Origin of the sequence: Janthinobacterium tructae, from assembly GCF_006517255.1 — a bacterium.
Classification (GTDB): Bacteria; Pseudomonadota; Gammaproteobacteria; order Burkholderiales; family Burkholderiaceae_D; genus Janthinobacterium; species Janthinobacterium tructae.
Window position 1 is genome coordinate 5,887,704 of the sequence record NZ_CP041185.1, and the last position, 55,621, is coordinate 5,943,324.

Annotated in this window: 59 protein-coding genes and 1 tRNA gene (2 of these 60 only partly in view); 18 read left to right on the plus strand and 42 right to left on the minus strand. The window is 60.0% G+C overall.

Features of this window, described 5'->3' with window-relative positions; all coding sequences use genetic code 11:
* From FJQ89_RS25965 to FJQ89_RS25985, 5 genes are all read left to right on the plus strand, one after another.
* A protein-coding gene (locus FJQ89_RS25965) for a DNA polymerase III subunit gamma/tau (RefSeq protein ID WP_141172264.1) crosses the window boundary here: on the plus strand, window positions 1–1,407 show its 3' portion. 924 nt of this gene lie to the left of the window's left edge; only the last 1,407 of its 2,331 coding nucleotides appear in the window; its start codon lies beyond the left edge, outside the window; the stop codon is at window positions 1,405–1,407.
* Between the two features lie 40 nt (window positions 1,408–1,447).
* Window positions 1,448–1,774: a YbaB/EbfC family nucleoid-associated protein gene (locus FJQ89_RS25970; protein ID WP_096234483.1), complete on the plus strand. Its 327-nt coding sequence runs from the start codon at window positions 1,448–1,450 to the stop codon at window positions 1,772–1,774.
* A 47-nt stretch (window positions 1,775–1,821) separates the two neighbouring features.
* Window positions 1,822–2,412: a recombination mediator RecR gene (gene recR, locus FJQ89_RS25975; protein ID WP_071078710.1), complete on the plus strand. Its 591-nt coding sequence runs from the start codon at window positions 1,822–1,824 to the stop codon at window positions 2,410–2,412.
* 3 nt (window positions 2,413–2,415) lie between these two features.
* Window positions 2,416–3,633: a CaiB/BaiF CoA transferase family protein gene (locus FJQ89_RS25980; RefSeq protein ID WP_141172265.1), complete on the plus strand. Its 1,218-nt coding sequence runs from the start codon at window positions 2,416–2,418 to the stop codon at window positions 3,631–3,633.
* A 180-nt stretch (window positions 3,634–3,813) separates the two neighbouring features.
* Window positions 3,814–4,947: an esterase-like activity of phytase family protein gene (locus FJQ89_RS25985; protein ID WP_141172266.1), complete on the plus strand. Its 1,134-nt coding sequence runs from the start codon at window positions 3,814–3,816 to the stop codon at window positions 4,945–4,947.
* On the opposite strand, the gene FJQ89_RS25990 is transcribed toward FJQ89_RS25985, so the two are convergent.
* The 4 genes from FJQ89_RS25990 to FJQ89_RS26005 form a co-directional block, all read right to left on the minus strand.
* The gene (locus FJQ89_RS25990) at window positions 4,916–7,075 is read right to left on the minus strand and encodes a putative bifunctional diguanylate cyclase/phosphodiesterase (protein WP_141172267.1); all 2,160 of its coding nucleotides are present in this window, start codon (window positions 7,073–7,075) and stop codon (window positions 4,916–4,918) included. The genes FJQ89_RS25985 and FJQ89_RS25990 overlap by 32 nt on opposite strands.
* 1 nt (window position 7,076) lies before the next feature.
* Window positions 7,077–9,956: a hybrid sensor histidine kinase/response regulator gene (locus tag FJQ89_RS25995; RefSeq protein ID WP_141172268.1), complete on the minus strand. Its 2,880-nt coding sequence runs from the start codon at window positions 9,954–9,956 to the stop codon at window positions 7,077–7,079.
* 192 nt (window positions 9,957–10,148) lie between these two features.
* On the minus strand, window positions 10,149–10,349 hold the full coding sequence (locus FJQ89_RS26000) for a YbdD/YjiX family protein (protein WP_010396213.1): 201 nt from the start codon (window positions 10,347–10,349) through the stop codon (window positions 10,149–10,151).
* On the minus strand, window positions 10,349–12,409 hold the full coding sequence (locus FJQ89_RS26005; protein WP_141172269.1) for a carbon starvation CstA family protein: 2,061 nt from the start codon (window positions 12,407–12,409) through the stop codon (window positions 10,349–10,351). The genes FJQ89_RS26000 and FJQ89_RS26005 overlap by 1 nt, the downstream gene beginning before the upstream one ends.
* Window positions 12,410–12,654: 245 nt before the next feature.
* Here FJQ89_RS26005 and FJQ89_RS26010 point away from each other — a divergent pair, with 245 nt between their 5' ends.
* From FJQ89_RS26010 to FJQ89_RS26030, 5 genes are all read left to right on the plus strand, one after another.
* Window positions 12,655–14,025 carry a cache domain-containing protein gene (locus tag FJQ89_RS26010; RefSeq protein ID WP_096234489.1) on the plus strand — a complete coding sequence of 457 codons (1,371 nt, stop codon included), beginning with the start codon at window positions 12,655–12,657 and terminating at the stop codon, window positions 14,023–14,025.
* Window positions 14,026–14,042: 17 nt separating this feature from the next.
* The gene (locus FJQ89_RS26015) at window positions 14,043–14,672 is read left to right on the plus strand and encodes a response regulator transcription factor (protein ID WP_141172270.1); all 630 of its coding nucleotides are present in this window, start codon (window positions 14,043–14,045) and stop codon (window positions 14,670–14,672) included.
* Between the two features lie 267 nt (window positions 14,673–14,939).
* Entirely contained in the window at window positions 14,940–16,064 is a 1,125-nt protein-coding gene (locus tag FJQ89_RS26020; protein ID WP_341474473.1) for an EAL and HDOD domain-containing protein, read from the plus strand.
* A gap of 1 nt (window position 16,065) precedes the next feature.
* Window positions 16,066–18,111, plus strand: coding sequence for a putative bifunctional diguanylate cyclase/phosphodiesterase (locus FJQ89_RS26025; protein ID WP_141172272.1), 2,046 nt, complete (start codon window positions 16,066–16,068; stop codon window positions 18,109–18,111).
* 118 nt (window positions 18,112–18,229) lie between these two features.
* A tRNA-Ser gene (locus tag FJQ89_RS26030) sits at window positions 18,230–18,319 on the plus strand.
* Between the two features lie 129 nt (window positions 18,320–18,448).
* Here FJQ89_RS26030 and FJQ89_RS26035 read toward each other — a convergent pair.
* The 12 genes from FJQ89_RS26035 to FJQ89_RS26090 all read right to left on the minus strand — a co-directional run bounded on the left by FJQ89_RS26035 (window position 18,449) and on the right by FJQ89_RS26090 (window position 24,153).
* Complete coding sequence (locus FJQ89_RS26035; RefSeq protein WP_141172273.1) at window positions 18,449–19,507, minus strand: tyrosine-type recombinase/integrase; 1,059 nt, start codon at window positions 19,505–19,507, stop codon at window positions 18,449–18,451.
* 13 nt (window positions 19,508–19,520) lie between these two features.
* On the minus strand, window positions 19,521–19,772 hold the full coding sequence (locus tag FJQ89_RS26040) for a DUF4224 domain-containing protein (protein WP_046682344.1): 252 nt from the start codon (window positions 19,770–19,772) through the stop codon (window positions 19,521–19,523).
* Window positions 19,765–19,962: a hypothetical protein gene (locus FJQ89_RS26045; RefSeq protein ID WP_141172274.1), complete on the minus strand. Its 198-nt coding sequence runs from the start codon at window positions 19,960–19,962 to the stop codon at window positions 19,765–19,767. The genes FJQ89_RS26040 and FJQ89_RS26045 overlap by 8 nt, the downstream gene beginning before the upstream one ends.
* Window positions 19,959–20,147, minus strand: a complete 189-nt coding sequence (locus FJQ89_RS26050) for a hypothetical protein (RefSeq protein WP_141172275.1) — start codon at window positions 20,145–20,147, stop codon at window positions 19,959–19,961. Before FJQ89_RS26050 ends, FJQ89_RS26045 begins: the two co-directional genes overlap by 4 nt.
* 50 nt (window positions 20,148–20,197) lie before the next feature.
* Entirely contained in the window at window positions 20,198–21,979 is a 1,782-nt protein-coding gene (locus FJQ89_RS26055; protein ID WP_141172276.1) for a replication endonuclease, read from the minus strand.
* Window positions 21,979–22,404, minus strand: coding sequence for a hypothetical protein (locus tag FJQ89_RS26060; RefSeq protein WP_141172277.1), 426 nt, complete (start codon window positions 22,402–22,404; stop codon window positions 21,979–21,981). The genes FJQ89_RS26055 and FJQ89_RS26060 overlap by 1 nt, the downstream gene beginning before the upstream one ends.
* On the minus strand, window positions 22,404–22,622 hold the full coding sequence (locus FJQ89_RS26065) for a hypothetical protein (protein WP_141172278.1): 219 nt from the start codon (window positions 22,620–22,622) through the stop codon (window positions 22,404–22,406). The genes FJQ89_RS26060 and FJQ89_RS26065 overlap by 1 nt, the downstream gene beginning before the upstream one ends.
* Window positions 22,623–22,723: 101 nt before the next feature.
* Window positions 22,724–23,128, minus strand: coding sequence for a hypothetical protein (locus FJQ89_RS26070; RefSeq protein WP_141172279.1), 405 nt, complete (start codon window positions 23,126–23,128; stop codon window positions 22,724–22,726).
* A gap of 121 nt (window positions 23,129–23,249) precedes the next feature.
* Complete coding sequence (locus FJQ89_RS26075; protein WP_071079002.1) at window positions 23,250–23,513, minus strand: Ogr/Delta-like zinc finger protein; 264 nt, start codon at window positions 23,511–23,513, stop codon at window positions 23,250–23,252.
* Complete coding sequence (locus FJQ89_RS26080; RefSeq protein ID WP_046682347.1) at window positions 23,510–23,698, minus strand: hypothetical protein; 189 nt, start codon at window positions 23,696–23,698, stop codon at window positions 23,510–23,512. Before FJQ89_RS26080 ends, FJQ89_RS26075 begins: the two co-directional genes overlap by 4 nt.
* A gap of 37 nt (window positions 23,699–23,735) precedes the next feature.
* Window positions 23,736–23,939: a hypothetical protein gene (locus tag FJQ89_RS26085; protein ID WP_035820909.1), complete on the minus strand. Its 204-nt coding sequence runs from the start codon at window positions 23,937–23,939 to the stop codon at window positions 23,736–23,738.
* 10 nt (window positions 23,940–23,949) lie between these two features.
* Window positions 23,950–24,153, minus strand: coding sequence for a ribbon-helix-helix protein, CopG family (locus FJQ89_RS26090; protein ID WP_092612261.1), 204 nt, complete (start codon window positions 24,151–24,153; stop codon window positions 23,950–23,952).
* Between the two features lie 80 nt (window positions 24,154–24,233).
* On the opposite strand from FJQ89_RS26090, the gene FJQ89_RS26095 reads away from it, so the two are divergent.
* The 3 genes from FJQ89_RS26095 to FJQ89_RS26105 all read left to right on the plus strand — a co-directional run bounded on the left by FJQ89_RS26095 (window position 24,234) and on the right by FJQ89_RS26105 (window position 27,516).
* On the plus strand, window positions 24,234–24,677 hold the full coding sequence (locus tag FJQ89_RS26095; RefSeq protein WP_141172280.1) for a helix-turn-helix domain-containing protein: 444 nt from the start codon (window positions 24,234–24,236) through the stop codon (window positions 24,675–24,677).
* Window positions 24,678–24,831: 154 nt separating this feature from the next.
* On the plus strand, window positions 24,832–25,698 hold the full coding sequence (locus FJQ89_RS26100) for a hypothetical protein (protein ID WP_141172281.1): 867 nt from the start codon (window positions 24,832–24,834) through the stop codon (window positions 25,696–25,698).
* Between the two features lie 165 nt (window positions 25,699–25,863).
* On the plus strand, window positions 25,864–27,516 hold the full coding sequence (locus FJQ89_RS26105) for a P-loop ATPase, Sll1717 family (protein ID WP_141172282.1): 1,653 nt from the start codon (window positions 25,864–25,866) through the stop codon (window positions 27,514–27,516).
* Between the two features lie 120 nt (window positions 27,517–27,636).
* Here the strand turns inward: FJQ89_RS26105 and FJQ89_RS26110 are convergent, their stop codons facing one another.
* From FJQ89_RS26110 to FJQ89_RS26230, 25 genes are all read right to left on the minus strand, one after another.
* Window positions 27,637–28,869, minus strand: coding sequence for a phage late control D family protein (locus FJQ89_RS26110; protein WP_141172283.1), 1,233 nt, complete (start codon window positions 28,867–28,869; stop codon window positions 27,637–27,639).
* Window positions 28,866–29,474, minus strand: coding sequence for a phage tail protein (locus FJQ89_RS26115; RefSeq protein ID WP_141172284.1), 609 nt, complete (start codon window positions 29,472–29,474; stop codon window positions 28,866–28,868). The genes FJQ89_RS26110 and FJQ89_RS26115 overlap by 4 nt, the downstream gene beginning before the upstream one ends.
* Window positions 29,475–29,489: 15 nt before the next feature.
* Complete coding sequence (locus tag FJQ89_RS26120; protein ID WP_423245174.1) at window positions 29,490–32,360, minus strand: phage tail tape measure protein; 2,871 nt, start codon at window positions 32,358–32,360, stop codon at window positions 29,490–29,492.
* The gene (locus FJQ89_RS26125; RefSeq protein ID WP_141172286.1) at window positions 32,361–32,474 is read right to left on the minus strand and encodes a GpE family phage tail protein; all 114 of its coding nucleotides are present in this window, start codon (window positions 32,472–32,474) and stop codon (window positions 32,361–32,363) included. It lies immediately after the preceding gene.
* Window positions 32,475–32,482: 8 nt separating this feature from the next.
* Window positions 32,483–32,791, minus strand: a complete 309-nt coding sequence (locus FJQ89_RS26130) for a phage tail assembly protein (protein WP_058050288.1) — start codon at window positions 32,789–32,791, stop codon at window positions 32,483–32,485.
* 39 nt (window positions 32,792–32,830) lie between these two features.
* Entirely contained in the window at window positions 32,831–33,340 is a 510-nt protein-coding gene (locus FJQ89_RS26135) for a phage major tail tube protein (protein ID WP_046682355.1), read from the minus strand.
* A gap of 67 nt (window positions 33,341–33,407) precedes the next feature.
* The gene (locus tag FJQ89_RS26140; RefSeq protein WP_141172287.1) at window positions 33,408–34,583 is read right to left on the minus strand and encodes a phage tail sheath protein; all 1,176 of its coding nucleotides are present in this window, start codon (window positions 34,581–34,583) and stop codon (window positions 33,408–33,410) included.
* A 36-nt stretch (window positions 34,584–34,619) separates the two neighbouring features.
* Window positions 34,620–35,150: a hypothetical protein gene (locus FJQ89_RS26145; protein ID WP_141172288.1), complete on the minus strand. Its 531-nt coding sequence runs from the start codon at window positions 35,148–35,150 to the stop codon at window positions 34,620–34,622.
* Entirely contained in the window at window positions 35,150–36,817 is a 1,668-nt protein-coding gene (locus FJQ89_RS26150; RefSeq protein WP_141172289.1) for a phage tail protein, read from the minus strand. Before FJQ89_RS26150 ends, FJQ89_RS26145 begins: the two co-directional genes overlap by 1 nt.
* Window positions 36,814–37,434, minus strand: coding sequence for a phage tail protein I (locus tag FJQ89_RS26155; protein ID WP_205704536.1), 621 nt, complete (start codon window positions 37,432–37,434; stop codon window positions 36,814–36,816). The genes FJQ89_RS26150 and FJQ89_RS26155 overlap by 4 nt, the downstream gene beginning before the upstream one ends.
* Window positions 37,427–38,338, minus strand: coding sequence for a baseplate assembly protein (locus FJQ89_RS26160; protein WP_141172290.1), 912 nt, complete (start codon window positions 38,336–38,338; stop codon window positions 37,427–37,429). Before FJQ89_RS26160 ends, FJQ89_RS26155 begins: the two co-directional genes overlap by 8 nt.
* Window positions 38,335–38,679 (minus strand): GPW/gp25 family protein, encoded by a 345-nt coding sequence (locus FJQ89_RS26165; RefSeq protein WP_141172291.1) that lies wholly within the window; start codon window positions 38,677–38,679, stop codon window positions 38,335–38,337. The genes FJQ89_RS26160 and FJQ89_RS26165 overlap by 4 nt, the downstream gene beginning before the upstream one ends.
* Window positions 38,676–39,275 carry a phage baseplate assembly protein V gene (locus FJQ89_RS26170; protein ID WP_243136274.1) on the minus strand — a complete coding sequence of 200 codons (600 nt, stop codon included), beginning with the start codon at window positions 39,273–39,275 and terminating at the stop codon, window positions 38,676–38,678. Before FJQ89_RS26170 ends, FJQ89_RS26165 begins: the two co-directional genes overlap by 4 nt.
* Before the next feature lie 139 nt (window positions 39,276–39,414).
* Window positions 39,415–39,909 carry a hypothetical protein gene (locus tag FJQ89_RS26175; RefSeq protein ID WP_141172292.1) on the minus strand — a complete coding sequence of 165 codons (495 nt, stop codon included), beginning with the start codon at window positions 39,907–39,909 and terminating at the stop codon, window positions 39,415–39,417.
* Complete coding sequence (locus tag FJQ89_RS26180) at window positions 39,896–43,978, minus strand: RHS repeat-associated core domain-containing protein (RefSeq protein WP_141172293.1); 4,083 nt, start codon at window positions 43,976–43,978, stop codon at window positions 39,896–39,898. The genes FJQ89_RS26175 and FJQ89_RS26180 overlap by 14 nt, the downstream gene beginning before the upstream one ends.
* A 135-nt stretch (window positions 43,979–44,113) precedes the next feature.
* A complete protein-coding gene (locus tag FJQ89_RS26185; RefSeq protein WP_141172294.1) occupies window positions 44,114–44,581 on the minus strand; it encodes a phage virion morphogenesis protein in 468 nt (155 codons plus the stop codon).
* Entirely contained in the window at window positions 44,578–45,066 is a 489-nt protein-coding gene (locus tag FJQ89_RS26190) for a phage tail protein (protein WP_141172295.1), read from the minus strand. Before FJQ89_RS26190 ends, FJQ89_RS26185 begins: the two co-directional genes overlap by 4 nt.
* Window positions 45,050–45,562, minus strand: coding sequence for a lysis system i-spanin subunit Rz (locus FJQ89_RS26195; RefSeq protein WP_141172296.1), 513 nt, complete (start codon window positions 45,560–45,562; stop codon window positions 45,050–45,052). The genes FJQ89_RS26190 and FJQ89_RS26195 overlap by 17 nt, the downstream gene beginning before the upstream one ends.
* Window positions 45,559–46,119: a glycoside hydrolase family 108 protein gene (locus FJQ89_RS26200; RefSeq protein ID WP_141172297.1), complete on the minus strand. Its 561-nt coding sequence runs from the start codon at window positions 46,117–46,119 to the stop codon at window positions 45,559–45,561. The genes FJQ89_RS26195 and FJQ89_RS26200 overlap by 4 nt, the downstream gene beginning before the upstream one ends.
* Window positions 46,119–46,490 (minus strand): hypothetical protein, encoded by a 372-nt coding sequence (locus FJQ89_RS26205; protein ID WP_035820867.1) that lies wholly within the window; start codon window positions 46,488–46,490, stop codon window positions 46,119–46,121. Before FJQ89_RS26205 ends, FJQ89_RS26200 begins: the two co-directional genes overlap by 1 nt.
* A gap of 64 nt (window positions 46,491–46,554) precedes the next feature.
* Window positions 46,555–46,764: a tail protein X gene (locus FJQ89_RS26210; RefSeq protein ID WP_141172298.1), complete on the minus strand. Its 210-nt coding sequence runs from the start codon at window positions 46,762–46,764 to the stop codon at window positions 46,555–46,557.
* On the minus strand, window positions 46,764–47,267 hold the full coding sequence (locus tag FJQ89_RS26215; protein ID WP_141172299.1) for a head completion/stabilization protein: 504 nt from the start codon (window positions 47,265–47,267) through the stop codon (window positions 46,764–46,766). Before FJQ89_RS26215 ends, FJQ89_RS26210 begins: the two co-directional genes overlap by 1 nt.
* A 106-nt stretch (window positions 47,268–47,373) precedes the next feature.
* Window positions 47,374–48,090 carry a phage terminase small subunit gene (gpM, locus tag FJQ89_RS26220; RefSeq protein WP_141172300.1) on the minus strand — a complete coding sequence of 239 codons (717 nt, stop codon included), beginning with the start codon at window positions 48,088–48,090 and terminating at the stop codon, window positions 47,374–47,376.
* Complete coding sequence (locus FJQ89_RS26225) at window positions 48,090–49,109, minus strand: phage major capsid protein, P2 family (RefSeq protein ID WP_141172301.1); 1,020 nt, start codon at window positions 49,107–49,109, stop codon at window positions 48,090–48,092. The genes gpM and FJQ89_RS26225 overlap by 1 nt, the downstream gene beginning before the upstream one ends.
* Before the next feature lie 49 nt (window positions 49,110–49,158).
* On the minus strand, window positions 49,159–49,962 hold the full coding sequence (locus tag FJQ89_RS26230; protein WP_141172302.1) for a GPO family capsid scaffolding protein: 804 nt from the start codon (window positions 49,960–49,962) through the stop codon (window positions 49,159–49,161).
* Between the two features lie 136 nt (window positions 49,963–50,098).
* Here FJQ89_RS26230 and FJQ89_RS26235 point away from each other — a divergent pair, with 136 nt between their 5' ends.
* The 5 genes from FJQ89_RS26235 (at window position 50,099) to FJQ89_RS26255 (ending at window position 54,786) form a co-directional block, all read left to right on the plus strand.
* Window positions 50,099–51,898, plus strand: a complete 1,800-nt coding sequence (locus FJQ89_RS26235) for a terminase ATPase subunit family protein (protein ID WP_141172303.1) — start codon at window positions 50,099–50,101, stop codon at window positions 51,896–51,898.
* The gene (locus tag FJQ89_RS26240) at window positions 51,895–52,959 is read left to right on the plus strand and encodes a phage portal protein (RefSeq protein ID WP_243136278.1); all 1,065 of its coding nucleotides are present in this window, start codon (window positions 51,895–51,897) and stop codon (window positions 52,957–52,959) included. The genes FJQ89_RS26235 and FJQ89_RS26240 overlap by 4 nt, the downstream gene beginning before the upstream one ends.
* Window positions 52,956–53,171, plus strand: a complete 216-nt coding sequence (locus tag FJQ89_RS26245) for a hypothetical protein (protein WP_070346144.1) — start codon at window positions 52,956–52,958, stop codon at window positions 53,169–53,171. Before FJQ89_RS26240 ends, FJQ89_RS26245 begins: the two co-directional genes overlap by 4 nt.
* A 431-nt stretch (window positions 53,172–53,602) precedes the next feature.
* Window positions 53,603–54,355: a hypothetical protein gene (locus FJQ89_RS26250; RefSeq protein ID WP_141172305.1), complete on the plus strand. Its 753-nt coding sequence runs from the start codon at window positions 53,603–53,605 to the stop codon at window positions 54,353–54,355.
* The gene (locus FJQ89_RS26255; RefSeq protein ID WP_141172306.1) at window positions 54,352–54,786 is read left to right on the plus strand and encodes a hypothetical protein; all 435 of its coding nucleotides are present in this window, start codon (window positions 54,352–54,354) and stop codon (window positions 54,784–54,786) included. The genes FJQ89_RS26250 and FJQ89_RS26255 overlap by 4 nt, the downstream gene beginning before the upstream one ends.
* 364 nt (window positions 54,787–55,150) lie before the next feature.
* Here FJQ89_RS26255 and FJQ89_RS26260 read toward each other — a convergent pair whose 3' ends face one another.
* On the minus strand, window positions 55,151–55,621 hold the 3' portion of the coding sequence (locus FJQ89_RS26260) for an alpha/beta fold hydrolase (RefSeq protein WP_141172307.1). It continues 324 nt past the right edge of the window; only the last 471 of its 795 coding nucleotides appear in the window; its start codon lies off the right edge, out of view — the gene reads right to left on this strand; its stop codon occupies window positions 55,151–55,153.

The following is a 55,621-nucleotide window of genomic DNA, read 5'->3' on the forward strand; positions in this document are numbered from 1 at the left end:
CAGGATTTGCCGGAATACGCGGATATCGTGCGCCTATCTGCCGCGTTTGACGCGGAAGAAGTGCAGCTGTTTTACCAGATCGCCGTGCATGGCCGCAATGAACTGGGCCTGGCGCCCGACGAGTACGCGGGCTTTACCATGACCTTGCTGCGCATGCTGGCCTTTCGGCCTGGCATAGGCGGCGCCGATGGCGTGCCGGCGGCGGCACCAGCCGCTGCAACGGGCAACCGTCCCGCTGCTGTCGCCGCCGCGCGCGCCGCCGCTGGCGCGTCCGCACCGGCCTCCCGCGCCGCCACCAACAGCGTGGCCAGCCATGCAACCGTGACCCCGCCCGCCGTCGTGGCCGCCGCTGCCGCCAGCATGGCGCGCGGCGAAGCGCCGCCGCCACGCGCATCTGCCCCGGCGCCGGCACCAGTAGCAGCCCCTGCGCCGCCGGCTGCTGGTCCGGCTGCGGCTGCCCCGGCAGCCTCGGGCGCGCCGATCAGTTCCGCCCGCGCCGCCATCAATGCGGCGCTGGAAGCGGCCCGCGCCGCCTCGAAAGGCCGTCCGGGCAGCGCGCCATCGTCGCCGACATCGGCACCCAAGCCAGCTGCCTCCGCACCGGCTCCAGCCGCTGCCGTCGCCGCGCCGGCTCCGGTTGCACCGGTCCAGGCTGCACCGCCACCGCCCGCCGCCGCGAAAGCGCCAGCGCCGTGGGACGATGCGCCGCCCGTGGCCGTGCTGGAAGCACCCGCACCCGCTCCCGCACCCGCATCCGCACCCGCACCCGCACCCGCACCCGTACAGCCGGCACGCCAGGCAGCGCCACAGCAGGCGCCCGCCGACGACGACTTGCCGCCGTGGGTCACCGAATTTTCCGACGACAGCGCGTCCGCCGCCGTGTCGGCGCCCGCCGCGCAAAGTTCCGAGCAGCCTGCCGTCGTCATGCCGCAGCGTGCCGCCAAGCAAGCCGCGCCCAGCGGGCCGTATGTGATCACGCCCGTGCCGGGACTGGACTGGGACGGCAACTGGCCGGCCGTCGCCGCCGTACTGCCCCTGCGCGGCGTGGCGCAGCAGCTGGCCGTGCAGGCCGAGCTGATCGAATGCCTGCACGATGGCCACAGCACCACGTTCCGCCTGCGCGTACCGATCGATACGTGGCGCAGCCCGGCCAACGTGGAAAAACTGGCGGCCGCGCTGACCGAGCGCTTCGGCCGCAAGGTCGCGGTCGACACGGAACTGGGCGCCGTCTGGTACACGGCCAGCGCGGAAGCGCAGGCGCACCGCGAGGCGTGCCAGCTGCAAGCGGAAGCGACCATCGCCAGCGACCCCTTCGTGCTCGACATGAAGCGTGCATTCGACGCTTTTGTTGTGCCGGGCACGATTACCCCTGCACCGGCCGGCTCTGCCGCGCCGACCCTGCATTGATGATTAACACACTCACAAACTGAATTAACGGAGCATTCTCATGATGAAAAATCAACTGGCTGGCCTGATGAAGCAGGCGCAAACAATGCAAGACAACATGAAAAAGGCCCAGGAACAACTGGCGCTGGTGGAAGTGGAAGGCCAGTCCGGCGCCGGCCTGGTGAAAATCGTCATGACGTGCAAGAACGACGTCAAGCGCGTCTCCATCGACCCGTCGCTGCTGGCCGACGACAAGGACATGCTGGAAGACCTGGTGGCTGCCGCCTTCAACGACGCCGTGCGCAAGGCGGAAGCGACGTCCGCGGAAAAAATGGCAGGCTTGACCGGCGGCATGAACTTGCCAGCCGGCTTCAAAATGCCATTCTGATGCAATCCCGCATGCGCTCGATCTGTGGCACGGGGCAGGGTTGATCCATGTCCAAGTCGCTTGAATTTTTGACCGAGGCGCTGCGGCGCCTGCCCGGCGTCGGCCCCAAGTCGGCGCAGCGGATGGCATTTCATTTGTTGCAGCACGATAGGGAAGGCGCGGCCATGCTGTCGCGCGCCCTGTTCCAGGCCGTCGATGCCGTGCATCACTGCGGCCTGTGCAATACCTTTACCGAACACGAAGTGTGCGAGACCTGTCTCGACGAAGAGCGCGACAAGCGCCTGCTGTGCGTGGTGGAAACGCCCGCCGACCAGCTGATGATCGAGCAGACGCTCACCTACAAGGGCCTGTATTTCGTGCTCATGGGGCGGCTCTCTCCGCTCGACGGCATCGGCCCGAAAGATATCCACCTCGAAAAATTACTCGGCCGCGCCAACGATGGCGTGGTCGGTGAAGTGGTACTGGCCACCAATTTCACGAATGAAGGCGAAGCGACGGCCCATTACATCAGCGAAATGCTGAAGGCGCGGGGCTTGCGCGTGAGCCGTTTGGCCCGCGGCGTACCCGTGGGTGGCGAACTGGAATACGTCGACGCGGGCACGATTGCCCGCGCGATGCTCGACCGCAGGGCAACCTAAATCATGCAAGAGAAAACGTCGGCTGGTCCTTTGGCGGGTATTAAAGTGCTGGAACTGGGCACCCTGATCGCGGGGCCGTTCTGCGCCCGCATGCTGGCCGAATTCGGCGCCGACGTGATCAAGATCGAGTCGCCCGATGGTGGCGACCCCATCCGTACCTGGCGCGTGCTGAAAGATGGCACCTCGCTGTGGTGGTCGGTGCAGGCGCGCAACAAGAAAAGTCTGACCCTGAACCTGAAGTCGCCCGAGGGCCGCGCCATCGCGCGCCAGCTGGCCCTGGAAGCGGACATCATCATCGAGAATTACCGCCCCGGCGTGCTGGAAAAGTGGGATCTGGGCTACGAACAGCTGAAAAAGGAAAAGCCGTCCCTGATCATGGTGCGCCTGTCCGGCTTTGGCCAGACGGGGCCGATGAAGGATTTGCCCGGCTTTGGCGCGATCGGAGAATCGATGGGCGGCCTGCGCTATGTGTCCGGCTTTGCCGACCGTCCGCCCGTGCGCGTGGGCGTGTCGATTGGCGACTCGGTGGCGGCCCTGCATGGCGTGATCGGCGCCATGATGGCCTTGCGCCACCGCGACGTGACCGGTGGGGTGGCTTCCGGGGAAGGGCAGATGGTCGACGTGGCCTTGTATGAATCCGTGTTCAACCTGATGGAGTCCCTGGTGCCTGAATACGATCAGGCGGGCGTGGTGCGCGAGCGCACGGGCGGCTCCCTGCCCGGTATCGTGCCCTCGAATACCTACACCACGGGTGATGGCGAAAACATCGTGATTGCCGGCAATGGCGACGCCATCTTCAAGCGGCTGATGCTGGCCATGGGCCGCATCGACATGGCGGGCGACCCGCAGCTGGCGCGCAACGATGGCAGGGTGGCGCGCACGCAGGAAATCGACGACGCCATCGGCGCCTGGTGCGCCACGCACACGATAGACAGCGCGCTGGCCGTGCTGAAGGCGGCCGATGTGCCGTCTGGCAAAATTTACTCCGTGCGCGATATGCTGAGCGACCCGCAATTTCTCGCCCGCGACATGTTCGAACAACACCATTTCGCCGACGGCACGCCCGTCAAATTGCCCGCCATCAGTCCGAAACTGTCCGCCACGCCGGGCAAGACGCAGTGGCTGGGGCCGACCCTGGGCCAGCACAACGATGAAGTGCTGGCGTCGCTCGGCTATGACGCGGCCGCCATCGCGCGGCTCAAGGCCGATGGGGTGGTGTAGGCAGGAGCAGATAGATGAATGTCGGGTAGGTCGGGTAGGTCGGATTAGCGGCGTAGCCGCGTAATCCGACAACCACCACGCCACGTTACCGACACCACCACCACCACCAGCCAAGCCAACAATGTTGTCGGCTTACGCGCTTCGCGCTAAGCCGACCTACGCAACTCACTGATACCTGTCATGCATCGAATTTTCCGTACAGCGCTTGTCCTGGCATCCAGCACTATCTTCCTCTCCGCCTGTGCCAGCTTCCCGCACGACGCGCCGATTGCCGGCCTGCGCCTGATCGGCGAGCAGCGTATCGCCTTGAAACAGGCGTTCGAAGGCACCACGGTGGGCGGCTTGTCCGGCATCGACTACGATGCCGCCAACAAGAGCTGGGTGATGGAAAGCGATGACCGCTCGGAAATCAATCCGGCCCGCTTCTACCGCGCCACGCTCAGCTACGACAGTCATGCATTTACGGGCGTGACATTAAACAGCGTGCATTTCTTCACGCAGCCCGACGGCAGCCGCTACCCGAACCTGGCACATGCCAAGCTCGATAGTGGCGAGCAGGTGCCCGACATCGAAACCATCCGCGTCGATCCGCAGGACGGCAGCCTGTGGTACGGCAGCGAAGGCAACCGCAAGGTGGGTTTGCACCCGTTCGTGCGCCACGCCGATAGCGGCGGCCACTACCTGGCCACTTTGCCCACGCCGGCCATGTTCAAGGTCTCGCAGGAAGAAATTGGCTCGCGCAACAACATGAGCTTCGAGGCACTGTCGTTTTCCTCGGATGGCAAGAGCCTGTGGCTGGGCATGGAAGCGGCGCTGTACCAGGATGGCCCGCTGGCCACGCCCGACAACGGCTCCGTGGTGCGCATCACGCGCCTGGACCGCGCCGGCACCGTGCTGGGCCAGTACGCGTATCCGATTGAAGCCGTGGCCTCGCGGCCCGCGCCGGGGCGCGAGGCGGACAATGGCGTGTCGGAAATCCTTGCCGTCAACGATCACCAGGTGCTGGTGGTGGAGCGGGCCGGCGTTGAGCACGCGGACGGCTTGTATTCGAACCATGTGCGCATCTACGCGATGGACACCGATGGCGCCAGCGACATCCAGGCCATGCCGGCGCTGGCGGGCGCGAAGTACGTGCCGGCGCGCAAGCGATTGCTGCTGGACCTGGAAAAGATCGGCCTGCCCAAGGTAGACAATATCGAAGGCATCAGCTGGGGCCCGCGCCTGGAAAACGGCCGCCGCAGCCTGGTGATGATTTCCGACGATAATTTCAACGCCCAGCAAGTCACGCAAATCCTTGCCTTCGAAGTGCTCTAGTTTCCAGGCTGGCCAGCTTGCCCGCCTGCATGGCCAGCATGGCCGTGATCGTGTCGTGCGGCGACGGGTGGCCCAGGAAATAGCCTTGCGCCATGTCGCAGCCGTATTCTTCCAGCATCAGCAACTGCTCGTCCGTCTCCACGCCCTCGGCCACCACCACCATTTTCAAGCCATGTGCCATGGCGATGATGGCACGCGTGATGGCCGCGTTTTCCGTATCCTGCGGCAAGCCGGCGATAAAGCTCTTGTCGATCTTCAAGGCCCGCACGTCGAAGCGCTTCAGATAATTCATTGAAGAATATCCTGTGCCGAAGTCGTCGATCGACAGGTACACGCCGATGCCGCGCAATTGTTCCAGCGTCACCATGGTGGCGCGCGCATCGTCCATCAGGGTGCCTTCCGTCAATTCCAGTTCCAGCAGGCGCGCATCGAGGCCCGTGTCGGCCAGTGCCGAGAGCACGATCTGCATCAGGTTTTCATCCTTGAATTGCTTGGCCGACAGGTTCACGGCCATGCGGATGGCGCGCCCGCTGTCGCTTTGCCAGGCCTTGGCCTGGTTGCACGCCGTGCGCAGCACCCATTCGCCGATGGGCACGATCAGCCCCGTCTCTTCGGCCAGCGGGATGAATTCCGTGGGCGAAATGATGCCCCGCTCGGGATGGCGCCAGCGCACCAGCGCTTCCACGCCGACGATCTGCGTGCTGGGCACGTCGATCTGCGGCTGGTACAGCAGGTACAGCTCGTTGTTCTGCAAGGCTTTGCGCAAGCCCACTTCCATCTTGACGTGGCTCATGATTTCCATCGTCAGCGATGAGCTGTACAGCTTGGCGTTGTTCTTGCCGCAGTTCTTCGCGTGGTACATGGCCGTGTCCGCATATTTCAATAGAGAATTGCAATCCTCGCCATCTTCCGGATACAGCGAAATGCCGATGCTGGCCGTGACGAAAATCTCGTGCCCCTCGATCATGAACGGGCGTCGCATGGCTTCCTTGACCCGGTGCGCCACGTTCAGCGCGTCTTCCACCCGCTCCAGGTCGGGTATCAAAATCGTGAATTCGTCGCCGCCCAGGCGCGCCAGGTTGCTGCCGCCGAAGCTGGCCTCAAACTCGTGTTCGGCGCGCAGTACCAGGTCGCTGGGGCGGATGGTTTCGCGCAGGCGCTCGGACACCACCTTGAGCAGATGGTCGCCCACGTCGTGGCCCAGGGTGTCGTTGATGCGCTTGAAGGCATCGAGGTCCATGAACAGCACGGCGAATTTCTTGTCGTGTTCTTTCGAGCGCAGCAGTTCGCGTTCCAGGGTTTCCAGGAAGGCTTGGCGGTTGGGGATGCCCGTCAGGCTGTCGCAATAGGCGAGGCGGCGGATCTGCTCTTCCGTGCGCTTGCGCTCGCTGATGTCGCGTACCAGGCCCAGCACCTCGTCGGACCCTGTCGCCACCAGGCGCGCCTCGAAATGGCGCGTGCTGTCTTCGTGCGTGAGCGTGTAGTCGACCGAGCCGATATGCTGCGTGGCCAGCACGGCGTGGGCCTGCTCCAGCAGGCGCGCGGCGATTTCGGGCGGCAGCACAGCGCCGATATGGCTGCCCACGCAGTCGCTGAGGGAAAAGCCGGCGCTGGCGTCGTGCCCCTGTTCATAGTCGAGATAAAAGCCTTCGCGATTCAGACGAAAGAAGGTGTCGGGGATGGCGGCCAGCACGGCACGGTTGTGCGCGTCGGCGATGCGCAGGCGGGCGATGGCGTCGCTGGCGCGCAGCACGTACAGCACGCGGTGGCCGAGGATGGGCCAGTTGATGGGCTTGGAAATGAAGTCGGTGGCGCCCACCTCGTAGGCGTGCGTGACCGCTTCCAGCTCGTCGCCGCCCGTGACCATGATGATGGGCACGGTGCCGCCCACTTCCTGGCGGCGGATTTCGCGGCACACGGCAAAGCCGTCCAGGGCCGGCATGTCGACGTCGAGCATGACCAGATCCGGCCCGCTGTGCTTGTAGCTGGCCAGCGCCTGCACGCCGTCTTCGGCCTCGATCACGTCCAGGCCTACCTGGGTGAGCATTTGCCGCATCAGCAAGCGCATCACGGGATCGTCGTCGGCGACCAGCACCAGGCCGCGTGGGGGAGGGAGGGGCGCTGTCATGTCAGTGTTCCTTCACGAGGATGGCGCTCAGCGATTCGCGTACGGCCAGGAAGGCTTGCTGCATCTGCTGCAGCAGGGGAGCCGCGCCCTCGGTACTGCCGGCGCGGCCCAGTTTTTCCATCTCCTTGCACAGCTGCGCCAGGCCATCGGCGCCCACGTTGGCGCTGCCCGACTTGAGGCTGTGCGCCACCTTGCGCAGCGCTTGCGCATCCGCGCCGGCAATCGCTGCGCGCATGGCGCTCAACTGGCGCGGCGTCTCGCTGGTAAAAGCCAGGATGACCCGTTCCAGCAGCGCATCGCCATCGGTGCGCGACAGGGCGCGGATGTTTTCCAGCGCCTGCCGGTTCACCGGCTGGCCCGCTGACGGGGCGGCCGATGGCGGCGTTACCTCGGGCGGCGGTTCGGGCGGCACTTCCACAGGCGCTGGCGGTGTTTGCGCCGGCGGCGCCACGCTGTGGTGCACGGTGGCCGCGCGCGGCAGGGCGATCCAGCGCGCAATCGTGTGGCCCAGGTCCTGCTGCGTAAAAGGTTTACTCAGGTAATCGTCCATGCCGGCCGCCAGGCACGCTTCGCGGTCACCCTGCAGCGCATTGGCCGTGATGGCGACGATGGGCAGCACGCGCGCGTGGCCGCACTGCTGTTCATGGCGGCGGATTTCCGCCGTGGCGGCAAAGCCGTCCATCACGGGCATCTGGCAATCCATCAATATCAGATCGAAATCCTCGGCCTGCGCCGCCTGCAAGGCTTCTTCGCCGTTGTGCGCGCACACCACGTCCAGGCCCAGGCTGTCGAGCATGGCCAGCGCCACTTCCACGTTGACTGGATTGTCCTCGGCCAGCAGCACGCGGCGGCGCTGGCGCCGGCCCACCTGACGCGCCGCGTGCGGCGGATGGATGCGCATGCCCTCGCTGGCGCGCGGCGGCGTGACGATGCAGTCGAACAGGTCGCATTCGCGGGCCGGCTTGATCAGCTGGAAGGCCACGCCCGCCTCGCGCCGCTGCACGGGATCGGCCGCCGCCTGTTCCGTGCTCAGCAGCAGTAATTTGAGGTCGGCCAGCAACGGGTCGCTCTTGATGGTGGCGGCCAGGGCCAGGCCGCTGGTGCGCGGCAATTCCATGTCGAGCAGGGCCACGGCATACGGCGTGCCTGCCTGTGCGGCCGCGCGCAGCTTGCCCAGGCAGTCGCTGGCCGTGCCGGCGCTGTCGCAGCCGATGTGCCAGCTGGCCAGCTGCCGCTCCAGCACGGCGCGCGTGGCGGGGGTGTGGTCGACGATCAAGGCGCGTAACCCTCGTGTGGTTTTCAGGTTGAAGGACGGGTCATCGTTGTCGACCCGCCGCTTATCGAAATTTACTTCGAACCAGAAGATCGATCCTTGCGTTAAAGCATTATCGACGCCGATAGTGCCGCCCATCAGCTCCACCAGCTGTTTCGAGATCGTCAAGCCCAGGCCCGTGCCGCCGTGCTTGCGCGTGGTCGAACCATCGGCCTGCGAGAACGATTCGAAGATGCGCGTCTGCGCCTCGCTCGACACGCCGATGCCCGTGTCGTGCACCTCGAAGCGCAAGCCCACGCTGGGCGCATCTTCGCTGCACACGGTCACTTTCACGGTGACCTTGCCCGTTTCCGTGAACTTGATGGCATTGCCCAGCAGATTGACGATGATCTGGCGCAAACGGTTCGGGTCGCCGCAGATGGCGATGGGAATGTCAAACGCGATATCGAATTCCAGGCTGATGTTTTTTGCTTGCGCCTGCGGCGCGAACACGTGTTCTATGTCGTCGAGCAATTCGCGGAAATTGAAGCGGATGTATTCCACGCTCAGCTTGCCCGCCTCGATCTTGGAAAAGTCGAGGATGTCGTTGATGATCACCAGCAAATTCTGCCCCGAGCGCTGCACCATGCTCGTGTAGTGGCGCTGCTGCGGGCTCAAAGGGCTGGCCAGCAGCAGTTCCGTCATGCCCAGCACGCCATTCATCGGTGTGCGGATTTCATGGCTCATGGTGGCGAGAAACGCGCTCTTCGCCTGGCTGGCCGCCTCGGCCGCATCCTTGGCCTTTTCCAGCTGCGCCGTGCGCACGCCCACCTGGCGCTCGAGCTGGTCGCGGTAATTGGCCAGGGTACTGTCGCGGCTGTCGATCTGCGCCAGCATGTCGTTGAAGCTGTCGATCAGCACGCCCAGCTCGTCGCTGCGCTGGTGCGCGATGCGGTGGCTGTAGGTCTGGCTGCTCGACACTTTTTGCGCTGTATCAATCAGCTTGGTGATCGGCTCGGCAATCACGCTCTTGAAGCGCCGCGCCAGGAACACGGCGATCAGGAAGGACAGCACGGTAGCGCCGCCGATGGCGCCCACGTGGCGGCCGATGTCGCGCCACATGTGGTTCAGGTCTGCCTCGATCAGCACGGCGCCAATGATCTGTTGCCCCTCGCCGGGCCGGTAGACGGGACGGTACAGGCGCATGGCGGGCGCCAGGGTCGTGCCCGCACCTTGCGTGACGGGCTGCACGGCCATGTCGGCCAGCAGGGCCGGGTCCATGTCTTCCGGCGCTGCCAGGCTGTCCGCATGCTGCGGCGCGCGGTACAGGGCGAACAGGCGCCCGCCCCGGTCGAACAGGGCCGCCTGGGCCACCTCGTCGCGCGCGGCCAGCGCGGCCAGCACCTGCTCCGCCTGCGGCTGTGCCGATTTGCCCACCAGCAAGGGCACCGCGCCGGCCGCACCGATCACGCCCGCCAGCGACAACAGTTGCTTGCCTTCATCGTTCTTGTGGTTGAGCACGGACGTCAGTGCAAACGCCACGAACACCAGCAGCAGCGCGCAGCCTGACGACAGTACCGAGATCATGGTCAGCTTCTGGCTGATGCTGGAGCGTTGGAAATTGAACATGGTGGCGGCGCTTCTCCTGGCTATCCCTTGACTGTTTTTTAATTCCTATTGGAAAAATATAGACGTGAAGACACACCCAGATATTGATGTGGGTCTAAGGGAGGAGAGGGGAGGGGAACTTATACGAGATGAAACAAATAGGGCGGTCCCGCAGAACCGCCCTCAAATTATTGCTGAGCAACAACACAGGACTTAACAACACCCTCCGCGTTTTCCTGCGCCGCCATAGCGCGCTTCCTGCCGTTCGCGGAAGAACTCTTCATACGTCATCATCGGCTCGCCGGGATGGGTCACTTCCCGGTGCGCCACATAGGTGTCGTACTCGGGCAAGCCGCACATGAGCCGCATGCTTTGCCCCAGATACCGTCCAGCCTTGATGATTTCATCGATCATCATTGCACCGTGGGCATGGCCTGGAACGGCGTTTCCTTGGTGCTCGGCTGGCTGTCGGCGCGCGCCTTCATGATGGTGCGGATACCGAAGAACAGCACGCTGATCACGACGATGACGAAGAAGGCGGCCAGGCCGGCGTCCAGGTAATCGTTGAAGATGATCTGCTGCATCTGTGCCACCGACTTGGCTGGCGCCAGCAAGGTGCCTTCATCGAGCGCCGCCGAGTATTTCTTCGCATGCGCCAGGAAACCGACGCGCGGATTGGCGTCGAAGATCTTTTGCCAGCCCGCCGTCAGGGTGCACAGCAGCAGCCAGATGGTCGGCGTGATGGTGACCCACGCATAGCGGCCTTTTTTCATCTTGAACAGCACGCAGGTGCCGAGGATCAGCGCGATGGCTGCCAGCATCTGGTTGGCGATGCCGAACAGCGGCCACAGGGTGTTGATGCCGCCCAATGGATCGACCACGCCCTGGTACAGGAAGTAGCCCCAGGCCGCCACGCACAGGCCCGTGGCCAGCAGGTTGGCGATGACGTTTTCCGTCTGTTTCAGCGCTGGCACGAAGCTGCCCAGCAAGTCTTGCAGCATGAAGCGGCCCGCACGCGTGCCCGCATCGACGGCCGTCAGGATGAACAGCGCCTCGAACAGGATAGCGAAGTGATACCAGAAGGCCATCATGGCCTTGCCGCCGATGGCGCCCGAGAGAATCTGCGCCATGCCGACCGCCAGGGTCGGTGCGCCGCCCGCGCGCGAGATGATGCTGTGCTCGCCAACATCCTTGGCCGTTTGCGTCAGCATTTCCGGCGTCACATAGAAGCCCCATTGCGAGATCGCCTGTGCGGCGGACTCGGCTGTCGTGCCGATCAGGGCGGCCGGGCTGTTCATGGCGAAATAGATGCCCGGCTCGATGGTCGAGGCGGCCACCAGGGCCATGATGGCAACAAACGATTCCATCAGCATGGCGCCATAGCCGATGAAGCGGGCGTGGCTTTCGTTTTCAATCATCTTCGGCGTGGTGCCCGAGGAAATCAGCGCGTGGAAGCCGGAGACGGCGCCGCAGGCAATCGTGATGAACAGGAAGGGAAACAGATTGCCCGACCAGACCGGGCCGGAGCCGTCGATGAACTTGGTCATGGCCGGCATTTTCAGGTAAGGCGCGACGACGATGATGCCGATGGCTAGGCCCAGGATGGTGCCGATTTTCAGGAAAGTCGACAGGTAGTCGCGCGGTGCCAGCAGCAGCCACACGGGCAGGACGGAAGCGATGAAGCCGTAGCCGATCAGCATCCACGTCAGTTCCGTGCCGGTAAACGTGAACATCGGGCCCAGTACGGCCGATTCCTGCACATACTGGCCGCCGATGATGGCCAGCATCAGCAGCACAAAACCGATGATGGAAATTTCGCCGATGCGGCCCACGCGGATGAAGCGCGAGTACACGCCCATGAACAGGGCGATGGGAATCGTCGCCATCACGGTGAAGCTGCCCCATGGCGAACCGGTCAGCGCCTTGACGACGATCAATGCCAGTACGGCCAGGATGATGACCATGATCATGAAGCAGCCGAGCAGGGCGATCATGCCGGGAATTTCGCCCAGTTCAGCCTTGATCAGGTCGCCCAAGGAGCGGCCGTCGCGGCGCATGGAAATGAACAGCACGATGAAATCCTGCACGGCGCCGGCAAACACGACGCCCGCCAAGATCCACAGCATGCCGGGCAAATAGCCCATCTGCGCGGCCAGCACGGGGCCGACCAGGGGGCCGGCGCCGGCAATCGCGGCGAAATGGTGGCCGAACAGCACATATTTGTTGGTCGGCACGTGGTCGAGGCCATCGTTGTGCTTGAAGGCCGGCGTCATGCGGCGTGCGTCCAGGCCCAGCACCTTGTCGGCGATGAACAGGCTGTAGAAACGGTAGGCGATCAGGTAGACGCAGACGGCGGCGATGACGATCCAGATTGCGCTGATCGGTTCGCCACGTTGCAGGGCGACGACGCCCAGGGATCCGGCGCCGGCAAGCGCAAGCGCTGCCCAGCCGAGCTGTTTGAAAATGCGGTTCATGCTTCCTCCAGAGATTGACGGGCGCTGTGCCGTGCGATGATGTGTGCTGCGGGTCCTGGTCGTCGCCAGTTTGATGTGACTTTTGGTGTATTTGCAGCTTATGGCAAGTATTCAGGAATCGTATAATTGCCGCAAGCGCACGACTACGCAGTAACGCTCAGTATTACTACGCAGACCGATTGCCGTGCCGCGACGTAAAATCACGCATTCCCACCAGCATCGACACCGCCGGAGCGCGCCAGGCCATGAAACTCAGACAGAAAGTCATCTTCCTGGCCATCACGCCGCTCATCCTTGCCCTGTGCGCCATCGCGTTTGCCGTGCGGCACCAGGCGATTACCCTGGCCGAGCAGCAGCGCGCCACCATCCAGCAAGCCTACCTGGCCAGCAAGGAAGCCGAACTCAAGCATTACGTGACCCTGGCCAGCCATTCCATCGCCTCGTTATATGGTTCGGGCCGCAAGGATGCCGCCACGCAAGAGGAAGCCAAGCGCATCCTGTCTGCCCTCAGCTATGGCGACGATGGCTACTTCTTCATCTATGATTTGCAGGGCAAGTCGCTGATGCATCCGCGCCAGCCCGAGCTGGTGGGGCAGAATCTGTGGGAGTTGCGCGACGCGGACGGCAACCTGACCATCCAGCGCCTGATGCAGCGCGCCAGGAGCGGCGGCGGCTTCGAGCGCTACAACTGGATCAAGCCCTCGAGCAACAAGTCGGCGCCCAAGCTCGGCTATGTGATCCTGATGCCGGAATGGGGCTGGATGATGGGTACCGGTATTTACATGGATGACGTGGACCAGGCGCTGGCCAAGGTCGACGCCCAGCAGTCGCGCAATATCCGCTCGACCATGGAGCTGATCGCCGCCATCGCCATCCTCGGTTCCCTGCTGGTGGCCGCCTGCGGCCTGGTGCTGAACCTGCGCGAATTGCGCGTGGCCGACGCCAAGCTGAAAGTACTGGCGCAGCGCGTGGTGGAATCGCAGGAAGAGGAGCGGGCGCGGCTGTCGCGCGACTTGCATGACGGCATCAGCCAGTGGCTGGTGTCGATCAAGCTGCAAATCGAGGCGGGCATCGCGCGCCTGGCCGGTAATGCCGAGCAGAAAGAAAAGGCGCCGGCCACGTTCGAGCGGGCCGCCGAGCAGCTGAACAAGGTGCTGGGCGAGGTGCGGCGCATTTCGCACAACCTGCGCCCGGCCATCCTCGACGACCTGGGCCTGGCCGCCGCGCTTGACCACCTGGTGCATGAATTTAACGACAGCAGCAGCGCGCAAGCCAGTTTCACGGCCAGCCCGGCGGCGGCGGGCGAGGGCTTGCCCGACATGGTCAATACCGTCTTGTTCCGCATCGCCCAGGAAGCGCTGACCAATTGCGAGCGCCATGCCCACGCCCGCGGCGTGGAAGTGAGTTTGCGCGAGGCGGGCAAGGCGGTGGAATTGCGCATCCAGGATAATGGCGGCGGCTTCGACTTCGACGGCATCGCCCTGCATCCGCAGCGCGGCATCGGCCTGCGCAACATGACGGAACGCATGGAAGCCATCGGCGGCAGCCTGCACATCACCTCGTCGCCGGCCGGCACCCTGGTGCTGGCGCGGCTCGCCCTTCCACCCACACACTGATTGACAGATACCGAGACATGACCAAGACGATCAACATCCTGCTGGTGGACGACCATCCCCTTGTGCGCGACGGCTTGCGCGCGCGCCTGGAGGCGGTGGCGCATTTCGACGTGGTCGCCGAGGCGGGCGGCGCCGACGAAGCCCTGGCCCAGGCGCGTGCGCACCAGGTGGACCTCGTGTTGATGGATATCAATATGCGCGGCATCAACGGCATCGAAGCGACGGCCCTGTTCAAGCAGGCGTTTCCGCAGATTGCGGTGCTGATCCTGTCCATGCACGACAAGCTTGAATATGTGTCGCAAGCCATCGCCGCCGGCGCGCGCGGCTATGTGCTCAAAGATGCTCCAGGGAAAGATATCGTCTTCGCCATCGAGACGGTGATGTCCGGCGGCATTTATTACAGCGCGGCCCTGGCGCGGCAGTTATCGCGCCCGCAAGTGCACGATTCCTTCCTCACCACGCGCGAGCAGCAAGTGCTGCAACACATCGCGGCGGGCCAGTCGAACAAGCAGATCGCCCGCGACCTGGACCTGAGCGTGCGCACGGTCGAGACGCACCGCCTGAACATCAAGCGCAAGCTGGGCATCGAAGGGCAGGCTGAATTGATCAAATATGCGGTCGAACATGCGCATGGCGGCGGCGCCTGAACGGCGCTGGCGTCACAGTGTTTTTTTTCAAACCCGCATGACAGGCGGGTCTCCCGGGGGGAGTGTTTTTTTTGAATATTTATTGCCAAAATTAAACTGTTTCACGGGTGAGATTCGGATAGAATGATTCTCGCTGTCGAAATGGCATCCCTGTCGGGCCAGGGTTGCCAATGCTGGTCAGTTTATTTACTATGGCGCCCTACCCACACTGAGATACCGATGTCAGCGTCTGAATCAAACCTGTTTCCGTTGGTGGGATTACAAGCAGTGGCCAATGCTCATAACGAGTGGGTCGCTGTCACCTTGCATGTACCGCAGGCCTCGACGGCGCCGCTGCTGGCGGCGCTGGCCGCTGCCGATGCGTATGCCTTCCTTGCGCCGCTCGACTGCATCATTCCCCTGGCCGACCCGCATGGCGTGGACGAGGCCGTGCTGGCGCAACTGGCGCCGCAACGCACCATTTTCCGTTTGCCGGCGCAGTTTGCCGGCGACAAGCAAATCCAGAAAAAATGCCAGCAATGGCGCGACGCCGGCTATCGCATCCTGCTCGATGGCGCCGATGCCGGTCCCGTGGTGGCGGCGCAGGTCGACGCGCGCGCGCTGAGTTTTGACGCGGCGGGCGCCCGCCCGGCCCTGCATCAACTGCTGCCCTTGCCGGGGCCGCACCTGGCCTACAACATCGGCGACGCGGGCCAGCTTGCCGCATTGCAAGAAATCGGCGTGAGCTGGTTTGCCGGCGACTACGCCTTGCGACATGCGCGCCAGCAAAGCGAGCCGGAAGACGCTACCTCGCGCCGGCGCTTGCTGGCGCTGCTGGGCCTGCTGGCCCGCGATGCCGACGCGCACGAGCTGGAAGTGCCGCTCAAACAGGATCCATCGCTCAGCTATCATCTGTTAAAACTGGTCAATTCGGCCGCCTTCGGTTTCACGGCGCCGATTACCAGCTTCAGCCAGGCCATCACCCTGCTGGGCCGGCGCCAGCTGCAGCGCTGGCTGCAACTGCTGCTGTATGCGCGGCAACAGGACGATGGCAAGATCCACGCGCTGCTGCCGCTGGCGGCCGTGCGCGCGGCGCAGATGGAAGCGCTGTGCCAGCTGCGCGGCGGCGACCGCGATGCGCAAGACCTGGCCTTCATGGCGGGCGTGTTTTCTCTGCTCGACGTCCTGCTGGGCATGCCGATGGAAGAGATCATCGCTACACTGAATCTGGCACCCGAAGTCAACGACGCCTTGCTGGAACGCAATGGCGAGCTGGGCACCTTGCTGGCGCTGGTCGAAAGCGCCACGCCGCTGCCAGAAGGCTTGCGCCGTGCCGGCATCGATGGAGAAACCTATTGGCGCAGCCTGCTACAGGCCTACCAATGGGCCATCCAGGTCAGCCGGAACCTCTAGCATGACATTGCTGCCGGTGTCGGATTACCTCGGTGACAGCGCCGCCCTGTGCGATGCCGTCGTGCGTTTGCGCGGTCCCGCGCTGGTGGCTGAGCTGGGCCGTATCGCCAGCGCCGTGATGGCCAGCCCGCATGGCCAGTTTCTGCCTGCGGGCAGCATGGACGCCGCTGCATCGTCCGCGATTTTTTCCAGCGACACGCCTGCCTTGCTGCAGGAAATCAGTTTTGACGGCCACTGCTTCGGCCACTACAGCGTGGCGGGGCGCAGCCTGTACAACGACGCCGACCGTCGCCACCTGGCCAGCCTGGCCTCGCTGACGGCCGGCGTGTTGCAGGTGCATTCGCTGGCGCAACGCTCGACCCATGCGTTTGCGCAAGTCGAAGCCTTGCTGGCGCAGCAGACGCAAATCCTCGACCAGTTGCACGAATCCGTGCTGACGATGGACTTGACGGGCTACATCACCAGCTGGAACAAGGGCGCCGAGCGCCTGTTCGGCTACACCTCGGTGGAAGCCGTGGGGCGCAACATCCTGTTCCTGTACGACGACGAAGATACGGGCTTCCACGACGCCTTCCTGGAGCAGGGAGGGCGCCTGATGGAGGTGCGCCGCCGAAAGAAGTCCGGCGAAATATTCTGGGCCAGCCTGTCCCTGTCGCCGCTGCAGGACATGGACGACAAACCCATCGGACTCATCGCTTACCTGACGGACATCACGGAACGCAAGCTGGCCGAAGAGCGATTGCACCACCTGGCCTACTACGACCCGCTGACCAGCCTGCCCAATCGCACCTTGCTGGCCAAGCTGGTAGACCAGGCCCTCTCCGTGGCGCAGCGCAGCAAGATGCTTGGCTGCGTGATGTTCATCGACCTGAACCGTTTCAAGCTGATCAACGACACCCTGGGCCGGCGCATCGGCGATGAACTGCTGCGTCAGGTCTCGCTGCGTTTCCGCAAGGTATTGCGAGACCAGGACCTGGTGGCGCGCCTGGGCGGCGACGAGTTCGCCGTGGGCCTGTTCGACATCGGCCAGCACTTCGAGGCCAGCTTGGTGGCGCAAAAGCTGCTCGCTTCCCTGGTGCAACCGTTCCTGATCGAAGGCCACGACTTGCGCGTGGGCGCCAGCATCGGCATCAGCGTGTACCCGCAAGACGGGCAGGACGCGGAAACCCTGCTGCGCCTGGCCGACATCGCCATGTACCGCGCCAAGCAGGACAGTGGCGGCGAAGCGGAAAGCGTGGCCTTCTACAGCCAGGACATGAACCTGGGCATGCAGGCGCGCATGCGCCTGGAAATAGGCTTGCGCCAGGCATTATCGGAACAGCAACTGCTGCTGCACTACCAGCCGAAATATGCGCTGGGCAGCGGCCGCATCATCGGCGCCGAAGCGCTGGTGCGCTGGCACCACCCGCAGCACGGCATGATCCCGCCCGCCGAGTTCATTCCCCTGGCCGAATCGACGGGCCTGGTGGTGCAAGTGGGCGAATGGGTGCTGGAAGCGGCCTGCGCCCAGGCGCAGGCGTGGAAACTGGCGGGCCTGCCGCCGATCCGCCTGGCCGTCAACGTCTCCGCGCGCGAATTCACCTCGGCCCTGCCCGCCAGGGTGGCGGCGACCCTGGCCCGCTACGGCCTGGAAGCTGCCTGGCTGGAACTGGAAATCACGGAAAGCACGCTGATGCACAACATCGAGCGCGTGATCGGCATCATGGACCGCATCACGGCGCTTGGCGTGGCCCTGTCACTGGACGACTTCGGCACCGGTTATTCAAGCTTGTCCTACCTCAAGCGTTTCCCCATCGACACGCTAAAAATCGACCGCTCGTTCACCACCGGCATCCCGACAGACGCCAGCGACTGCGCCATCGCCAGCACCATCATCAGCATCGCCCAGCAACTGCACCATAAAGTGATCGCGGAAGGCGTGGAAACGGCCGAGCAACTGGCGTTTTTGAAGAGCTCCGGCTGCGACGAAGTGCAGGGCTATCTGTTCTCGCGCCCGTTGCCAGCGCTGGAGTTCGAGAAGGCGCTGCGGGAAAACTGGGGGCTGTAAGGCTTCTGCTTTTGTGTCTGCGCAGGTATAGCCCCCGGCCCCGGCCGCTGGGAAAATAAGACCACGACAGTACTAGCCATTGGTAAGCCACTGAGCTTTATGTATAATGCTGCCATCAGGAAGCGTGGCCGAGTGGTTGAAGGCACTAGTCTTGAAAACTAGCGACGGGTTACACTGTTCGTGAGTTCGAATCTCACCGCTTCCGCCAGAAATATGAAAATAAGCCCTTGATTATCAAGGGCTTATTTTTTTTGTGCCGTCGCCTGAACAATCCCTGATGTAAAACTTCATTTTCAACTTAGCGCTAAGTTGCGGAAATGGTTTCCGCAACTCGCCGCTAGCGGGTAGGGCGGACAGCCTGGCCAATGCGCCGATAGACCTTTTCCGTGATGACTTTTTCACTATGCCCCAGCAGGGAGCTGGCGGCGCCCAGGTCGGCAATGTCGCTGGCGGAGCGCGCCCGGATATCGCGGAACTGGAAAGCCTTGATGCGGCTGGCCAGCTCCTCGTCGCCAGCCTTTAGCGCCAGTTCCGCCGCAGCTTTCCGGGCGCCATCGAAGCGCAGGCGCAAATGCCACTTCTTGACCTGGAAGCCGTTCGGCAGCGCGACAATGAAGGTGGTGCGCGGCCGGTGCGGGCGCGCGTGGATGCGCTCGATGACCTTCGCCAGTTCGGACTTGATGCCGTCGTGCTCGAGCACGATGCGCAGCAGCTTGTTGCTCTTGCCCTGGCGCACCTGCAACGCCCCATCCTTCAAATCGCCGTCGCGCATCTTGAGCACGTCCGCAGGCCGCTGGCCGGTCAGGTAGTTCAGGTCCATGGCGTCCTGCAGCTCTTCACAGCCTGCATTCCGCACTGCGTCCCACACGGCCTTGTCGGCATAAAAGTCGCGCGGCACCTCTTTGTTTTTGCGCACGCCCCGGCATGGGTTCTCGCGCTTCGTGTAGCCCCATTCCCTTGCCATATTGAACACATGCGACAGCAACGCGATTTCGCGGTTGGCGCGTACCTTGGCGCTGCGCGCGTCGCGGTAGCGAGCAATGTCCTGCGGCGTGATGGCGTCGATGGGCGCGCTGTCGAAGACCGGGCGAAGCTGGCTCAACGAGCTGGAGTTTTCGCGTTGCGTGCTTGGGGCCTTGCCGGGCAGGATGTCACGGACGTACTGCGCAAACACGTACTCCATGAGCGTGGCGTCGGTCGGGACTGGTTTGCACTCATATTCCGCCCACAGGCGCTTGGCCTCGACCAGATCCGTACCCAGTGGGTATTCCTTCCGATTCCCGGCGTCGTCCCGGCCATTGTAGTAATAGCCGGTCCACGTTTCGCCCGATTTCAGCTTGCGCACGCGCCGCAGCATGCGCGGTGGAAGTTTGTAGCCAGTGCTCTTAGGTCGCATTGTTCTCTTTCTATTAACGTACTTTGGACAGGTCCGGCGCCCAGGCCGGCGTGCTCACCAGGCTGGCGGGATTGATGCCGCTCAAGCGCAACCTGGCGTACAGGCGCCCGATGATGGGCGCGCCGGCGCGGTTCTTGATGAAGGTCCAGCCGTTTTGCTGCAGCCATTTGATCTGATCCACTTTCCGGCAGCAGCCTGAAATGGTTTCCAGCTCTTCAGCAGTCAGGGTTTCGGACTGGATCGAATTGTCAAAAAGGTTATTCATTGGATGCCGCTTTCGTTATGGCGGGGTTGCATGCCTTGCTTTTGCTCGTTGCCAAGGCGAACGCTTCGGCTTCGGTATATTGGGGAACTTCGGCGCCGATCTTGCGGAAGTCTCTTAGCCTGCAAAATTCGTTATAGTCGGCGTCCTCGAACAAGGCCGCCACGGCAGGCAATGTGCGTTCCGCTTTCATGCTGGGCACCCGACAGGCGCTGCTGCTTTCTTGATCGCCTCAATGGCGGCCAACGGCACGGCGCGGAACATGCCCGCCCACTGGTGGTCCAGCTCGACCCACGCATGCAGCTCGCCATTGCCCACGTCGCGGCGCAGGGCGTTAACGGTGCCGGCCTGGTAGCCTTCGTCGGTATCGAAGGTCACTCGGTCACCAATCGAGACCGGCCGAGAAAATTCAGGTGTTTGCATGGGTATCACTCCTTTTTATATTTGCGTTGCAGATGCGCCAAATGCGCGCTTGGCCCGCCTGGCTGCCGTTTTTTGTGGTGCAGATAGATGGCTTCGGTATCAATCCGGGCGCATGGCGCGCCCTCCCTATCAAAACTCCGCCCAACATAGAAGGACGGAGCAAAATTTTTATTTTTCCCGATCGGATTTTCGATCGGATTTTTCTTGGCCCATGCCGGGCGCGAACAGTTATTTACACCAGTCCGAGGAACGGCAAGGGCCACCCCGGCCCGGTCTATCGTCCAGCGGTAGCGGGTGGACTCATAGACCGCATGCGGCTGCGCCGCCAGATACACGCCTACCGGCCTGTGCGCCTCCACCTGCTCATAGCGCCCTTCGACGCCCTCTACCCGCTTGGCAATCTGTATCGCGGCCTGGCGGCCCACGGTAGGCCCGCCCATGGCCCGTATAAAGCGGGCGAAGTCGGCGCGCTGAGCGATGGCCGGATTGTCGGACTCCACTTTCTGCGCGGCCTGATAGGCTTCGCGGATAGGCTCAGGCGCATTGCGCACCGACTCCTCCGATAGGCGGCGGAATTCGCGCCACACGCCCACCGGCACGCCGCCGATCTGCTGGAACTGGCGAATGCCCCACACCTGCGACCAGTACGTGACGCGCTGGGAGGCGGTGAATTCCATATTGCCGAACATATCGGGCGCGATGACGTAGGTTCTGCCGTCCTCGAATACCTTGTGATCCCCCACCCCGGCGCCGTCGATGTTCTTGCTGACGTATTTGGCGATATAGCCCGCCGCCGTGCCTTTTCCGGCCTCGATCCTCACCAGCTTGACGCGGTTTTTTATGGCGCCCGGCTCGTCACGGTCTTCATGCATGGCGTAGGCGCTTATCACGCATTCCATCGCGGTCTGGTGCTCAGGCGCGACGAACAACAGCATGTGCCAGTGCGGGCATCCGTCCGTGTGCGGCTCAGCAATTCGGAAGCCGTATGGCCGGATACCGCGACGGTGCAGCGATGACCGGATACGCTTCCATACGTCCGCCAGATAGGCCTGCGCCGCGCGCGGCGTCGGGCTGCCGAATTCCGTGTACTTCGCGTTCGTGCCGCCCACCGAGTGGTATTTGCTGGGACAAGTGACCGTCCAGAACATGCCGACGTGGCGCATCTTGTCGGCCACTTCTTCGAAGCCGCGTATGCGCAGCATCAATTCGCCTCGGCGCAGGGTTTTATTGCCCATGCCCAGCGCGGCCAGTTCGGCCAGACTGTAGACGTCGCCGTGCTCGTTGATGGCCGTGACGGCTGCCAGTGCCTTCTGGTTTGCCTCGTTTTGCGCCGCTTGTGCCAGGCACGTTTCACGGCTGACATACGGATCAGCGCGCACGTAGGTCAGGCCCAGCTGGATCGACGTGTGCTCAAAGCGACGCATCAATTCCTTGCGCAGTGCGCGGCGCCACCATGCGTGATCTGCTGCGCGCGCGATGTAGCCGCCTATCGTCTTCTTATCGTCAGGCGGCAGCACGCCGCGCCTGGCGCATATCGCATCAATTGCCGCCTTGATGGCGTGCTCATCATGCAGGCGCGCGCAGACCTCGTAGCACTCGCGGGCGGCCTGCAAGGCGGCCACCGATATTGCACCTGGCCCAGTCATGGCGCCATTGCTGTCGGCCAGCGGCAGGCGCTGATCGTCGGCCAGCACGGCATCGACTACGCGCTGGCGCGGCACGTTCAAGCCGCCGAACATGCTCTGCACGGCGGCGGCCATGCGTGACGGTATGCCCATGGAAAGCATCAATGCACCTTCCCACTTGTCTCAGGCATGCGCCCGCCATTCATACATTTCTTGACCACACTGAGATTGCCTTGCAGCTTGTCCAGTTCGACCCAGATGCGGCCGCGCTCCAATGCATTGAATTTATTTAGGGCGTCGCGCGCACGCTCTTTTGGCATGCGCGCCGACATGACGGCTACCATGCGAGCAGCCAGCGGTACACGCGTCCAGTAGGCGGCGCGGATAGCCTCGACGTCTGCCGGTTTGGCGATCATCGCCAGCACTGCCGCAGAGCGTTCCATGCGCTGTTCGCGTGGTGTTGCATTGATCTGCGCGGACACAGCGTCCATTTCGGCCAGAAACGCCCTGGTTTCCAGCTCTTGCTTGGTTAGAGTAGGGCCGGCGACTGCTGCGACGGCTACCAATTCATTGGTTATGCTGCGCATCACCACCCCCTGATCCAGCCAAAGGCAGACATCAACACTGGCGCGAACATGACCAATCCGGTCAGCAGACCGCTGCAGAATGTTTTCAGATTCTCTTTCATTAACTTCCTCTTTTTGGGTTTGAACGAGTTCAACACACTCAAAACCTTGTCGCGCGCGGCCAGAATCTCGGCGGCAGGCTGGAAGGACAGGTGGTTGTCGATAAGGGACGCCGGCATGGTTCAGTCCTTGATGGCGCCGATGGCCCGCAAAACGTCAGGGGTAATGACGATCAGGAGCGACAGCAGCCAGATGCCGCAGGTTTTGGCCAGGCGCAGCATCAGCGTGCCCATTCCTTGGCGAAGTACTTGGCCCAGTAGGTCAGCGTGCGCAACGAGTTGTTGCTGGAGTAGACGACGCCTGCTTCGCTGGCGAACATGTAGCACAGCACAATGGGCAGCTCTCCGACCATGGCGCGCTGGTTGTCCGGCATGAAGAAGCCGCCAAGCTGCAGCGCATGCAGGTCGCTGATGATGAAGGTGATATTGGCCGCGCCGTAGGCGTGGTAGGTTTTGGCAACCTCGCGGATATAGGCGGACAGTTCCTTGACGCTGGTGCCAGCGTTGGCGTGCAGAAGGAAGCAGGTCGGCGCCACAGGCACGACGCATTTTTGTAGGGCCGGGCGGGCGGTATTCGGGGCCGGGGAGTTGTCGGCATGACTGGTGGCGTGCAGCGTGTTTTCCATCGGTTTTCCTTATTTCAGGTTGAACGAATCCCGCACGCTCAAAAAGGAGCGCTGCAGGACACAGCAAAAGAGGGGGAGTTACAGCGGCCGGGCTACGGCGGCGCGAGGATTGGGATAGTCATCAGCAGCCCGCAGTCAGGTCCAGGGCCAGCTGGCTGGTGGCCGCCGTGCGCGCATGCTGGGACATCGGGATGCGGATATCCGGCTTGGGCATGGCGGACAGCGAGAGGGTGCGCAGCACTTCCAGGCCCGCCACGAAGGAGTGCCCGCAGTCCGGGTTCTGGCACATATAGGTGATTTCCTTGAACATGGCGGACATCGTGCGGCTCTTGACGGCGCGGACGGTGTATTCGCAATGCGGGCAGGGCAGGCCGATGACTCTCATTTCAGCTTTCTTTCCACTTGGTACAGGGCGCGACCGCGACCCGTCATGTTTTTTGACTGTATGCGTAAGCGCGACTTGACGAGCCATTCAGCCGCCTGATCGATACTTGCCAGCCCCTGGCGTTGGCGCACGAGTTCCAGCACCGCGCGCTCTTCGTCATTGAGGTTAATTTGATGGTCTGGCATTTTCTGTAACTTTAGAGTTGCTCAAAAGTGACTCGGTTTAAACGCTACGACGCTGTACGCTGTCGATGGTGGCGTCATCCAAGGCGATCACGGCCAGGGCTTCACGCATCACGATCTGGCGAACCAGCACCGCAAGCTCTTCGCCCTGGTAATTGGCGATCGAGGAAACGAGCTGGTGCTCATAGTCGTCGAGGCGCAGCATGACGCGGTGGCTGCGGATACGTTTTGCATCGGGGTACATGACGTTGTCCTTAGTGGGTGGGTTTGGATGCGAGTTCGCGCTTGTAGTCGGCGAGGCCGCGCAGGATCAGGAGGCGCAAGAGCCATGCGCGTGACCGCTGTTGAGCTGCGGCGAGAGTTTCGATTTCCTTTACCTCGTCAGGGGCCAGACGAACGCCAAGCGGCTGGGAGGTGACGCCTTTGGTAATGCGTCCGACTTTTGACAAATTATTCATAATGTTATGATCTGTAATCGCTACGGAATGGCGTAAATATATCACTCATTTGAGTGATTTGGAAAGGTATTTGTACTCAAATGAAGTATTTTTTTGATCGTCTTAAGGAAGAACGGAAGCGCCTTGGCCTCAATCAGGACGAGTTCGCTGCTCTTGGTGGGGTAAAAAAAGGTGCCCAGTTCAACTATGAAAACGGCTCCCGTACGCCAGATTCTGACTATTTGGCGGCCGTTGCTGCGGCTGGAGTAGATGTGTTGTATTTGCTGACAGGAGAACATGCGCTGTCAGCGTTGCCTGCGGACGAGCATGAACTGTTGACTGGCTATCGAAGTATGGACGTTCGCGGGAAAGCAGGCGTACTTGGGATGATTAGCGGCATGAGCTCGCCAACGCCCCCGGCATCCCAAGCAGGGAATGCCCCACACGTCGAAACCCACGGCAAGATTGGACAAAATTTCGTGGGGAACATCATTGGGCCGCAGACTTTTAATGTGGCCGGCAGCGGACGAAAAAAGGAAAAATAGTGTGCAAATGATTTACCTTCTTATGCATATTATAATTGCTGCGTGTTTTGTCTGCATACTGCGCATACCGATTTGATGCCTGAAGGTGGCGTAACGTCAACGTCTGAGCAACTTCGGCTGGATTCTGTTAGCGATACAAAGAAAGGAACAATTGATGTTTAACTTTTTGGTGATTGCTTCAGACATTACTTCATCGCGTGGTATTGTCACATTGGGAAAAGACCGTGTTTTTGGATGTACCAACACTGATATAGAGATGAAGTATGCCCCTGAAGGCGTGCTTGATCAACCTGCCTTGATGTCATTGCCGTTGGTTATCACGAACGAGTCCAGTAGTGACCCGGCTTTTCGGGCTTTTGCTCGGGTTGGCGCGATCACCAAGATCAGGCGCGACGATTCGAATTACCACATCGAGTACCTACTCGATTCAAACATTCCCCCTATTGCCAATGATGTCCTTGAATCACTCGGCCCTCAGTTGAACTTCGTGCCTGCGGGAAGGCGATCCTGGGGAGATTTTCACACTAATCATTGGGCAGTCAAGGACGCCGATCTCTTTCGTGTTTTGTACACTGAAGGCTTGGGGCATCGGCAGCCAACAGTCTTTACCTTACCCCAAGAACCAGTCGATCCAAATTTGGTCTCGGTGATGATGCCATTCGATGGCGGGTTTAATGGAGTTTTTGCAGTGCTGCAAAGCGTAGTAAGTGCAGCCGGGATGCGATGCCTACGTGCCGACAATATATGGGAGCACCATGTGCTTATCCAAGATGTTGTGAAGCTTATCGCGAGTGCGAGAATTGTGATATGCGATCTGACCGGGAAGAACGCGAATGTCTTTTATGAAGCTGGGATCGCGCATGCGCTAGGTCAGGATGTGATCCTGATTGCGCAGCATGAGACCGACATTCCGTTCGATCTCCGCCACATCCGCTACGTTAAATACCTCAACAATGAAGAAGGTTTGAGGGTGTTGGCGGAAAGTGTAGGGAAACGGTTGCAAAGTCTGGTCAGCAAGTGAATAGGGCCCGTACGCAGAGACTTCAGCTTGGTATTTGCATAGCTGGGCCTGTGTCAGAATTGTAGACCTGGCTTTGGAGTGACGAACTTTCGATTGGGATTGGTTTTAAATTGGATAAATAAAATTTTCCGGTAATATTTTTTAAATTTGACAGAGGCAAAAAATATGGATTTTAATCATGGTGATCGGTCAGAGGTTTTGGACTGGGTGGCGATAAATTCTGATGTTGAAGAGCGAGATAATCTTTTAGCTTGGAAAATGAGTAATGCCAATCCTTCGCAAGCTAATATTAGCGAATGGCCTCTTCTTCCAAAAGTAATTTCCCGGCTCGAACCTCTCTGCCTAAGGAAAATGACCAGTTTTGGGGATATTGCTGCGGAAGACGACGCCGTTTTAAACTATTTCTTGAAAACACCCGCAGTTAAAGAAATTTTGGATGGCAAAGTATTACTGGTTTTAGGTCGCAAAGGGTCTGGTAAGACTGCTCTGGTACGGCACTTTACTGAAGGTCAAAGTGGATTAAATTCTCGCGGCTTAACTCTTGGTCAATACCCTTGGAAAGTTCACGAGCAAAGAGCTGATTCTTCTGTAAATGAAGTAGACGCATATGTGGAGTCTTGGCGTTATCTTATTGCGACTCAAATAGCTGCGTTATTGTTGGCGCAGCCAAATATTGACCTGGAGACCGAGGAGGCAAAGTCTATTGCTGAGTTTTTTACTGTAAATTATGGCGGATTGTCGCCGGAACTCGGTGATATTCTTCGGCCCGGGAAATTAATGCTATCTAAAGCTTCATTCGAGCCTCAAGTTATGGGAAGTAAACTAGGGAGCGTTACCCTAGAGCGTACGAATGGAGATGCGGGGCGTGAATTGAAAGCTCTGACTGATGCGCTTTTATCTGCAGTGGAATCACTAGGTGCGCAAGTAGGTGTTGAAAAAATATATCTACATTTTGATGAGCTAGATCGTGGTTTAGTTGTACTTGATGATGCTCGGAAAAACTTGTTGATAGGGTTGATTGTCGCTGCGCGTGAAGTGTCTCGTACAACGGCTCTTAATTTCGTGAAGTGTGTGCCAATTGTTTATTTGCGTACAGATCTTTGGGAAGGTCTGAACTTTTCTGATAAAAATAAAATTTCGCAAGGGAAAACCCTTAACCTTGAGTGGGATTCGAGTTCTCTTTCCGACCTAATTAACGAACGTATTAAGGCGATCATCGGAAGTAGTTCTAATTGGGATACTATTTCTTCGCCAAGCCTAATGCGTGGATCACAGAAGAAATGGGCGCATATTCTTGCGCGTACATTTCTGCGCCCAAGAGATGTTATTAGCTTTCTTAATATAGCCCTAAAATTGGCAGTAAAACGCGATCTCGATAAGGATGTACCGCTAATTTTGGAGAATCGGGATATTGTTGGTGCTCGTGAAAAATATTCTTCCTACCTAAAGCAAGAATTGAAGGATGAAATTATTCCTCATTGGCAATATTGGGAGGATGCATTGAAAGCTTTTTCTGAGCTTGCCACGCAAACATTCAAGATCGATCAGTTCAGAGTGGAGTATGAAAAGAGAAAGTCCACGGGGAATTTGTTAAGTCCAGACGAGGCTATCTCTAAGTTGTATGAATTTTCTGTTGTGGGGTACGAAAGGCGCAGCGGTTATGGTGGCTCATCTTGGGTTTTTCAATATACTACCCCAGAAGCAGGGTGGGACAATGCTGCCACAAATTTGAAAGTACATGTGGGACTTAAGGAAGTAGCAAAGCTGCGAGAAGAAAGGACACCCGGTGCGAATTTGGAAGGAGGGGCCGAAAATTAACAGCGGTGCGGATCTTTTATTACATAAAGGATGGATCGCTTCGTGACAGAAAAGGTGTAAGGCACGGATATTTATAGTTTTTCGTACTGCCTCATTGCATGCTTATGCTTACGAAGGCTTCTAATGTTCTTCGCCGTTCTCTTTGATTATGTCGCGCACTTCTTCGATATGTTTCCAAGCATGCAGCGCCGCTCGCTTCGCGGCCTGCTTGCTCTTGTAAAGATGCTCCAGCGTCTTGAGCGTGCCTATAGCACCAGCCTGCTCCTGCCCCGCCTTTTTCTTCTTCGCCGCCACGTCCTTCCACTTGGCCACCACGCCCGTGACGCCTTCGTCCGGGTCTTTCTCTTCCTCGCGTTCGGCCTCCACCGCTTCCGTTTTCGTCTCAAATTCCACACGCGTGGTAAAGCCGTTGCCGCCCAGGCTGTGCGTGACCTTGACTGATAGCCATTCGGTGGCGTCGATCTCGGGCTTGAAGCCCTTCACCGTCACGGGCGATTGCGGGAACACGGCCGGGTTGCCCAGGGCCAGGCTCATTTCAAAGGTGGCCAGGCCGCGCAGGATGCGCTGCCATTCGGCCACGGCCGCCGCGCGCGCGTCCGTTTCGTTGGCGAAGGTGGTGCGCAGGCGCTTGCTGTTGCCGGGCACGCCGGCCACCACGCTGCGGCGCCGGGCGTAGCGCTCGTCATGCCAGAAGGCGCGCACGCCCGTGTAGGCGTCGCTTTCGGCGCTGTGGTAGCGGTGGCCGTCGCCCAGGGCGCGCGTGATGGGGATCACGGGCAGCGCCTTGCCGCTGGCGGTGCGGCTCTGGTTGATGGGAATGAAAAGCAGGGTGTCATTCTTGACGGTGGCCACCGCGTCGTACTTCCGGCCCAAGCGGCGCAGGAAGGCCGCATCGCTTTCGTGGGTCTGGTCGATGTGCTCGACGGCGGTATCGCGCAGGCGCGCCGACACGCCCGACGCCAGCTCGTTGCGAAAGGCGATCGCCTCGATGATGGCGCCCAGGGTGGTCTTGTGGAAGCTGTGTTCCTGCTGCTGTTTAAACGTGTCGATCAGGTTGGCCGACCTGGCGCGCAGGGTGATGGTGTCGGGCGCGCCGCTGTGCTCCACCTCGTCCACGGTGAACTTCCCCATGTCCACCAGGCCGGACGATTGCCAGCCCAGCGCCAAGGCGATCTGCGCGCCGCGCGGCGGCAAGGCCAGCTTGCCGTCGCTGTCGTCCAGGGAAATGTCGAGCTGGTCGCTCTCGTCGCCACGGCACAGGGTCAAGGTCAGATTGATTAGCCGCGGTGAAACGATGGCCGTCAAATCCTTGTCCTCGATGCTGACCTTGAAGGCGGGGATATGCTCGCTCATTTGAACTTGTCCGCCGCGCTGCCGATGGCGCCGCTGATGCTGCCGCCGATCTTGTCTTTCATTTCTCTGACGACGCCGCCATATTTCGACGTGATGCCGCCGACCACATTGCCCACTACGCTGCCCACGGCATTCTTGGCCGCGCCGGCAATGCTGCTAGTCATGCCGTCGATGCTGAGCATGTTTTTCAGGTCGCCGATGTCGCCCAGGCCGACCATGGCCAGCACGCCGTCGTCGTCGCGCTTGAGCGTAATCGAGAACTCGACGCGCCGCGCGCCGCCGCTGCCGTCAAGGATGGTGCGGCCCTCGGTCATGCTGGTGATGCGGTAGGAGCCGAGAATGCGGCCCGTGCCCTGGATCAGAATCCACGATTTACCGGTGTCCGCCATCATGCGCAGCGCATCGAGCGAGTAAAGGGAGCCGGTCAGTTCCGGCGCCACCCAGCCCGACAGGGTAATCGTGTCATCACCTGGCCCCACGTACTGGTGCGCGTCGCGCAAGCCCACGCGGGCCGTGCTGGCGTGCTTCCATTCCGTTTGCCGCTGCAGCTCGTGATAGGCCAGGGTCGGCAGGCTGAACACGAACATTCCTAAAATCATCATCATGGTGGTTATTCCTTCTTAATCGTGGTCGCGCAGGGACGAGCGGATGCGCGCCGCCTTTTCGCGGTCGCGCTGGTCGAGCGCCGTGCTCACGGCGCGGGCGATGGCCTGCGGATCGGTGCCGGCCTGCACGTGGAAGGTGATTTCGATCTTGTCGCCCTGGATGGTCATGCCGGCGCCGAACCCGCCCTGGGACAGCGGGGCACGCGTGTCGAAGGCGCTTGCGGGTAATGCCGTGGCCGTGCCGATGGCGATGCCGGCGCCCAGTTGCGTCAGGCGCTGCGCCAGGCCCGATACCTTGGCAATGGGCGCCCCCTCGCTGCGGTCCAGGCCCACGGCCAGGCCCTGCATGGTGTAGTCGCCCAGCTGGGCAAACACGCGGCTCGGGCTGTGGATGCCCAACTTTTCCTTGAACCAGGCAATGGTGCTGGAACCGGCATTGCTGATGGCGTCCTTGACGGCACCCATGGAACCGGTGATGCCGTTGACCAGGCCGCGCAGGATGTTGGCGCCGAACTCGGTGAACTGGGCCGGCAGCTTGATGCCGAACCAGCTCAACACGCCCGCGAACGCCTGATAAAACACGCCGACGGGTGACCAGTTGATAATCAGGGCCGTGATGTTGCCCATGCCGCCAGCGCAGACGGTGCGCAGGCGCGACCAGATATCGGCGAAGAATGCGGCGATAGGTTGCCAGGATGCGGTAATGCGCTGCAGGATGCTGGCGCCGAAGTCGGTGAACGTGGCCGGCAGCGTGATGCCGAACCAGCCCAGCACACCCGCGAAGGCACGATAGAACAGGCCCAGCGGTGACCAATTGGCGATCAAGGCGCTGACGCCGCCAATGCCGCCAGCAAAGGCTGTCTTGATGTGCGACCAGATGCCTGTGAAAAACGCCTTAATCGGTTCCCAGTATTTATAGATCAGATAGGCGGCGCCCGCAATGACCGTGATGGCGATGCCGATCGGGTTCATCAGAAGGGCGCGGCCCAGCCACAGCACAGCGCGTCCCGCCCACATGAAGGCGCCGCCCAGGCCACGCAAGATGGGCGTGAGCACGCCGCCCTTCACGCCCATCTTGGCGAACATGACGTGCAGCATGGCATACGGGCCGATCATGGCGGCAATGCCCAGCATCAGCGGCCCGAGCACCAGCAGCAGGCCCGCCAGCACGGCGAAGGCGGTAATCATGACCTTGGCCACGGTCGGATTGCGCTCCATGAAGCCATTCAAGCGCTGCACGGCGCTGATGGCCAGTTCCAGCCCCTGCGCGTATAGCGGCAAGATTTTCTCGCCCATGGTCAGTTTCAAGTTGGCCAGCTTGGACTGCGCCTCCAGTTCCTTGCCGGCCGCCGAGTCGCGCCCCAGCTTTTCCAGCCGGCCGATATCGGCGGCGCCACGGTTGAGTTTTTCATTTTTGTGGATCTGCACGCGCTGCAAGTACATCTGCGAATACAGGTTCGACGCGGTGCGGTTGGAAAAAATGCTGCCGATGGCGTCGAGCACCTGTTTCTTTTCCGTGATGCCCTTCTTGGCCAGTTGCGGCAACAGCACCTTTTCCAGCCATTCGAATTGGTTTTCGCGGAACAGTTCCGCGCCCAGCAGCGCGCCGGGATCGAGGAACGAGACTTGCCCCGCCTTGTCGTGCTTGACCTTGCTCTTGTCGCCAATCAGGCCGAACTCTTCCAGCTTCTTGGCCGAACGCTTCGTCGTGCGGCCCTGGTACAAGTTCTGGTAGGCGCTCATCAGGGACGTGCCGACGCGGTTGCCGCTCATTTCCTGCACCAGCGGTTCCATCTGGTAGTAAAAGGCGTCATCCTTCAAACCCTTGGCGGCGATGCCGCCCGTCTTGATCATGTTCAGCCATTCATTCGGCCCGACGCGCCCGCCCGTGGAGGTAATCACCTGCTGCACGATATTGGCCTGGGCTTCGAACTTTTCCTTGCTCTCCAGGCCGCCGCGCAGCTCGATGACCTTGAGCATGTCCATAAATTTGCGTTCATTGTCGGCGCCTTCGGCCTCGCCAAAGAAGGCGTGATTGGCAAACTTCATCTTGGCCAGGGTAGGGGCGACCATTTCCGCGTGGTGTACATCGGCGAAGGCGCTCATGCCGTCGCGCATCAGTTGCAGGTTGTCGAGCTGGCTGGTGCCGTAGGTTTTCATGTTGCGCGCGAAGGCGACGGCTTCAGCTGACACTTTGTCGCCCAGGCCAAGGGCGTTGACGCGGCCCACTTCCGTTTGATAGTGCTTGGCCTCGTTCAGTCCCTTGACGACGGGCGCGCCGATGACGGCGCCCGTGGCGGTCGCGCCAGCGCCGGCCATGGCCAGATTGCCCGCCTTGTTGCGCAGCTTGTCGGCATGCTGGGTGGCATTGGTGACGCGCTGCTGCTTGGTGGCCGCGTTAGCCAGCTTCTGCTGCTGCAGCGTCATGGTTTTGTTGGTGGCCTCGATCTCGCGGCGCAAGGTGCGCTCGTGGTTGGCCAGGTCTTTGGTGCCGATGCCGGCGCCCGCAAGGCGCTCGCGCATGACCTGCAGTTGCTGGGCCTGCTGCTGGCCGGCTGTCTTCAAGGCGCCGGCCGCTTTGACGGCGGCGTTAAATTCGCGCGTCATGGCGCGCGTGGGCGCCTCCGCCTGTTTCATCTTGACGGCCAGGCCGGCCACTTTTTGTTGCGCCGCTTCCAGCTTGACGCGCGTGGCGTCCAGGCCGCCATGCAGCTCGCGGAATTTGCTGATGTTCTTTTGCTGGGCGTTCAGGTCGCGCAAGCGGTCACTGGTGGCCTTCAAGGCCTTGGCCGTGTCGCTAGAGCCGCCCATGATTTTTTTCAGCGGGCCGGTGATTTTGTCCAGCGCTGCAAACACTACCTGTAACTTCAAATCCCGACCAGCCATCTATTCCGCTCCGCTTCTCTGCCTGGCGCGCTCGCGCCAGGCCATCAGTTCATCAATCGTAAAACAGTCCATCGCTGCCGGCGTCCAGTGGAAGACGCCGGCAATGTCGGCCATGGCGTCCTCTACTTCGCCGGGGATACCGAAAGGCGATCGGCTTTGCTCGCCAAAAAACCGGCAACCTCTGCGCCCACGGCCAGCAGGTCGGCCGGGTCCATGTTGGCGATGTCGTGCGCGGTCAAAGTCGGTTCGGTAATGCGCGGCAGTACGATCTGCAGGGCCGACACGTTCAGGTTGGCCAGCTCGATCAGGGAAATGCCGCGCAGGGCGCCCGCCTTGGGTTTGCGTACGGTGAGCGAGGTGATGAAGGTGTCGCCGCGCTTGATCGGCTCGTCCAGTTCGATGACGGCTTGGTTTTGGGTATCGTTATTCATGGTGTTGTCCTGGTAGTGTGGTGGTAAGTAAAAGGGGGATTACAGGCCGATGGCCTTGCGGATGGCCGCGTTGGTGTCGCCGCCGCCAAAGTTCTCGGTGCCGCTCATGAAGTCCAGTTCGATGACGGTGGCGCCGTCGATCATCAGCTTGTAGTAGCTGCAAGCCATGGTGTATTTGTGCGTGGTGTCGTCTCCCATCTTGGCGCCGCCCATGTCGATTTCCTTGTAACGGCCGCGCACAACCACTTCCACGGCGGCGACGGTGCCGTCATCGTCTTCCTGGTAGGCGCCGGCAAAGCGCAGTTGCACGGCGCCGTGCGTGTGGGCGCCGTACTGTTTCAGTGCTTCGGCGATCAGGCCGCCGCCGCTCCATTCCAGCGACAGCGCCTCATTGCCGAAGTCCACGGACACGGGGCCGCTCATGCCGCCGGCGCGGTACTCTTCCATCTTGCGGCTGAGTTTTGGCAAGGTGACTTCGGGCACCATGCCCATGAAGGAGACACCGTTCTGGAACAGGTTGAAGTTTTTCAGTTTGCGGGGCAGGCCCATAATTTCTCCAGTATTTCAATGCGCCCGCGCTGGCGCGGGCAGGGTGGGGATGGTGACGCCTGTACGACTACGCGGCGATGCGCGAGGCGAAGTCGGCCAGGTAGCGGTCGGTGATGCGCTGCTGGAATTTCAGGTTTTCCAGCGGCGGCACGGGCGTGTAGTCGTAGTCGATGGCCAGCTTGCCGTCTTTCAGCGCCGTCTTGTCGTTGTATTGCTCGTCATACCAGGCATGGCCGTCGATGATGTAGCCCTGCAATTTCAAGTCGCGGAACTTGGCATTGATGCTTTCCAGCAGGTCGCGCACCAGGGACGGATGCAAGGGCACATCGACATAGGAGAAATGCGCTTCGGCGATGGTGTCGGCCAGCACCTGGGCCGTGCGCGTGTAGCTCTCGAAATAGAAGAAGCCGCCCGGCGCCTCGCAGGTGCGCGAACCCCAGAAACGGTAGCCGCCCATGTTAATCAAGGTGGTTACTTCCTTGGCGTTGAGCACGCCGGCATCGGTGGCCGGGTCTTGCAGGTCGAAAAACACGTCCTTGGTGATGCCGGTCGGGCCGTTGATGACGACGTTGGACAGCGTCTTGTGCCAGCCCGTTTCCTCGTCGATCTTGGCGCGCAGGCCCATGGCGTAAGCGACGGCCGAAATGCTGGCCTCGGCATCGGTGGCGGTATCCCAGTTCACAAAATCCGGCCAGATGATCATGACCTCGCGCTGGCCGAACTGGCCGCGATAGGTGGTGGCCGCCGCGACGGTGGCGCAGCCATAGGCCGAGGCATACACGAAGGCGCGCAGGCGCTGTGCCACGCTGGCCATGGCGTTGGTGACGGCCTGGGTGTCGAGGCCAGGCGCGCCAAGGATGCGCGGTTTCACGCCCAACTTGCTTTGCGCGGCCAGCAGCGCCTGGGCGCCCAGGTACTTGCCATCTGGCGATACGCCGCCCACGGCGTTGCTGGTGGTTTCCGCTTCCGTTTCGCCTTCGGCCACGCGCACCACGACGGTGAGCGGCTTGGTCTGCGCGGCGATAGCTTCCAGTGCGCGGTACAAGGTGCCCGTCTTGCCGGCCTTGCCCATGGCGGCCAGAACGTTGGTGACGAGCACCGGGGTATCGAGCGGGAAGGCCGCCGGGTCGGCATCGTCGGCCGTGGCGATCAGGCCCAGCACGGCGGTGGACACGGTGCGGATCGGGCGCGAACCCTCGTTGATTTCAATGACGCGCACGCCATGGTGGTAGTCGGTGGACATCGTTTGTTCTCCTGGCAGGTGGTGAATATTGGGGTATTACGGGGTGACGGCTGGTGCCACGTTTGGCGTCAATGTGATGCCGGCATCGGCAAAGGCACGCCGGGCCTCGTCCGGCAGGGTGTCGGCGATGCGCTGGTATTCGGCACCGACAGCCGCTTGCAGCGCATCGAGATCGTGCGCGGCGGCGACAGCCTCGCAGATCGTGATGTCGAGCAAGCCGGTACGGGCCTGGACAATCGCTTGCACGGTGTCCGTGTCGCCGCTGGCCACGGCAGCAAAGCCAATGCCGGCCAGACGGTTGAGGATGGCGTCGCGCACCTGGCGCACGCTGGCCAGATACGGCGCTGCCAAGACTGCAAAGGAGGGCGCCGGGCGCGCGGCAATGCTCCATTTGCCACCGGATTTTTTACGGATCGTCGCGCCAGCGCAGATCGCTTCGCGCAGCATGGCTTCATCGGCTGGCGTGACAGGAAGCGCATCGGCTGGCCAAGTCCCGGCGGCGTCATAGGCGGCGCGCAGTGCTTCGATATAAAAGCCGCCTGTTGATACTGAGAAATATTTATGCATTATTTTCCTGTGGCGTAGACCGTGACCACTGCGGCGCCAGGGGCGTTTGCTGTGACCACGACAGATGACAAAGTCGCGGAACCGGTGGCGTAATACATGGGGCTGACGCCGTTGCCAGACACCGCCGATACCGTCAAAAGGGCATTCGGAAATGCAATTGGGAAAGATACAATTCCGCTAGAATCGATGACAGCTTGTATCCACTGCCGAATTTCGCCACTCGGCAGGTTTTGATAGCCATTCGTCGTGAGCGACGCGGCAAAATCTCCTGAGCTGGCAAGCACGCCTGTGCCTGTTGCAATCCACGCGCCATTGCCTACATGCACCAGGACGAGCGAACCGCCAGATTCAACGTGGCACGCATTGACAAAGCCGCCATTAGCTTGGATCGTATCGGCGCCCTGCCGGCTGATGGTGACAGGGGCCGAAGCAATACCGCCCTGGTTGGAATACGTGATGCTCGCTCCTGCAGGCAAGTCTGCACCCAGCGGCAAAGTCAAGGTAAAGCCGCCATTGCCAAAGGTATAGATAAAGCCACCCACGTGTTCTACTGTGAGCGCTGCTGCTGCCGAAAACCCGAACGATGCACCATGCCTGACGCCATTGGTGCGGACAAACTCGGCATTGACCAGTTTTTTCGACGCGTCAAACTTGGATAGCGTCGCCACCTCCTTCATGCTGTATTGCGGATGGGGATCCTTCGCTTCGGCGTGTTTGGCCAGTTGCCCCTCGCCATAGACCATTACTTTGCTGTCTTGCTCATCGACATAGGAGCGCTTGGCCAGTCGCGGGTGTGGATCAGCATCGTCCCTATGCGCAGCAAGTTGTTGCTCGCCGTAGATCATGACCTTACCGTCCTGCTCATCGGCATAGCGTCGCACGTCAGTCATGTGGTTTTCCAACTGCTGCTCGCCATGTAGACGGACGTTATCGTCTTGCTGGTCAACATAGGAGCGCTTGGCCAGGCGAGGATGTGGATTATCAGCGTCCACATGCCCAGCAAGTTGTTGCTCGCTGTAGATCATGACTTTGCTATCTTGCTCATCGACATAGTTGCGCTGCGCCAGTCGCGGGTGTGGATCAGCATCGCCCACATGCCCAGCAAGTTGTTGCTCGCTGTAGATCATGACTTTGCCGTCCTGCTCATCGACATAGCTGCGTAGCTTGCCCAGCTCCTCGGCACCGTAGGCACGCACGGTCATAATTTGTTCATCGACATACTTGCGCGTGGCCAGCACCACAGATGGGTCGATCTTGAGTTCGATGGCCGCCGTGCTGGCGACGATCAGCACGACACGCACCACTTGCGTGCGTCCGCTCCCCTCAGTCATCACCGGTTTGTAGCTGGGCGGGCAGTTGGCAACGACGCAGAGGTCGCCGGCTTCGTCATAGATGCCGATTTCGCGCAGCCACCAACCGCCGACGTCTTCGGGGAGCACCTGTTCGACGATGATCTGGCTGGCGTTCGCCGGATCGACTGTCAACTGGTTTAAGCCCGCGCGGCGGACCTCACGGACGAGCGCCTTTTGCTTGCGATCAGGCATCGGCAGATTGCCGTTGCCATCGCCCACGGCCATGTTTTTGAGTTTCAGTGTGCCGCCCAGGGCAATGGCGTTTGCCAGCTTGGCTTCACCCAGTTCGGTCAGGATGGCGAAAAATGTGCTCATGGATAAATAGTCAGAGTGTCAATGGTGTGGGATGTGCCGGCCTGCAAAAGAGCGCCGCGCACTTCGATGATTTCAGCGATCCATGGATAAACGGTCATGACGTCGCCGTGATAGGCGGCCACGCCTACTTGTAGCGTGCCGCGACTTTCCAGATAAATTGCCAGCCCTGTCATGTGTCGGCTGACAGGTTTGGCGTCGGCGATCAGGCGTTCCATTTCCAGGAACATCTCATCGGTGATGCCTGAGCCGAGCACGCCCACGTCAAGGCGAAAAGTGCCGGGTACGCCTGGCGGTGCGGTCTGCCACCATTCGGTGATGCGGATCACGTAGCCCAGGGACTCGACCACGCGGCGCACGGCGGCAATCGTGCCTTTGTGCTTGTGGATGAAATAGGACGCCTTGATGGTGCCGCGCTTGATCGATTCGGGCCAGGCGTCGTCCCAGCGGTCGACGGAACAGGCCCAGGCCAGAAACGGCAGCAGGACAACCGGGCAGCGGTCGGCGTTCCACAGGTCGCGCAGTGGCACGGGCACGTTGACCAGCTCGGCGCAGGCCACGGCAATGGCGCGCTCCAGCGCCGTGGTGTTGGGCGGCAGGGTGGGCACGAGCTTATTCATCGAGCACCACGACATTGAGCTTGATGGCCGTGCAGCGCGCGGCCTGGGTGGCGTTCAGTTCGATGTCCGCAGCCGGGCTGGTCAAGACGACCTTGCGCACGCCCTCGACGTGGACGGCGGCGCTGCAGGCGGAACGATAGATGCTGTGCCCCAGCGGGCGGCGCGGCTGCGACACGCGCACGGCGTTGGCGCGCGCGGCGTCCAGCAGAATCGGCACCTCCGGGCCGACGCCGATAAACAAGGTGGCCTCGATCTGGTAGTCGATGACTTGGGCGGCCTGCACCGTCAGGCGATCACCCAGGGGACGCACGTCCTCGGCGTTGAGTGCGCGCGCCACGGTGGCCAGCAGCGCGGCGTCGGCGATGCCTGTGTCGTTGTTGGCCAGCACCGTGACTGTGACGCTTGCCGGCGCGGGGCTGGTGGCGCTCGCGTCCTTGACGTGGCCGTCGCTGCTGCGCGCGTGGAATTCATACGACGCCTTCGGGCCGGCTACGGACAGGCCGTCCGGCGCTTCCTGGATGCGCAGGCGATAGGCGTCGTTGTCTTCCATGACCGCAAGCACCGGCGGCAGGGCGTTCGGATTGGCCGGCGTGATGACCAGGCGCGCCACGTTGACGTTGGCGCCCAGCTGGTCCAGGTCGCCATCGAGGGCAAACGCCAGCATGATGGCCTTGCCCGCTTCGTTGACGCGGTTGCGCAGGATGGTTTCCTGATAGCTGTTCTCTTCCAGCAGCTTGGTGGCCGGTTCCGACTCCAGCTCCAACAGGGCCGTGACGGCGGCGCGCTCGGCTTCCGGCAGCAGGCTGACCAGGTGCGCCTTGCGCTTGGCCAGAATGGTTTCGAAGTCCAGCACTTCCACGACGCTGGGCGCCGGCAATTGGGTCAGGTCGATGGGCGTGCTCATACTGTGCCGCCTTGCTTGACGGGCACGGACAGGGTGATGCCCTGGCCATTCGCCGTGCCATCGAGCAGCAGCGCGATGGCGCCGTCCGTGTCGCGCGTGAGCTGTACGCTGGCGAGCTGCAGGCGCGGCTCCCAGCGGCGCAGGGCAAAGGCGGTGGCGGCATAGATGCGCAACTGCGTGGCGCTGTTCAGGGGCTGATCGATCAGCTCGGGCACTTCGGAACCATAGCGGCGGCGCCGGATGCGCGAACCCATCGGCGTGGTGAGAATGTCGGTCACGGACTGGCGCAGGTGGCCCAGGCCCGTCAGGCTGCGCCCGGTGGCGGCGTGCATGCCCATCATGATTGCGGTCCGCCCGACTTGTCGCCGCCGGCCTTGACGCCACCATGCGGATGCTTGGCCAGGCTGATGGCGCCGGCCAGTACGTCGCCGCTAGCCTTGACGCTGCCCTTGACGGTAGCACCCTGCATGACGATCAGGTTTTTCATGACGGTCAAATCGCCCGTGCAGATGGTGCTGGGCGCGTTCGACGTGACCTTGTCGGCGGTGATGGTGGCGGTGCCGCCGGGCAGCGTGGCCGTCAGGGCGTGGGCCGCGTGGTCGTACTGCACCACGGCGCCGTCGGGGTAGTGCGTGGTGTGGATGCTGTCGTTGGACTCAGGCGCGTCAAACTCCTGCGAGTACAGCGCCGGCAGGATGATGCCGCGCGTCAGGTCGCCGCCCGGGGAAAAGACGATCACCTGTTCGCCCACTGTGGGCGCCGACCAGGTTCGCGTGCTGCCGGCGCGCCGTGTGGCCCATTTCAGCCATTCAGTGGTGAGGGTTGGCCCGAGCTGGACGCGCGCCCTGGCGCCTTTGACCTCGGCAATGGTGCCCAGGCGGATCAGGTTTTGCAGCAAGCGGAGGAGGTCGGACAGGTCGGCGTTCATGCAGTGCATGTTGCCGAAGTCCGCGTGCGGATGCACGCGGGCGCGGGTTGATAAGTGGCTTAGTAGCTACGAATTATTATCTACATGATAATGCGGAAGAAGTTGAAATTAGTTTTGATAAATTTTCGTTTCCAAAAGTATAAATTTCTTAGTGATTCTCACTTTTTTTAACGATGTTGGAAATTAATTTTCCACTATGGAACAGTGAGTAACTGTCTAAATCCGTATTGTTCTCAATTCCTATTAGGTTGAGAAACCAACCTTCACTAAATTCCAAATTAAGACCGCCGTACTCATTGGTGATTCTTGCGAAAACTATAGATTTTCCGACTAATATATTAAGCCCATAAAGCATTTTTCCATTTTTCTCATTGTTATCGTTGCTAGTGCAAATTATTTCATTTTCATGTAAAACATTCCATTCAGAATGCTTTACAAATATCACAAACTCGCCGTCAAATTGTCGTTGCTCAAGAGATAATGTAGAGTTTTTCAATGGTCGCTCCCTCCGAATTTTACCTCCGAAATAGAAGGAAACCATAGAGCCAGTGCCTGGGCCGGCGATAATTGACCAACAATCTTTCCCAATGAGTCTTTCATAGAATTCATTAGCGGAATTTACTGTGTATTTAATATCGTCCATTGGCAATCTCCCTGGCAATTTCTAAAATTTCCTGATAGTTGTAATTTTGTCCACTTATTTCATCGTGAAGTATACGTTGCTTACTATCGTCGAGTCCAAATTTAGCAGCTGCGTCCTTTGCCTGTTTATTTTGATCTTGATTATTTCCTGGCATGCCTCCATCGCCTGCTCCTTTTTTCGCATTCTTCATGCTGCATTTACCAAAAGAATCGTTTTCATTATTCCTGTTGGCGGCCTTAATTGCATCTGCAAGCTTGCTGGCAGCTTGGTAAGCTCTGTAAGTCCGATAACCTGTATAGGCAACTCTTCCGGCAACTATTACCGCAGGTACAAAGAAAAGTTCCCCTGTTGGGTCAACATACGATAGCGGATTTCCATTTACGTATGCATAAGTATTCGTACCGCCCGCCAATCCAATCGGATCACTCTGCAAATACCGTCCCAGTGACGCATCATAGTAACGATTCCAGTTGTACCACAACCCTGACTCGGTATCGTAGTACTGCCCCGGGAATCCGACATGCATGCCGCCGATATTGTCGACGATGACGGTGCGGTCAAATGCGGCATTGGTGGCGCGCCAAGCGACGGCGCCGCTGGCATTGGTCAGAACTTCAGGGCGTCCTAGATGGTCATTGTGGCTGGCGTAGAATTGGCCGCTGCGCGCCACGCCCAACAGCTCTCCGCCGAGCCAGACGTAACTGGTATTCACAGGGTTCAACTCGGCTAGCAACTCTCCTTGTAGTCCATAGATCATGAAGGTATTGCTTTTTGCGACACGCTGATTGAGCGCATTACTGCGATAAGCAACAATATTGCCATTGATGTTTATGCCGTAAATCCGGTTAAACACATCATACATATATACTCGGCTGCCATCGTATCGTGAGTCGGTGACAACATTTCCAATTGCGTCATACGTAAAATTTCGAACCTGGTTATTGCCATGCCACGATACAAGCCGGTTGCTGCTGCTATCCAATACAAAATTGTAGGCAACATAATTGCGAATATGAACCGTACGATTGCCTGCCTGATCACTGGCAAAGTACTGCGGGTCACCATTACGCCATATATTTTTAACCCGATCAGCCATGTCGTAATCGAGTGTCTGTGACTGCGCCGGGTTGCCGTAGTCGGTCATCTGCGTGACATTATTCACAGAGTTATATCCCATATCAACATGGTGTGGGCCACCAGCCAGTAACCTAATACGGCCATCGGCATCATAAGTAACCCTGCGCGGCTGGTTGTTTCCGAAACGCCAGGCATAACGCTTGCCGCTGACGGGCTGATAGAGAAACGAATCAGCGATAGTGCTCCACGCGCCCTGACTGGTCACTGACGAGACACGCCCTACACCGTCATAGTGATAATTGATGACCAGACCAGTTGGGTAGGTCATGCTAGTCAATCGGCCAACCGCATCGTAATTCCAACTTGTCGTAAATACGTTACCATAAATCGTATTTACCTGCTGGATGATTTGTCCCGCTGCGTTATAGCTATACGCAGTTTTCCCTGTACCATCGCTGAAGCCCGATAAACGTCCCTTGCCATAAGCGCCTTGATCATAGATAAATGTATCGACATAACCACCGCTGCTGCGGGTAGTCTTGCGTCCCAAGGCATCCCACGTATATTGAATGACGATGCCGGCAGAATTTGTTTCACTCATGAGGCGCCCTGCACTATCGTAGGCATATGTCGTCGTGCCCGTATCCGGACTGACGACGCTGGTAACCTGGCCAAAGCCGTTATAGGTGTAACGCGTTTGCAGCGGCCGCGGATCGGTCACTGATGCCAGGTTGCCCTGTGCATCATATTCCAGGACCGTCGTGCCGCCATCAGGCGCGGTGCTGCCCACCAGGCGGTTGGCGGCATCGTATGTATACAGGCTGACACGCTCTTCGGCATCGCTGCTGCTCGTCAAATTGCCATTGTTATCGTAGCGTTTTTCGACACGTTGGCCATTGTTGCCCAACTGGGTGTATGGACGGCCCAATGAATCAAGAATAGTGGTACTGCTAAATTCCGTGGTGCCCACTGCGACTGGCACTGAGCCATTGATGTCGGCATAGTGCCTGGGGGAGCTGGTTTTCACAGTGTTGTCAGTTATGTTCACTGCTCTCAGCTCGACCTCACCCAGCGCGTCACCGACTGATTCCAGCCGGCCAGCTGCGTTATATTGGTAGCGCGCCATGCTACCGTCAGGATAAGCTATCGTACTAGGCTGACGAGCATGATTGTACGTATATGTTGTTGTCCGAACACCGCCACTTATATTTTCCACAGCGGTGAGTAAATTACTCTTTTCATCATACGTGTAGTCGGTCGTAACGCCATTTACATCGACCAACCGGCTCGGAAATCCTCGTCCGTTATAGGCCGAATACTTCACTTGATGGCCTAGCGCATTAGTGACTGATGTAAGATTCGCTGCGCTATCATAGGCGTAAATTGTAGACGAAATCGCACCCGGCAAGGTTTGATTGACTGTGTACGTATTGGTTACGCCAGATGGATAATATGTATACTGATATTCAAATTTTCGTTGGCTACCCGTCAAAATATCCGTTACTGTTTCAGATGCGAGACGATTCAATCCGAATCCACTGGAAAAGTATGTATAGGCAGTACTCGAAATATTTAATCCAGAAGAATCGTAAAAGTCTACTTGGATTAAGTTATTTCCATTCCATGTGTAAATTTGTTTTTCCCCCAATGACGTACCTGCTGCATTAGTCAACTGCAACAGTTTTCCAGTCGCATCGTAAGTATAATCTTTTTTTACTCCATTCCAATCCAACGTATAGTCTACCCAGCCATTGGAGTCATAGCTTGTATGTGCATTGGCAGCGGAACATGTACTGGAAGCCGCTCGTGAAACAGTACTTAGTTTAAGCGCACCTTGAACTGGGGCAAATGTATAGGTGGTTGTCTGATTGGTTGAATTTTTTATTGTTGTTGAATTGTGTGCGTAAGTAAAAGTATCATTTTCCTCGCCTCCGGTAAGTGAGCTTACATGCACACGTTTATCTGCATAATAGCTATAGGTGCTGTAGCGCTCTCCATTAATTGACAATCCTGTTAAAAGTGAATAATCAATGTTGGGGCTTTCATAGTGATATGTTCGAATATCTGGTGATGTTCCTGGTGAGGTGACGGATGAAAGTAAATTGACATTGGCGTATTGGTAGCTCCACTCATTTCCGTCTTGATCACGAGCCTTCGATACGTACCAGTCTGGATTGTAGGTGAAATCAATAAAATTACCCGCAGCATTACTTACTCGACTTGGGAGCTTATTGTTGATGGTGTAGTTAAATTTCAGAAGGTTGACGCCGCCTCTGGTATTGATATTCTGGATTACGCCGAGCGTGGAGTAGTTATATATTAACGAATCTGTGATTAATTTATATCCATTTTCGGGGGAATATGTCATTTTCCCCATTGCGGAAGAATTATTGACGGTGTAGGTGAAGTTATAGGCTGCATTGGATTTGAATGTATATCTTGCGCCATCAGGTAAGGTGAATACCACTGAGGTTGGCATACACTTATTTGGGTAGTCTGAACTCCGAAAGCAACCAGATGTTTGCAGTGGAGCGTAATCATAGGTGGAGTTCCAGCGATTACCGAACATCCGCGCAGAAGTATCAAAGCTTTTATAGGTTCTATCAAGTCCCATACTAAATTCGCCCTCGGCCACTATGTCATGCTCAGTCTTGAATTTCTCGCCCGTAGCAATGATCACAGGATTCGATGTCGAGGGACTTTTCCCTTCGCAATCGTTTGGTGCCGTGTTGGCATCTGAGCTTGACTTCTCCTTCGCCGGTGAACTGCGACCCCCACCCGAATTTCCATTTTTCGTACTATACGATCCATAGGTGCGCGGTCGAGTATCGCCGTAATTTGGAAGTCGCTCGTCATTAACGTAAACCCTATCCTCATAAGCACGAGGCGGGGGATTTCCTTTTTCGTTCGCGGCGACGGCAACTGAAGTAATTCCACTCAAAACAAGTGCAGCGGATATGTTAAACCAAACATGATTTAGACAAATTTTCAAAGACCCTCCGATTAGTATTCGTCAAATATAATTTCAAAGCATCAATTTGAAATGTATTTTTAAAATCTATTTTTGTCAATCTTTTATTCTTGCCCAATTTTTCCTGATGTCAGTTGAAGTTTGCATTGAAGTATCTTAGTTTTTTTCCGTATGACGCAGCAGAGATTCGCGTATCAACGTTCGATCCGGGTCACTCAAGCCCAGCAGCGGCCGCTCGGGGTATTTGTAGGCGGGCCCTTTTTTTGACACGCGGTCTTGCTGGCCAAACTGATGGACCCGCGCCACGCGCGCCACCCAGCCAAAGAAGCCGACTTCGATCTGGTCGCCGCTCGCCTTCACTCTCAGGTGTTTCGCGGTGCGGATCTTGGCGAACATCGCCGCCTTCTGCCGCTTGATCCGTCCATTCTTGCCCTTGAATTCCTTGCGTTGCTTGCGCGCCGGGTAGGCCGTGCCATCCGGCCCTTGCTGCGCCTTGATGCGCTGCGCCTGGCTGCGGCGCAAGTCGATGGCCACCTTGTGATTGATGGTGCGGCGCTGGGCCGGCTGCAGCTTGGCCAGCAGGGCGCCGGCCCAGGCTTCCAACGCTTGCAGGTCGTCACTCATGCTGTCGCCTCGGGCGTGCGCCATTCGGCCAGCAGGGTGTCGCCGTCATACAGCTTCCAGAACTCGTCTGCGTAGGCGGGCATGTGCTGTATCTCGGCCAGGTGCTTGATATCGAGGCGGCCCGCCTCGCCGGCCTTGACGGCCACGCGCTCGGTCAGGTCCAGCTTGATCGAAATATCGACCGTTTCATGGTTATTAAAATCGACTTCGAAGGCGATGCCGTGCTTGCGCGTTTCCTCGTTGGCCATCAGGTCGAGCTGATGCACTTTCAGCCAGGCGATCAGGGCCACCATGATGGCGTCGGCGTCGCCCGCGTAATCGGTGACGATCAGATTGAGCTTGAAGCGGTATTCGAAGGAGAGGGAGGCGGTGGCGGTGGCCACCACGTTGCCCTCGTCGGCGAAAACCAGCAGGCGGTCGGGATCGCGCCGCAGGTCGGGGATGGCGGCGGCCAGGTGCTGGCGCAGGCTATTCGGTTTGTACATGGTAGGTGTCTCGCACGGTGTTATAGGCGTCGATGCAGGCATTCAGCTGGCGGGTGGCGTCGTCGCCGTCGCCGGCAATGGCGTCAAGAGCTGTCGCAGTCGCTGGGTCAAGTTCGGCGCGCGCTTGGTGCTGATGGCTTGCGGCAGCGGCGGAATCTGCAGTTGCGGTGCAGTGGCCGCTGGCGACGGGGATTGACAGGCGCACAGCGCCGCTGCGCACGTCATCGTTAAAACGGTCACGCTCAGTTTTTGCATGGGTTTGATCCTGGGTAAGGTGGTCGGCGCGCTGCACCAGGGCTGCGCCGGTGGCGCGTTCCAGCGTCAGCACGCGGGCGGTGGCTTGGGCCAGCGCGGTGGCGGCGGTCGTGTTGGCAGTGGCCGCCGCCCGGTGCAGTGCGGCGATGCTGGCATCCTTGCGCCAGCCCTGCGCCGTCCAGCCTGCGATGGCGCCGCACAGGAGAACGGCGGCCAGCGGGCGCCAGGTGGTCGTGCTCACATGGCCACCCGTTCCTTGATCCAGCCGAACAGAAAACGGCGCTGGGTCTTGTTGGCCTCCGTGATTTCCAGGTAACGCGCCGCCTGCAAGCCGTTCAAGGCGCGCAGCAGCACGGCGGCGCCATCCTGGCCGCGCCATGTCAGGAAGGTGGCCAGCGCACCCAGCGACTGCACGCCCAGGCGGCCGTCGACGAACAGAGCGGGATAGCGCGCGCCCGTGTCATTGAAACCGTTCAGCCAGCGCTGCAGGAACTCGGCCGCGCGGTGCGGCCCCATGTTGACGCCCGTGTCGATCACTTCGGCGCCGATGCCGGCGTGCAGGGCCAGCACCTGGTCGAACTTCGGTTCCGTGATGTAGCGCGCCGTGTAGATGGCGCGCGCCACCGCCACGGGCAGGTCGCGCATCGGCCCTGTGTAGCCGTTGGCGCGCGCCACCGCCACGGTGATACCGTAATTGGTTTCGCCGCCCTTGTCTTGCGGGTCGTTCACGTAGCCGCCTTCGGCGCGCAGGATGGCGTCGATAACGCGCGCGATCAGTGGATTGTCGGTGCTGGCCATCAGTGTTCCTTCGCGTCTTTGACCAGCTCGGCGATGTCCTTGTCGCTGCGGCGCTGGAACCACAGGGCCACGGCGCGCGATACCCACCAGCCTGGGGCGCCGACGATCAGGTCGATGGCGGAGGCGTTGACCATGGCGCCGATGGCTGGGAGCTGGGCGCACAGCAGTTGATACACGGTGCCGCCCAGCAGGCACGAGAACACGCCCGCGCAGGCCAGGCGGGCGACGAATTCGCCCTTGTTGAAGGTGCCGTCGCTGTTCAGCGGCGGCAGCACGATGTACAGCATGGCGGCGCCGACCATGCCCAGCGCCGCCTTGAAGCCGTACAGTTTGACCAGGGTGGCGAAACCACCAAACGATTCTGCGGACATTTCTTGATACTCCGGGGTTAGGGGTGAGAGATTTTTCATGTGGGTAAGAAGGTGGATTGCTGCGTTAATCCCATAGCTGCACGATGTCAGCCACCTGGCCCGTGCTGGGCGCCGGCTCGGGCAGGGTGACGACCAGGCCGGCGGGCAGCACGGCGCCGTGGCGCGCCAGCGCGGGATTCATTTCCAGGGTGTGCTCGACGTATCCCGCGCCGTCGCCCAGGTAGCGCCACACCAGGGCGTCTACGGTGTCGTGTTGCTGCGTGCGTACCTGCATCAGATCAATTCCACGGTCAGATGCGTGCGCCCGACCATATCGGCAATCGCCCATTGCGCATTGCGCCGCTGCGCGCCGGGCGCCTCGTCCAGCCACTCCATGCTTTTCTTGTCGCTGACGGATGTGGCCGTGCTGTCGTAGTCGCGGTAACGCTCGATCAGATCCGCTTTGGCCGTGCTGTAGACGGCGCGCCGGTACTGCGCCAGCAGGCGGGATTCGCGGTTGATGCGCGTGGCCGGCACGTCGACCAGGGAGACGATACCGGCAGCGGCCTGCTTGCCTTGCCAGTCGGCCAGCTCGCGGTTGACCTGCAGGATGGCATCGACCACGGCTTGCACCAGGCGCGCATCGGTGACGGTGCCATCCAGGCGCATGGCGTTGCGCATATCGGTAAGCGCGACATCGGGAAACCAGCCGTCGTTCTCGATGATGCCGGGGGCCGGTGCCGGCAGCGTGGGCGTGCTGCCAGGCGGGATGGACGGGGGCAGGGCCATGAAGGACATACGGGGCGCTTTCAAAATGGGGCGGTGGACGGGGTTCATCAGGTCAAGATTGTTGCCAATGCGTTGGCCAGAATCCCCCCGTGCCGCCGTGCTGCGGGGGATGCTCTTACGTGGAACCGGCCGCGCGCTTGAGGCGCCGTTCCAGCCGTTCCATATCTTTCTTGACGCCGCACGACTCCGACAGGGCGCGCGCGCGTTTCAACTGGCCCATGGCCGTTTCCGCTTGCGCCACCAGCGCCGGGGCGATGTCGGTGTCGTCGGCCTGATCGAGCACGGCGATCATGGCCAGGCCGATGGCCTTGTGCAGCTTGGCGCGTGCCTGGTCGGGCGCGTCGCTGCCGGCCGTCAACTGTTTCACCTGGCCCAGCACCTGCGCCGCGTTCTGCGGATCGGCGGCCAGCTTGCCGTGTAAGTAGCCTTCGGCAAACTCGTCCAGCATCAGGGTGGCGATGTCGCGGCTGTAGGTATCGGGCAAGGTGAACTTGTGCGCCAGCGCGTATTCGGCCATGACCAAGGCGCGCTCATACTCGCCCGTGTCGATGTGCCACACCAGCAAGGTGGCAAACACGTCATCCTGGGCGCCCTTGCCGCCGGCCAGCACGCCGTCGATCCATTGCGCGTAATCCGGCAGCAAGGTGGCCTTGACCTCGATTTTGCGTTCGACGGACTGGATGGATTTCAGGCGACGCCGGTCGTCGGCCAGCTTGTAGAGCATCATTTCGTAAGCCGTGCCGGTGGTGACGCCTTGCGGCGGCGCGGCGCCAGCCGTGCGCTCGGCCAGCATGCGCGCGCGGTGGCGCAGGGCGGGGGACTGATTGCTCATCACTTGTCTTTCAGCTCGATGTTTTCCACCAGCGCGGCCAGGCCCAGGTCTTCGATCACGTAGGCGTCATTCGACGATTCGTAGTTTTCGATGCGGTCGCGCTTCGGCACGTCCTCGACGCGGCGGCGGCGCGCGCCTTCCTGGAAGTAGATCGACAGGTTGTCGAAGCGCGTGATGAGGATGGCGTTGTCCGGGAAGAACGGCACGCGCGCGGCCGGCAGCCCGCCGATGCGCTTCTGGCTGATGATGATGTCGGCCGCCAGCGTTTCCGTGGGCGCCTGCTTGGTGTTGACCAGCGGGAAGTATTTATCATTCAACAGCTTGCGCCCGACGATGGCCACCAGATTGGTGTCTTCCTGATACCACGGGTCCAGCAGGTTGACGGCATCAGTGACGGCCGCGTCCAGGTTGGCATAGTCGGCGCCGTCCACGTCGCCGATGATGACCTTGCCCGGCATGCCGTTGGCCACCAGGCCCAGCACGCGCTCGGGCGCCAGCTCGCGCAGGTGCTGCAGCCAGCCTTTATTGACGTCCTGCAGCAGCGGATTGGCGTCCAGGTCGGTGTCAGCCATGGCTTTCACGCCATTGAAGCCGATGACGATGCGGTCGAGCGTCTGGCGCGTCAGGATGGCATTGGCCACGCGCGACTGGAAGTCGGGGAACTTGGCCCAGGCGTCCAGCTTGGCGTAGTTCAAATGCGTGTCGAAGTTGGTTTGCTCGCAGCGGTACTTGGTGCCGTCCAGGGTGGACAGGTCGCGCGTCTTGCGTTCCTTGTCCTTGGTGTTGGTGCGGCCGGCAATCGGGCCGGACACGCCCAGACCCAGCTTTTCGCCTTCCTGCTCGGTCACGCCGATGATGTTGACCTTCGACAGGAACTCGCTCGATTCCTGCATCTTTGTTTCCAGCTTTTGCTGCACGCTGGGCGTGACGCTGAAGGTCTTGGCCACGTTGTCCGTGTCGTTCAATTGGCCCAGGCGGGTTTCATATTGGCCAAAGACCTGGCGCGTTTGCTTTTTCATAAATCAGTGCTCCGTTGTTGAATGGGGTATTGGTGGATAGCGCGGACGCTTAAAACTCGGTCTGCACGGCGCCGTCGTTGCCAGTGGCGGCCGGGCGGCGCGGGCCGTTGCCGGGCGCTTCGTCCATTTGCGCCTTGAAGGCGGCCAGCTCGTCTTGCGTGGCCTGCAACGCTGTTTCGGCTTTCTCCAGACGCACCAAGGTGCCCGTGTAGTTGTCGTTGGCGGTGACGACGTGGCCAGCCAGCGCCTCGACGGCTTCGCTGATGTCGGCGAACTGCGCGGCGTCGGCGCCGGATTTATTGGAGAAGCGCGACAGCAGGTTTTTCACGGCGTCGGCCAGCTTGGTGCCATGCGGCTCGTCAAATTCCAGCGTCACCTCGACGGCCGAAGTAAACAGGTTGGCGCTTTGCTGCTTGCGGCCGGCGGAGAATTTCAGCGCCTCGGTGCCCAGGCTGGCGGGGCTGTCGGTAACGCCCAGGCCGACCAGGTAGGGCTGCGCCGAGTCGGCAAAATCGGGCTGGATTTCCAGGCTGGTGTACAGCTTTTGTTTCGCCTTGTTGATGGCGATCAGTTCGGGCGTGGGTTCGATCTGCGCGAACAGGGCCAGTTTCTTGCCGCTGTCGGTGTCCACTTCCTCGGCTTTCACGGCGATCACGTCGCCGTAGGCCTTGAACTGGCTGTCGGGCAAGATGCCGCGAATGTGCTCCAGCCAGATGCGGGCGCCGTAGGTTTTCGGGTTGTAGGTGGCGGCGATTTGCTCGATGGTGGCGCGGTCGATGTTGCGGCCGTCCGTGGTGGCGCCTTCGGTGGCGACGCGGAAGAATTTAGATGGCTTCGTCGATGGTTTGGACATGGTGGGCGTTCTCGGTTGATCGGATAACGCCATGGTCAACGTCTTGGCGCTGCGATTCAATGCGGTGCGGGTTGCTATGGGCCATAGCGACTTTTGCCTTCCCCCGCTCCGCGCGCGCGCGGCCTACGCTGGCGGCATGCTAGTCATTGAACAAAAAACCGAAGAAATAATCGCCGAATTGGCCGTGCCCGAATCCGAGCCGCGCCGTGCGGCGCGCGCCCTGTACTGGAAGGGCTGGCGCATTTCGTCCATCGCCCGCCACCTCGGACTTAAGCGCAGCACCATCAATAGCTGGAAAGCGCGCGACGAATGGGACAAGGCGCAGGCCATCGAGCACGTCGAGGCATCGGCCGAGCTGCGCCTGGTGAAACTGATCGAAAAAGAGGTCAAGAGCGGCAGCGATTACAAGGAAATCGATCTGCTGATGCGCGCCATCGTGCAGGCGGCGCGCGTGCGCCGCTATGAGCAGCCGGGCGGCAACGAAGTCGATCTCAACCCCAAGCTGGCGAACCGCAATGCCGGGCCGAAGAAGAAGCCGACCCGCAACGACTTCAGCGAAGAACAGAAAATCCAGCTGCTCGACGCCTTCCAGGATTCGCTGTTCGACTATCAAAAAGTCTGGTATCGCAACGGCGACCAGCGCACGCGTGCCATTTTGAAGTCGCGCCAGATCGGCGCCACCTGGTACTTTGCGCGCGAGGCGCTGGCCGACGCCATGGAGACGGGCCGCAATCAAATCTTCTTGTCCGCCTCCAAGAGCCAGGCGCACGTCTTCAAGCAATACATCGTGCAATTCGCGCGCGAGGCGGCCGGCATCGAGCTGACGGGCGACCCCATCGTGCTGCCGAACGGCGCGCATCTGTACTTTCTTGGCACGAATGCGCGCACGGCGCAGGGCTACCACGGCAATTTCTATTTCGATGAATTCTTTTGGACGCAGAATTTCCAGGAACTCAACAAGGTGGCCTCGGGCATGGCCATCCACAAGAAGTGGCGCAAGACCTACTTTTCAACGCCATCCTCGACCACGCACCAGGCCTATCCATTCTGGACGGGCGAGCTGTTCAACAAGCGCCGGGCCAAGGCGGACCAGGTGAATATCGATGTGAGCCACGGCCGCCTCTCGTCGGGCTTTACGGGTGAGGACAAGATCTGGCGTCAGATCGTCACCATCCTGGACGCCGAGCGCGGCGGCTGCAACCTGTTCGATATCGACGAGCTGCGCAACTTCGAATACAGCCCCGACCAGTTCGACAACCTGCTGATGTGCAATTTTATCGACGACTCGGCCTCGGTGTTCCCGCTGGCCGAGCTGCAGCGCTGCATGGTCGATTCCTGGGTGGAGTGGGACGACTTCAAGCCGTTGCTGGGCCTGCGCCCGTTCGGCAACCGGCCCGTGTGGATCGGCTACGACCCGGCCTTGAACGGCGACAGCGCCGGCTGCGTCGTGCTGGCGCCGCCCATGACGGCCGGCGGCAAGTTCCGCATCCTGGAGCGCCACCAGTGGCGCGGCCAGGATTTCAAGGACCACGCCGAAGCCATCCGCCAGATGACCCAGCGTTACAACGTCGAATACATCGGCATCGACACGACCGGCATGGGGATCGGCGTGTTTCCTATCGTGCGCCAGTTCTTCCCAGCCGCGACGGCGATCAACTACTCGCCCGAAGTCAAAACGCGCATGGTGTTGAAAGCCAAAAACATCATCAGCAAAGCACGCCTGGAGTTTGACGCCGGCTGGACGGACATCGCGCAATCGTTCATGGCCATCCGCAAAACCCTTACCCCCAGCGGGCGCAACGTCACCTACGTGGCGGGGCGCACCGATGAAACCGGCCACGCCGATCTGGCATGGGCCTGCATGCATGCCCTCGATCACGAACCCTTCGAAGGCACTACCGACAACCACCAATCTTTCATGGAGATTTATTCTTGAGCAAAGCACGACACTTGCGCGCGCGCGGCCGCCAGGCCCAGGGCGCACCATCAACAGCGGCCACGGCGCCGGCCGCCGCCGGCATCGAGGCGTTTTCTTTCGGCGACCCCACGCCCGTGCTCGAGCACGCCGATATCCTCGACTGCTTCGAATGCTGGAAGAACGGCCACTGGTATGAGCCACCCGTCAACCTGGCCGGCCTGGCCAAGTCCTTCAACGCGGGTGTGCACCACAGCAGCGCGATCCACTTCAAAGCCAACGTGCTGGCGTCCACCCTGATCCCCAGCAAGTATCTGTCGCGCGACGCCTTCAAGCGCATGGCCCTGGACTTCCTGACCTTCGGCAATGCCTACCTGGAAGACCGGCCCAGCCGTAGCGGCAAGGCGCTGGCGTACCAGCATGCGCTGGCCAAGTACATGCGGCGCGGCATCGACCTGGACACGTATTTCTTCGTCAATGGCTACCAGGCCGTGCACCAGTTCGACAAGGGCCGCGTGTTTCACCTGATGGAACCGGACGTGAATCAGGAGCTGTACGGCGTGCCGCAGTACCTGAGCGCCCTGCAATCAGCCTGGCTCAACGAGGCGGCCACCCTGTTTCGCCGCAAGTACTACAAGAACGGCTCACACGCCGGCTTCGTGTTCTACATGACGGATGCCGCCGCCAACACCCAGGACGTGGACAACCTACGCCAGGCCATGCGCGACAGCAAGGGGCCGGGCAACTTCCGCAATCTGTTCATGTACGCGCCGAACGGCAAGAAGGACGGCATCCAGATTCTGCCGGTGTCGGACGTAGCCGCCAAGGACGAGTTTTTCAACATTAAGAGCGTCACGCGCGACGACCAGCTGGCCGCGCACCGCGTGCCGCCGCAGCTGATGGGCATCCTGCCGAACAATGCCGGCGGCTTCGGCGCCGTGGAACCGGCCGCGCGCGTCTTCGCCCGCAACGAGCTGGTGCCCCTGCAGGCGCAGTTCGAAGCGATCAACGAGTGGGCAGGCGTGGAAGTGGTGCGCTTTGCCCCGTATTACCTGGCCACGGGCGGGGAGGGCGCGGCATGAGCGATCACATCGACAACACGGACAAGATCATCTTTGCCGAGGTGGCGCGCGGCTTGGCCGCCGTGCGCGGACGGCCCGCCCTGGTGGCGCACGGCGCCTGCCACTACTGCGACGAGCCGCTGGCGCCCGGCCTGCCGTTCTGCAACGTCGATTGCCGCGACGACTACGAAAAGGAGCAGGCGGCGAAGGCGCGCGCCGGCCGTCCAGCATGACCGCCACGCCGCGATAGCCGGCAGGGCGGGGACGCGATAGCCTAGCCGCGCCAGAGCACCCCAGCCACCGCACAAGCCGCCCACGAGGCGGCTTTTTCACGTCCCGAAGAATGATGTTGCTCTTGGAGTAAGAAAAAAGCCCATTTCGGCCCGGCGCGCGCAGTTGTCCCCCCTCCACACCTGCCCGCTATATAGGGGTCTTTTGACTCAAATTTGCGCCATGGCCGAAGGCGCATGAGGACTGGCGCGGCGGGGCGAAGAGGGGGCATGCGATTTGACGCGTTTTGACGCACTTTGAGCGGTTTTTCGTGCGGGTGAGATGGGCGTTTTGAATTGCCTTAAATGTCATCTGATGCCGCTTCTAACGGGCTCAAAGGTTGCCAAAGTTAGCGAAATTGGCGTGTTTAAATTTGTATGTAATAATTCTATCTATGATCCCAATAGCCCTCACTAAAATTCAAGATGCGTTAGAAAAGCTTTCTCCCTACATGGATTTGCGCACTCCCATAGACGAAATGACGTTGCGCAGAATCAAAAATGATGTAGTGAAGAATATGGCTGTTGACCCATATCTTGGCTCTGTGGCACTTGGCAATATTGCACTCTTGGAGTGGAATGAGGCGGAAGTAAGTGCTCAATACGCGAATGTGTTGCGTTTGAGGAACAATTGTGAATCCAGAGCTTACTTTGCTATGGCATTGCAGGTGCTCGGCAAGTTCGAAGAAGCGTCCTACTATGCACGGGAGGCAAGCAAGCTTGCGCCAACTGATCTCGGCTTGTTCCGTGAGGCGATATTGTATACGTTCAATTCAGGGCAATTTGCAGTAGCTGCGAGTCTTTGTGAGGATTACAAAATGAGGTCACCCGCTCAGCCTTATCCCGATGAGGAAGCAATTTTTTCAGCATGCAAAGCTATGTCTAAGGCCGGATTAGACGAGGCGCTTTTGGTTAAATGCAATTCGATTGCATTTGAGTTGCTACGTGAGCGTAGGACTGCTTATGCCTCAACTACCGTTGAGAGTGACCTCCAGGATGGCTGCATAATTTACTTCATCAAACTTGATGAAAGTGTTGAGAAGGTTGATGAATTGGATCGCGAGTTAGGAGAGCGACTCTTCGACCGTATTCCTGAGTTTGATCCTTCTAAGTATTGGGTAGGTTACGCCGTGGAGTCGTTTCAATGACGATTACTCATGCGGATGTGCTGGGAACAGCCAAGCGGTTATCGGTGAGTTTGATTGCGGATCAGGACCCGTGTGAATCGGATCTGAGGAGTGTTGCTTCACGAGCTTACTATGCAAGTCTCCACGCTGCAATCGATGCACTTCCACTCGACCTTCAGCCGACTGAAGAAGAAAGCACCGGAAAGAGTTCACATCAGGCCGTGATCGATGCTGTAATTCGTTGGTCGAAAAGCGTTCGACCTGGACGTACTGAGGCCATTTTTGTAGCACGAAATTTGACTAGACTTAAGAGTGTACGTAAAAAGGCGGATTACTTTATTCAACAGGATTTTTCTGTAAATGAAGCTCGGAGCGCGTTGCATATAGCGACTCAAACTGTAGCAAGTGCTGAGAGAGCAGGAGCGCAAGCTAAAGTTGTTTTGACCGCTTAAAGTCAGGAATCGTTTCCGCATCGCCTGTCGACGTTGGCGAAAACAGGACATTGTAGGGCGGCGCAAAAGTCATGCATGCGGAATAGAAATTTACGTAACCTATTGAAATATTAGGATTATTTTTAAGACTTGAAAACTAGCGACGGGTTACACTGTTCGTGAGTTCGAATCTCACCGCTTCCGCCAGGAAATAAAGAAACCGCCTTCGGGCGGTTTTTTATTGCCTGGCGGAAGCGAGCAGGGCGCCTTCGCGCCCTGCGTGTGAGATTCGAAGGGCTGGGCCTACCGGCCCAGCCCGCCCCGAATCCTCCAACCGCTGCCGCTGCGCGGCAGCTCCGCGCGCCGTGGGCGCGCGTTCGTAGTTCTAATCAGCTTTCCGACTGAGCTGATGGATAAGGAAATCGTGCACCACCTCCATGAATAAAACAGGAGAATCTTTGTATGCCTCGTGCCCTGCATATGGGATGTTCATGAAGGCAGAACCTTTTATTTTATTTCGTAGTTCAGCGATGCACTTTAACGAACAAAGATGATCTTCGTCGCCACGCACCAGCAACGTTTGTGCCGTGATCTGCTTGATCAGATTGCCAGGGTAAGCGCTGTGTTTGATATCTGTCCAGAGCGATACAACCGATTTGATCAACGTATCAAAGTCTGGTTCTGGATTGTTCTCTCTGTAGTAGGAGACTGCATCGGGAAACTTTGTCTCCCAGACATCAGCCGTCACGCCACTTAACATGGGAAGGATCGGGTCGTCCGCTTCCATTTGACTTTGAGCCGCCACAGCCACCAGTCTCTTGATCCGTGCAGGGGTTTCAGCGGCCATGCGCAAGGC

Coding starts and splice junctions, on each gene's coding strand:
- FJQ89_RS25970 (WP_096234483.1), top strand. CDS start 1,448: ATGATGAAAAATCAACTGGCTGGCCTGATGAAGCAGGCGCAAACAATG.
- recR (WP_071078710.1), top strand. CDS start 1,822: ATGTCCAAGTCGCTTGAATTTTTGACCGAGGCGCTGCGGCGCCTGCCC.
- FJQ89_RS25980 (WP_141172265.1), top strand. CDS start 2,416: ATGCAAGAGAAAACGTCGGCTGGTCCTTTGGCGGGTATTAAAGTGCTG.
- FJQ89_RS25985 (WP_141172266.1), top strand. CDS start 3,814: ATGCATCGAATTTTCCGTACAGCGCTTGTCCTGGCATCCAGCACTATC.
- FJQ89_RS25990 (WP_141172267.1), bottom strand. CDS start 7,075: ATGACAGCGCCCCTCCCTCCCCCACGCGGCCTGGTGCTGGTCGCCGAC.
- FJQ89_RS25995 (WP_141172268.1), bottom strand. CDS start 9,956: ATGTTCAATTTCCAACGCTCCAGCATCAGCCAGAAGCTGACCATGATC.
- FJQ89_RS26000 (WP_010396213.1), bottom strand. CDS start 10,349: ATGATCGATGAAATCATCAAGGCTGGACGGTATCTGGGGCAAAGCATG.
- FJQ89_RS26005 (WP_141172269.1), bottom strand. CDS start 12,409: ATGAACCGCATTTTCAAACAGCTCGGCTGGGCAGCGCTTGCGCTTGCC.
- FJQ89_RS26010 (WP_096234489.1), top strand. CDS start 12,655: ATGAAACTCAGACAGAAAGTCATCTTCCTGGCCATCACGCCGCTCATC.
- FJQ89_RS26015 (WP_141172270.1), top strand. CDS start 14,043: ATGACCAAGACGATCAACATCCTGCTGGTGGACGACCATCCCCTTGTG.
- FJQ89_RS26025 (WP_141172272.1), top strand. CDS start 16,066: ATGACATTGCTGCCGGTGTCGGATTACCTCGGTGACAGCGCCGCCCTG.
- FJQ89_RS26035 (WP_141172273.1), bottom strand. CDS start 19,507: ATGCGACCTAAGAGCACTGGCTACAAACTTCCACCGCGCATGCTGCGG.
- FJQ89_RS26040 (WP_046682344.1), bottom strand. CDS start 19,772: ATGAATAACCTTTTTGACAATTCGATCCAGTCCGAAACCCTGACTGCT.
- FJQ89_RS26045 (WP_141172274.1), bottom strand. CDS start 19,962: ATGAAAGCGGAACGCACATTGCCTGCCGTGGCGGCCTTGTTCGAGGAC.
- FJQ89_RS26055 (WP_141172276.1), bottom strand. CDS start 21,979: ATGCTTTCCATGGGCATACCGTCACGCATGGCCGCCGCCGTGCAGAGC.
- FJQ89_RS26060 (WP_141172277.1), bottom strand. CDS start 22,404: ATGCGCAGCATAACCAATGAATTGGTAGCCGTCGCAGCAGTCGCCGGC.
- FJQ89_RS26065 (WP_141172278.1), bottom strand. CDS start 22,622: ATGCCGGCGTCCCTTATCGACAACCACCTGTCCTTCCAGCCTGCCGCC.
- FJQ89_RS26070 (WP_141172279.1), bottom strand. CDS start 23,128: ATGGAAAACACGCTGCACGCCACCAGTCATGCCGACAACTCCCCGGCC.
- FJQ89_RS26075 (WP_071079002.1), bottom strand. CDS start 23,513: ATGAGAGTCATCGGCCTGCCCTGCCCGCATTGCGAATACACCGTCCGC.
- FJQ89_RS26080 (WP_046682347.1), bottom strand. CDS start 23,698: ATGCCAGACCATCAAATTAACCTCAATGACGAAGAGCGCGCGGTGCTG.
- FJQ89_RS26085 (WP_035820909.1), bottom strand. CDS start 23,939: ATGTACCCCGATGCAAAACGTATCCGCAGCCACCGCGTCATGCTGCGC.
- FJQ89_RS26090 (WP_092612261.1), bottom strand. CDS start 24,153: ATGAATAATTTGTCAAAAGTCGGACGCATTACCAAAGGCGTCACCTCC.
- FJQ89_RS26095 (WP_141172280.1), top strand. CDS start 24,234: ATGAAGTATTTTTTTGATCGTCTTAAGGAAGAACGGAAGCGCCTTGGC.
- FJQ89_RS26100 (WP_141172281.1), top strand. CDS start 24,832: ATGTTTAACTTTTTGGTGATTGCTTCAGACATTACTTCATCGCGTGGT.
- FJQ89_RS26105 (WP_141172282.1), top strand. CDS start 25,864: ATGGATTTTAATCATGGTGATCGGTCAGAGGTTTTGGACTGGGTGGCG.
- FJQ89_RS26110 (WP_141172283.1), bottom strand. CDS start 28,869: ATGAGCGAGCATATCCCCGCCTTCAAGGTCAGCATCGAGGACAAGGAT.
- FJQ89_RS26115 (WP_141172284.1), bottom strand. CDS start 29,474: ATGATGATGATTTTAGGAATGTTCGTGTTCAGCCTGCCGACCCTGGCC.
- FJQ89_RS26120 (WP_423245174.1), bottom strand. CDS start 32,360: ATGGCTGGTCGGGATTTGAAGTTACAGGTAGTGTTTGCAGCGCTGGAC.
- FJQ89_RS26125 (WP_141172286.1), bottom strand. CDS start 32,474: ATGGCCGACATTGCCGGCGTCTTCCACTGGACGCCGGCAGCGATGGAC.
- FJQ89_RS26130 (WP_058050288.1), bottom strand. CDS start 32,791: ATGAATAACGATACCCAAAACCAAGCCGTCATCGAACTGGACGAGCCG.
- FJQ89_RS26135 (WP_046682355.1), bottom strand. CDS start 33,340: ATGGGCCTGCCCCGCAAACTGAAAAACTTCAACCTGTTCCAGAACGGT.
- FJQ89_RS26140 (WP_141172287.1), bottom strand. CDS start 34,583: ATGTCCACCGACTACCACCATGGCGTGCGCGTCATTGAAATCAACGAG.
- FJQ89_RS26145 (WP_141172288.1), bottom strand. CDS start 35,150: ATGCATAAATATTTCTCAGTATCAACAGGCGGCTTTTATATCGAAGCA.
- FJQ89_RS26150 (WP_141172289.1), bottom strand. CDS start 36,817: ATGAGCACATTTTTCGCCATCCTGACCGAACTGGGTGAAGCCAAGCTG.
- FJQ89_RS26155 (WP_205704536.1), bottom strand. CDS start 37,434: ATGAATAAGCTCGTGCCCACCCTGCCGCCCAACACCACGGCGCTGGAG.
- FJQ89_RS26160 (WP_141172290.1), bottom strand. CDS start 38,338: ATGAGCACGCCCATCGACCTGACCCAATTGCCGGCGCCCAGCGTCGTG.
- FJQ89_RS26165 (WP_141172291.1), bottom strand. CDS start 38,679: ATGATGGGCATGCACGCCGCCACCGGGCGCAGCCTGACGGGCCTGGGC.
- FJQ89_RS26170 (WP_243136274.1), bottom strand. CDS start 39,275: ATGCACTGCATGAACGCCGACCTGTCCGACCTCCTCCGCTTGCTGCAA.
- FJQ89_RS26175 (WP_141172292.1), bottom strand. CDS start 39,909: ATGGACGATATTAAATACACAGTAAATTCCGCTAATGAATTCTATGAA.
- FJQ89_RS26185 (WP_141172294.1), bottom strand. CDS start 44,581: ATGAGTGACGACCTGCAAGCGTTGGAAGCCTGGGCCGGCGCCCTGCTG.
- FJQ89_RS26190 (WP_141172295.1), bottom strand. CDS start 45,066: ATGTACAAACCGAATAGCCTGCGCCAGCACCTGGCCGCCGCCATCCCC.
- FJQ89_RS26200 (WP_141172297.1), bottom strand. CDS start 46,119: ATGGCCAGCACCGACAATCCACTGATCGCGCGCGTTATCGACGCCATC.
- FJQ89_RS26205 (WP_035820867.1), bottom strand. CDS start 46,490: ATGTCCGCAGAATCGTTTGGTGGTTTCGCCACCCTGGTCAAACTGTAC.
- FJQ89_RS26210 (WP_141172298.1), bottom strand. CDS start 46,764: ATGCAGGTACGCACGCAGCAACACGACACCGTAGACGCCCTGGTGTGG.
- FJQ89_RS26215 (WP_141172299.1), bottom strand. CDS start 47,267: ATGTCCTTCATGGCCCTGCCCCCGTCCATCCCGCCTGGCAGCACGCCC.
- gpM (WP_141172300.1), bottom strand. CDS start 48,090: ATGAGCAATCAGTCCCCCGCCCTGCGCCACCGCGCGCGCATGCTGGCC.
- FJQ89_RS26225 (WP_141172301.1), bottom strand. CDS start 49,109: ATGAAAAAGCAAACGCGCCAGGTCTTTGGCCAATATGAAACCCGCCTG.
- FJQ89_RS26230 (WP_141172302.1), bottom strand. CDS start 49,962: ATGTCCAAACCATCGACGAAGCCATCTAAATTCTTCCGCGTCGCCACC.
- FJQ89_RS26235 (WP_141172303.1), top strand. CDS start 50,099: ATGCTAGTCATTGAACAAAAAACCGAAGAAATAATCGCCGAATTGGCC.
- FJQ89_RS26245 (WP_070346144.1), top strand. CDS start 52,956: ATGAGCGATCACATCGACAACACGGACAAGATCATCTTTGCCGAGGTG.
- FJQ89_RS26250 (WP_141172305.1), top strand. CDS start 53,603: ATGATCCCAATAGCCCTCACTAAAATTCAAGATGCGTTAGAAAAGCTT.
- FJQ89_RS26255 (WP_141172306.1), top strand. CDS start 54,352: ATGACGATTACTCATGCGGATGTGCTGGGAACAGCCAAGCGGTTATCG.